Source organism: Mesorhizobium sp. B3-1-7, assembly GCF_006439385.1.
In the GTDB taxonomy this organism is placed as follows: domain Bacteria; phylum Pseudomonadota; class Alphaproteobacteria; order Rhizobiales; family Rhizobiaceae; genus Mesorhizobium.
Window position 1 is genome coordinate 1 of the sequence record NZ_VFTL01000015.1, and the last position, 54,549, is coordinate 54,549.

At 63.9% G+C, this 54,549-nt stretch carries 54 protein-coding genes, 2 tRNA genes and 1 pseudogene (1 of these 57 only partly in view); 28 read left to right on the forward strand and 29 right to left on the reverse strand.

Features of this window, described 5'->3' with window-relative positions:
* Nucleotides 1-163 precede the first annotated feature (163 nt).
* The 5 genes from recJ to FJ417_RS14105 all read right to left on the reverse strand — a co-directional run bounded on the left by recJ (nt 164) and on the right by FJ417_RS14105 (nt 6,255).
* Nucleotides 164-1,948, reverse strand: coding sequence for a single-stranded-DNA-specific exonuclease RecJ (recJ, locus tag FJ417_RS14085; protein ID WP_140783875.1), 1,785 nt, complete (start codon nt 1,946-1,948; stop codon nt 164-166).
* A 139-nt stretch (nt 1,949-2,087) separates the two neighbouring features.
* Complete coding sequence (gene glpX / locus FJ417_RS14090) at nt 2,088-3,071, reverse strand: class II fructose-bisphosphatase (RefSeq protein WP_140783876.1); 984 nt, start codon at nt 3,069-3,071, stop codon at nt 2,088-2,090.
* Nucleotides 3,072-3,212: 141 nt separating this feature from the next.
* Nucleotides 3,213-4,526, reverse strand: coding sequence for a homoserine dehydrogenase (locus FJ417_RS14095; protein WP_140648139.1), 1,314 nt, complete (start codon nt 4,524-4,526; stop codon nt 3,213-3,215).
* A 58-nt stretch (nt 4,527-4,584) separates the two neighbouring features.
* Nucleotides 4,585-5,802 (reverse strand): LL-diaminopimelate aminotransferase, encoded by a 1,218-nt coding sequence (locus FJ417_RS14100; RefSeq protein WP_140783877.1) that lies wholly within the window; start codon nt 5,800-5,802, stop codon nt 4,585-4,587.
* A 48-nt stretch (nt 5,803-5,850) separates the two neighbouring features.
* Nucleotides 5,851-6,255 carry a hypothetical protein gene (locus FJ417_RS14105; RefSeq protein ID WP_181166895.1) on the reverse strand — a complete coding sequence of 135 codons (405 nt, stop codon included), beginning with the start codon at nt 6,253-6,255 and terminating at the stop codon, nt 5,851-5,853.
* Between the two features lie 97 nt (nt 6,256-6,352).
* On the opposite strand from FJ417_RS14105, the gene phaC reads away from it, so the two are divergent.
* From phaC to FJ417_RS14120, 3 genes are all read left to right on the forward strand, one after another.
* On the forward strand, nt 6,353-8,188 hold the full coding sequence (gene phaC / locus FJ417_RS14110) for a class I poly(R)-hydroxyalkanoic acid synthase (RefSeq protein ID WP_140783878.1): 1,836 nt from the start codon (nt 6,353-6,355) through the stop codon (nt 8,186-8,188).
* Nucleotides 8,189-8,513: 325 nt separating this feature from the next.
* Entirely contained in the window at nt 8,514-9,671 is a 1,158-nt protein-coding gene (locus tag FJ417_RS14115) for a YcbK family protein (RefSeq protein ID WP_181183217.1), read from the forward strand.
* Nucleotides 9,672-9,812: 141 nt separating this feature from the next.
* A tRNA-Glu gene (locus tag FJ417_RS14120) sits at nt 9,813-9,887 on the forward strand.
* Nucleotides 9,888-10,969: 1,082 nt separating this feature from the next.
* On the opposite strand, the gene FJ417_RS14125 is transcribed toward FJ417_RS14120, so the two are convergent.
* The 3 genes from FJ417_RS14125 to FJ417_RS14135 all read right to left on the reverse strand — a co-directional run bounded on the left by FJ417_RS14125 (nt 10,970) and on the right by FJ417_RS14135 (nt 13,385).
* The gene (locus FJ417_RS14125) at nt 10,970-11,263 is read right to left on the reverse strand and encodes a hypothetical protein (RefSeq protein ID WP_140783880.1); all 294 of its coding nucleotides are present in this window, start codon (nt 11,261-11,263) and stop codon (nt 10,970-10,972) included.
* Nucleotides 11,264-11,397: 134 nt separating this feature from the next.
* Nucleotides 11,398-12,642, reverse strand: coding sequence for an ATP-binding protein (locus FJ417_RS14130; protein ID WP_140783881.1), 1,245 nt, complete (start codon nt 12,640-12,642; stop codon nt 11,398-11,400).
* A complete protein-coding gene (locus tag FJ417_RS14135; protein ID WP_140783882.1) occupies nt 12,639-13,385 on the reverse strand; it encodes a response regulator in 747 nt (248 codons plus the stop codon). Before FJ417_RS14135 ends, FJ417_RS14130 begins: the two co-directional genes overlap by 4 nt.
* A 228-nt stretch (nt 13,386-13,613) precedes the next feature.
* Here FJ417_RS14135 and FJ417_RS14140 point away from each other — a divergent pair, with 228 nt between their 5' ends.
* From FJ417_RS14140 to FJ417_RS14175, 8 genes and pseudogenes are all read left to right on the forward strand, one after another.
* Nucleotides 13,614-14,276 carry a hypothetical protein gene (locus FJ417_RS14140; protein ID WP_140783883.1) on the forward strand — a complete coding sequence of 221 codons (663 nt, stop codon included), beginning with the start codon at nt 13,614-13,616 and terminating at the stop codon, nt 14,274-14,276.
* A gap of 125 nt (nt 14,277-14,401) precedes the next feature.
* Nucleotides 14,402-14,587, forward strand: coding sequence for a hypothetical protein (locus FJ417_RS14145; protein WP_246687457.1), 186 nt, complete (start codon nt 14,402-14,404; stop codon nt 14,585-14,587).
* Nucleotides 14,568-14,876, forward strand: a complete 309-nt coding sequence (locus tag FJ417_RS14150) for a hypothetical protein (protein WP_140783884.1) — start codon at nt 14,568-14,570, stop codon at nt 14,874-14,876. Before FJ417_RS14145 ends, FJ417_RS14150 begins: the two co-directional genes overlap by 20 nt.
* 20 nt (nt 14,877-14,896) lie before the next feature.
* Nucleotides 14,897-15,403, forward strand: a pseudogene (locus tag FJ417_RS14155) (efflux RND transporter permease subunit); the annotation flags it as partial.
* Nucleotides 15,387-16,679, forward strand: a complete 1,293-nt coding sequence (locus FJ417_RS14160; protein WP_140783885.1) for an efflux RND transporter periplasmic adaptor subunit — start codon at nt 15,387-15,389, stop codon at nt 16,677-16,679. The pseudogene FJ417_RS14155 and the gene FJ417_RS14160, both read left to right, overlap by 17 nt.
* A 4-nt stretch (nt 16,680-16,683) precedes the next feature.
* Nucleotides 16,684-19,827, forward strand: coding sequence for an efflux RND transporter permease subunit (locus tag FJ417_RS14165; RefSeq protein ID WP_140783886.1), 3,144 nt, complete (start codon nt 16,684-16,686; stop codon nt 19,825-19,827).
* Between the two features lie 13 nt (nt 19,828-19,840).
* Complete coding sequence (locus FJ417_RS14170) at nt 19,841-21,334, forward strand: efflux transporter outer membrane subunit (protein WP_140783887.1); 1,494 nt, start codon at nt 19,841-19,843, stop codon at nt 21,332-21,334.
* Between the two features lie 118 nt (nt 21,335-21,452).
* Nucleotides 21,453-22,139: an aspartyl/asparaginyl beta-hydroxylase domain-containing protein gene (locus FJ417_RS14175; RefSeq protein WP_140708074.1), complete on the forward strand. Its 687-nt coding sequence runs from the start codon at nt 21,453-21,455 to the stop codon at nt 22,137-22,139.
* A 32-nt stretch (nt 22,140-22,171) separates the two neighbouring features.
* Here FJ417_RS14175 and FJ417_RS14180 read toward each other — a convergent pair whose 3' ends face one another.
* Nucleotides 22,172-22,477, reverse strand: a complete 306-nt coding sequence (locus tag FJ417_RS14180) for a DUF982 domain-containing protein (RefSeq protein WP_140708076.1) — start codon at nt 22,475-22,477, stop codon at nt 22,172-22,174.
* A gap of 206 nt (nt 22,478-22,683) precedes the next feature.
* Here FJ417_RS14180 and FJ417_RS14185 point away from each other — a divergent pair, with 206 nt between their 5' ends.
* The gene (locus FJ417_RS14185) at nt 22,684-23,727 is read left to right on the forward strand and encodes an ABC transporter ATP-binding protein (protein WP_140783888.1); all 1,044 of its coding nucleotides are present in this window, start codon (nt 22,684-22,686) and stop codon (nt 23,725-23,727) included.
* Between the two features lies 1 nt (nt 23,728).
* On the opposite strand, the gene FJ417_RS14190 is transcribed toward FJ417_RS14185, so the two are convergent.
* The 4 genes from FJ417_RS14190 to FJ417_RS14205 form a co-directional block, all read right to left on the reverse strand.
* A complete protein-coding gene (locus tag FJ417_RS14190; protein WP_140783954.1) occupies nt 23,729-25,411 on the reverse strand; it encodes an iron ABC transporter permease in 1,683 nt (560 codons plus the stop codon).
* 82 nt (nt 25,412-25,493) lie between these two features.
* Nucleotides 25,494-26,468 carry an ABC transporter substrate-binding protein gene (locus tag FJ417_RS14195; protein ID WP_140652410.1) on the reverse strand — a complete coding sequence of 325 codons (975 nt, stop codon included), beginning with the start codon at nt 26,466-26,468 and terminating at the stop codon, nt 25,494-25,496.
* Nucleotides 26,469-26,614: 146 nt separating this feature from the next.
* Nucleotides 26,615-26,851 (reverse strand): hypothetical protein, encoded by a 237-nt coding sequence (locus FJ417_RS14200; RefSeq protein ID WP_140647632.1) that lies wholly within the window; start codon nt 26,849-26,851, stop codon nt 26,615-26,617.
* Between the two features lie 113 nt (nt 26,852-26,964).
* Nucleotides 26,965-27,333 (reverse strand): hypothetical protein, encoded by a 369-nt coding sequence (locus FJ417_RS14205; RefSeq protein WP_140783889.1) that lies wholly within the window; start codon nt 27,331-27,333, stop codon nt 26,965-26,967.
* A 196-nt stretch (nt 27,334-27,529) separates the two neighbouring features.
* Between FJ417_RS14205 and map the strand changes: the two genes are divergently transcribed.
* The 8 genes from map to FJ417_RS14245 all read left to right on the forward strand — a co-directional run bounded on the left by map (nt 27,530) and on the right by FJ417_RS14245 (nt 34,545).
* Nucleotides 27,530-28,357 (forward strand): type I methionyl aminopeptidase, encoded by an 828-nt coding sequence (gene map / locus FJ417_RS14210; RefSeq protein WP_140783890.1) that lies wholly within the window; start codon nt 27,530-27,532, stop codon nt 28,355-28,357.
* A 32-nt stretch (nt 28,358-28,389) separates the two neighbouring features.
* Nucleotides 28,390-29,151: a DNA repair protein RadC gene (radC, locus tag FJ417_RS14215; protein ID WP_140783891.1), complete on the forward strand. Its 762-nt coding sequence runs from the start codon at nt 28,390-28,392 to the stop codon at nt 29,149-29,151.
* A gap of 254 nt (nt 29,152-29,405) precedes the next feature.
* A complete protein-coding gene (locus tag FJ417_RS14220) occupies nt 29,406-30,293 on the forward strand; it encodes a cytochrome c oxidase subunit II (protein ID WP_140652472.1) in 888 nt (295 codons plus the stop codon).
* 17 nt (nt 30,294-30,310) lie between these two features.
* The gene (gene ctaD, locus FJ417_RS14225; protein ID WP_140783892.1) at nt 30,311-32,080 is read left to right on the forward strand and encodes a cytochrome c oxidase subunit I; all 1,770 of its coding nucleotides are present in this window, start codon (nt 30,311-30,313) and stop codon (nt 32,078-32,080) included.
* Complete coding sequence (locus FJ417_RS14230) at nt 32,077-32,781, forward strand: cytochrome c oxidase subunit 3 (RefSeq protein ID WP_140783893.1); 705 nt, start codon at nt 32,077-32,079, stop codon at nt 32,779-32,781. Before ctaD ends, FJ417_RS14230 begins: the two co-directional genes overlap by 4 nt.
* 10 nt (nt 32,782-32,791) lie before the next feature.
* Nucleotides 32,792-33,514 carry a heme-copper oxidase subunit III family protein gene (locus tag FJ417_RS14235; protein ID WP_140646729.1) on the forward strand — a complete coding sequence of 241 codons (723 nt, stop codon included), beginning with the start codon at nt 32,792-32,794 and terminating at the stop codon, nt 33,512-33,514.
* Nucleotides 33,515-33,540: 26 nt separating this feature from the next.
* Nucleotides 33,541-33,945, forward strand: a complete 405-nt coding sequence (locus FJ417_RS14240; RefSeq protein ID WP_140646728.1) for a cytochrome C oxidase subunit IV family protein — start codon at nt 33,541-33,543, stop codon at nt 33,943-33,945.
* Between the two features lie 126 nt (nt 33,946-34,071).
* Nucleotides 34,072-34,545 carry an aminoacyl-tRNA deacylase gene (locus FJ417_RS14245; RefSeq protein ID WP_140652477.1) on the forward strand — a complete coding sequence of 158 codons (474 nt, stop codon included), beginning with the start codon at nt 34,072-34,074 and terminating at the stop codon, nt 34,543-34,545.
* 40 nt (nt 34,546-34,585) lie between these two features.
* Here FJ417_RS14245 and FJ417_RS14250 read toward each other — a convergent pair whose 3' ends face one another.
* From FJ417_RS14250 to FJ417_RS14265, 4 genes are all read right to left on the reverse strand, one after another.
* The gene (locus FJ417_RS14250; RefSeq protein WP_140783894.1) at nt 34,586-35,404 is read right to left on the reverse strand and encodes a DUF2189 domain-containing protein; all 819 of its coding nucleotides are present in this window, start codon (nt 35,402-35,404) and stop codon (nt 34,586-34,588) included.
* Nucleotides 35,405-35,554: 150 nt separating this feature from the next.
* Nucleotides 35,555-35,698 (reverse strand): hypothetical protein, encoded by a 144-nt coding sequence (locus FJ417_RS33515; protein ID WP_246687458.1) that lies wholly within the window; start codon nt 35,696-35,698, stop codon nt 35,555-35,557.
* Entirely contained in the window at nt 35,699-36,031 is a 333-nt protein-coding gene (locus tag FJ417_RS14260; RefSeq protein ID WP_140646725.1) for a GYD domain-containing protein, read from the reverse strand. It abuts the gene before it with no gap.
* 347 nt (nt 36,032-36,378) lie between these two features.
* Nucleotides 36,379-36,759 carry a cytochrome c family protein gene (locus FJ417_RS14265; RefSeq protein ID WP_140708096.1) on the reverse strand — a complete coding sequence of 127 codons (381 nt, stop codon included), beginning with the start codon at nt 36,757-36,759 and terminating at the stop codon, nt 36,379-36,381.
* 264 nt (nt 36,760-37,023) lie between these two features.
* On the opposite strand from FJ417_RS14265, the gene FJ417_RS14270 reads away from it, so the two are divergent.
* Nucleotides 37,024-37,638: an isochorismatase family cysteine hydrolase gene (locus FJ417_RS14270; protein ID WP_181183214.1), complete on the forward strand. Its 615-nt coding sequence runs from the start codon at nt 37,024-37,026 to the stop codon at nt 37,636-37,638.
* 9 nt (nt 37,639-37,647) lie between these two features.
* Here the strand turns inward: FJ417_RS14270 and FJ417_RS14275 are convergent, their stop codons facing one another.
* Both FJ417_RS14275 and tig read right to left on the reverse strand, forming a co-directional pair.
* Complete coding sequence (locus tag FJ417_RS14275) at nt 37,648-38,157, reverse strand: hypothetical protein (RefSeq protein WP_246687463.1); 510 nt, start codon at nt 38,155-38,157, stop codon at nt 37,648-37,650.
* Between the two features lie 195 nt (nt 38,158-38,352).
* Entirely contained in the window at nt 38,353-39,837 is a 1,485-nt protein-coding gene (tig, locus tag FJ417_RS14280) for a trigger factor (protein WP_140652484.1), read from the reverse strand.
* A 441-nt stretch (nt 39,838-40,278) separates the two neighbouring features.
* Here tig and FJ417_RS14285 point away from each other — a divergent pair.
* A tRNA-Leu gene (locus FJ417_RS14285) sits at nt 40,279-40,363 on the forward strand.
* A gap of 115 nt (nt 40,364-40,478) precedes the next feature.
* On the opposite strand, the gene FJ417_RS14290 is transcribed toward FJ417_RS14285, so the two are convergent.
* The gene (locus FJ417_RS14290; protein ID WP_140783896.1) at nt 40,479-41,060 is read right to left on the reverse strand and encodes a GDYXXLXY domain-containing protein; all 582 of its coding nucleotides are present in this window, start codon (nt 41,058-41,060) and stop codon (nt 40,479-40,481) included.
* Nucleotides 41,057-42,175 (reverse strand): DUF2157 domain-containing protein, encoded by a 1,119-nt coding sequence (locus FJ417_RS14295; protein WP_140783897.1) that lies wholly within the window; start codon nt 42,173-42,175, stop codon nt 41,057-41,059. Before FJ417_RS14295 ends, FJ417_RS14290 begins: the two co-directional genes overlap by 4 nt.
* A 234-nt stretch (nt 42,176-42,409) precedes the next feature.
* Between FJ417_RS14295 and FJ417_RS14300 the strand changes: the two genes are divergently transcribed.
* From FJ417_RS14300 to FJ417_RS14320, 5 genes are all read left to right on the forward strand, one after another.
* Nucleotides 42,410-42,550 (forward strand): DUF1127 domain-containing protein, encoded by a 141-nt coding sequence (locus FJ417_RS14300; RefSeq protein WP_006335194.1) that lies wholly within the window; start codon nt 42,410-42,412, stop codon nt 42,548-42,550.
* 52 nt (nt 42,551-42,602) lie between these two features.
* The gene (locus tag FJ417_RS14305) at nt 42,603-42,743 is read left to right on the forward strand and encodes a DUF1127 domain-containing protein (protein ID WP_084508100.1); all 141 of its coding nucleotides are present in this window, start codon (nt 42,603-42,605) and stop codon (nt 42,741-42,743) included.
* Nucleotides 42,744-43,145: 402 nt separating this feature from the next.
* Complete coding sequence (gene trmFO, locus FJ417_RS14310) at nt 43,146-44,555, forward strand: methylenetetrahydrofolate--tRNA-(uracil(54)-C(5))-methyltransferase (FADH(2)-oxidizing) TrmFO (protein WP_140783898.1); 1,410 nt, start codon at nt 43,146-43,148, stop codon at nt 44,553-44,555.
* A 71-nt stretch (nt 44,556-44,626) separates the two neighbouring features.
* Nucleotides 44,627-44,917, forward strand: coding sequence for a type II toxin-antitoxin system ParD family antitoxin (locus FJ417_RS14315; RefSeq protein ID WP_140646717.1), 291 nt, complete (start codon nt 44,627-44,629; stop codon nt 44,915-44,917).
* Nucleotides 44,877-45,224 (forward strand): type II toxin-antitoxin system RelE/ParE family toxin, encoded by a 348-nt coding sequence (locus FJ417_RS14320; protein WP_348639932.1) that lies wholly within the window; start codon nt 44,877-44,879, stop codon nt 45,222-45,224. Before FJ417_RS14315 ends, FJ417_RS14320 begins: the two co-directional genes overlap by 41 nt.
* An 8-nt stretch (nt 45,225-45,232) precedes the next feature.
* On the opposite strand, the gene FJ417_RS14325 is transcribed toward FJ417_RS14320, so the two are convergent.
* The 7 genes from FJ417_RS14325 to yajC form a co-directional block, all read right to left on the reverse strand.
* Nucleotides 45,233-46,183: a sterol desaturase family protein gene (locus FJ417_RS14325; protein WP_181183215.1), complete on the reverse strand. Its 951-nt coding sequence runs from the start codon at nt 46,181-46,183 to the stop codon at nt 45,233-45,235.
* Nucleotides 46,183-46,608: a hypothetical protein gene (locus FJ417_RS14330; protein WP_140783900.1), complete on the reverse strand. Its 426-nt coding sequence runs from the start codon at nt 46,606-46,608 to the stop codon at nt 46,183-46,185. The genes FJ417_RS14325 and FJ417_RS14330 overlap by 1 nt, the downstream gene beginning before the upstream one ends.
* Nucleotides 46,609-46,690: 82 nt before the next feature.
* Complete coding sequence (locus FJ417_RS14335) at nt 46,691-47,557, reverse strand: phytoene/squalene synthase family protein (protein ID WP_246687459.1); 867 nt, start codon at nt 47,555-47,557, stop codon at nt 46,691-46,693.
* Nucleotides 47,558-47,947 (reverse strand): Mth938-like domain-containing protein, encoded by a 390-nt coding sequence (locus FJ417_RS14340; protein WP_140646714.1) that lies wholly within the window; start codon nt 47,945-47,947, stop codon nt 47,558-47,560.
* Nucleotides 47,948-48,071: 124 nt separating this feature from the next.
* The gene (gene secDF / locus FJ417_RS14345; protein ID WP_140708112.1) at nt 48,072-50,621 is read right to left on the reverse strand and encodes a protein translocase subunit SecDF; all 2,550 of its coding nucleotides are present in this window, start codon (nt 50,619-50,621) and stop codon (nt 48,072-48,074) included.
* 89 nt (nt 50,622-50,710) lie between these two features.
* A complete protein-coding gene (locus tag FJ417_RS14350; RefSeq protein ID WP_140783901.1) occupies nt 50,711-51,724 on the reverse strand; it encodes a hypothetical protein in 1,014 nt (337 codons plus the stop codon).
* 52 nt (nt 51,725-51,776) lie between these two features.
* Nucleotides 51,777-52,115, reverse strand: a complete 339-nt coding sequence (yajC, locus tag FJ417_RS14355) for a preprotein translocase subunit YajC (protein WP_095765024.1) — start codon at nt 52,113-52,115, stop codon at nt 51,777-51,779.
* 267 nt (nt 52,116-52,382) lie between these two features.
* On the opposite strand from yajC, the gene FJ417_RS14360 reads away from it, so the two are divergent.
* Nucleotides 52,383-53,255 (forward strand): ATP-binding protein, encoded by an 873-nt coding sequence (locus tag FJ417_RS14360; RefSeq protein ID WP_140783902.1) that lies wholly within the window; start codon nt 52,383-52,385, stop codon nt 53,253-53,255.
* Between the two features lie 135 nt (nt 53,256-53,390).
* Here FJ417_RS14360 and FJ417_RS14365 read toward each other — a convergent pair whose 3' ends face one another.
* Nucleotides 53,391-54,549 carry the 3' portion of a LysM peptidoglycan-binding domain-containing M23 family metallopeptidase gene (locus tag FJ417_RS14365; RefSeq protein WP_140783903.1) on the reverse strand. It continues 362 nt past the right edge of the window, so 1,159 of the gene's 1,521 nt are visible here — the last part of the coding sequence; the start codon falls outside the window, past its right edge; it ends in the stop codon at nt 53,391-53,393.

Below are 54,549 nucleotides of genomic sequence, written 5' to 3' on the forward strand. Positions count from 1 at the left end.
GGCCGACGCGAAAAGTCATGGTTCCGCATCGGACTAGACGCCCTCAGGGCATGGATCAACTTCTCACCCCAAAACGCTCTAACCGCATGGCTCAGCGCTTTCCCTAAGACCATCAAAACCCAATGAGTCGTGTACTGTGGAATCCGCTTCAGCGCGACGCGCTTTAAGCTAGCGCCGCATCGCTGATGCGAAACTGCACCGTGCGGTTGCCGTTCCAGTAATTGCCCGAGAGCGAACCGGCGATATGCACGGTCCTGCCCCTGTTTTTGAACAGGAATTCACCGAGCGCGGTGTCGACGGCACGGAACGCCATGGCCTGGATTTTGCCGCCGCTTTGCGACTGCAGGTCAACGCGGATGTGGTTGGTGCCGATCGCGCGCGCGTCGGCCAGCCGATGGCGCGGCAGCACGAACACCGGTGCGATGTGTCCGGCGCCGAACGGCCCGGCTTTCTCCAGCGCGTCGAGCAGCGCGATCGTGGCGCCCTCGGCGGCCAAGGCGCCATCGATCGCCAGGCTCTCCTCGTTCTGCAGCCGGAACACGTCGGCCGCGGCGCGCTCCTCGAAGAAGGCGCGCAGTTCGCCTAGCTTGGCGCGCTCGACGGTGATGCCCGCCGCCATTGCGTGCCCGCCGCCCTTGACGATCAGCCCGGCCTCGGCCGCCTCGCGGACCAGCCGGCCGAGATCGAAGCCGGTCACCGAACGGCCGGAGCCCGTGCCGATGCCGGTCGAATTGAACGCGATGGCAAAGGCAGGCCGGCGCGCATAATCCTTGAGCCGCGAAGCAATCAGCCCGACGATCCCCGGATGCCAGGTGTTGCTGGCGGTGACGATGACCGCCGGGCCGTTGCCGCCGGCAAGCTCCGCATCGGCCTCGGCGCGCGCCTGCGCCAGCATCTCCTGCTCCATCTGCTGCCGTTCCTGGTTCAGCCGGTCCAGCGTCTCGGCAATCCCTGTCGCCTCGACGGGATCGTCGGTCGCCAAAAGCCGGCTGCCGAGCGCGGCATCGCCGATGCGGCCGCCGGCATTGATGCGCGGGCCGATCAGGAAGGACAGATGGAAAGTGTTGATCGGCTCGCCGATGCGTGAAACCCGCGCCAGCGCCGCCAGCCCCTCATTCTTCTGCTGGCGCGCCACCTGCAGCCCCTTGACCACGAAGGCCCGGTTGACCCCGGTGAGCGGCACCACGTCGCAGACCGTCGCCAGCGCCACCAGGTCGAGCATTGAAAGCAGGTCGACCGGCGCGGCGTCCGGCAGCCTCGCGCGCAGCACCTTCGCCGTCTGGACAAGACACAGGAAGACGACGCCTGCGGCGCACAGATGCCCCTGCCCCGACAGGTCGTCCTCGCGATTGGGGTTGACCACGGCGTCCGCGGCCGGCAGCGGGCCGCCGACCTGGTGATGGTCGAGCACCACGACATCGGCGCCGGCCTCTCTGGCCGCGTCGATCGAGGTCGAGCTGTTGGTGCCGCAGTCGACGGTGACGATCAGCTTCGCGCCGCGCGAGATCAGCTCCCGCATCGCTTCCGGATTGGGTCCGTAGCCTTCGAAGATGCGGTCCGGGATGTAGATTTCCGACGGCACTGAAAAATGCGTGAGAAAGCGCTTGATGAGCGCCGACGATGCCGCGCCGTCGACGTCATAGTCGCCGAAGATCGCCACTTTCTCGCGGGCGACGATCGCACCGGCCAGCCTCGCCGCCGCTTTCTCCATATCGGTCAGCGATGCCGGGTTCGGCAGAAGCTCGCGAATGGTCGGATCGAGGAAACGCTCGGTCTGCTCCACGCTGACGCCGCGCCCGGCAAGCACCCGCGCCACGATGTCGGGCACGCCACGGCCTTGCGCGATCGCGAGCGCGGCCATGTCCTGCCGCTCGGTCAGCCGGTGTTCCCAGGAAACACCGGTCGCCGACTGCCTGACATCGAGGAAGAACCGTTTCTCGCCGGTCATGCGACGCGCCGTCTGCACATCATTGCTGCGCAGATATCAACATGCGACGTCCAGAGCAATTGCGGGGAAGCCAGCAACCCGGGGAAAGGTGTGGAACGTTTTCCCCGAATTGCGGCAAAAACGCTCGGGCTAAGCGAGATCAGAACTTATCCAGATCCTGGTGCCTGGCCTTGATCTCGCGCACCGTGCGCGAGGACGAGCGCAGCACGATGGTGTGGGTGGTGATGAAGGTGCGGCCGAACTTCACCCCGTCGAGCAAATTGCCGTCGGTGACGCCGGTCGCCGCGAACAGCACGTCGCCGCGCGCCATGTCCTGGGCGCGGTAGATCCGCTTCGGGTCGGAAATGCCCATCTTCTGCGCCCGCGCCACCTTCTGCGGCGTGTCGAGGATCAGCCGGCCCTGCATCTGTCCGCCGGTGCAGCGAAGTGCGGCCGCCGCCAACACGCCTTCCGGCGCGCCGCCGGTGCCGAGATAGATGTCGATGCCGGTCTCGTCCGGATCGGTGGTGTGGATGACGCCGGCGACATCGCCGTCGCCGATCAGCCGGATCGCAGCACCCGTGGCGCGCACGGCGTCGATCAGCTTGGCGTGACGCGGCCGGTCGAGGATGCAGGCGGTGACGTCGGAAACGGCCACGCCCTTGGCCTTGGCCAGATTGGCGAGGTTCTCGGCTGGCGAGGCGTCGATGTCGATCAGGCCTTCGGGATAGCCGGGACCGATGGCGATCTTGTCCATGTAGACGTCCGGCGCGAACAGCAGGCTGCCCTTCTCGGCAATCGCGATGACGGCCAGCGCGTTGGGTAGGTTCTTGGCGCAGATCGTCGTGCCTTCGAGCGGATCGAGCGCGATGTCGACGGCCGGACCTTTGCCGGTGCCGACCTCCTCGCCGATATAGAGCATCGGCGCCTCGTCGCGCTCGCCTTCGCCGATCACCACCGTGCCCTTGATGGCCAGCCGGTTGAGCTCCTGGCGCATGGCGTCGACCGCCACCTGGTCGGCGGCCTTCTCGTCACCGCGCCCGCGCAGCCTTGCCGCCGCGACCGCCGCCCGCTCGGTGACGCGCACGACTTCCATGGTAAGGATCCGGTCGAGGCCGGCGGCGATGTTCTGGGCTATATTCATGAACAGGCATTCCTCGTGAAACTCAGCCTCCCGCCAGAGGCGCGCTTCTTCTGGCAAAGCTCCATGACAACGGCAAGATTTGCCCCCTCAATTTTTGAAACGACAGCAAAATCAACCGATTGAAGATGGAATCGGACTTGGCTATTCCGCCCGCTCGATGCGGATCACCTGCGGCTTGTCGGTCAGATGACCGTCTTTGGTGATGCCTTCGACGGCCTTGCGCACCGCCGCTTCCGTCGTCTCGTGGGTAACGAGGATGACGGTCTTCTGCGCCTGCGTTTCCGGGCCGGCCGCCTGCTGGACGATCGATTCCAGCGAGATGTCGTTGTCGGCCATGCGTTTGGCGATGGCCGCGAAGACGCCGGTGCGGTCATGCACGGTCAGCCGGATGAAATAGCCGCCGGCATGGCTGCGCATCCGCGCCTTCTTGTAGGGCTTCAGTTCCTTCGCCGGCCAGCCGAAGACCGGGCCGTGCTGGAAGCCCGGCCGGCTCTTGGCGATGTCGGCAATGTCGCCGACGACCGCCGAAGCGGTAGCATTGCCGCCCGCGCCCGGACCCGAGAGCAAGAGCTCGCCCAGGATGTCGGTCTCGATCGCCACCGCGTTGGTGACGCCATGCACCTGCGCGATGACCGAAGCCGTCGGCACCATGGTCGGGTGCACGCGCTGTTCGATGCCGCTGTCGGTGCGCTGCGCGACGCCGAGCAGCTTGATGCGGTAGCCGAGATCGCCCGCCGCGCGGATGTCGGCCTGGGTGATGTTGGAGATGCCTTCCATATAGATGTCGCCGGCGGCGATCCTGGTGCCGAAGGCAAGGCTGGTCAGGATCGACAGCTTGTGCGCCGTGTCATGGCCTTCGATATCGAAGGTCGGATCGGCTTCGGCATAGCCGAGCCGCTGCGCGTCCTTCAGGCAAGCGTCGAAGGCGATGCCTTCGGCTTCCATGCGGGTCAGGATGTAGTTGCAGGTGCCGTTGAGGATGCCGAAGACACGGGTCACCGCGTTGCCCGCCATCGCCTCTCGCATCGTCTTGATGACCGGGATGCCGCCGGCCACCGCCGCCTCGTAGTTGAGCAGCACGCCCTTCTTCTCGGCGACCTCGGCAAGCGCCACGCCATGCTTGGCAAGCAGCGCCTTGTTGGCGGTCACGACATGGCGCCCGGCCTCGAGCCCCGCCTTCACAGACAGCCGCGCCGGCCCCTCGTCGCCGCCGATCAGTTCGACGAAGACGTCGATATCGGCCCGCTCGGCCATCTTGACCGGATCGTCGAACCATTTCGCGGCGCTCAGATCGATGCCGCGGTCGCGTTTCGGATCGCGGGCCGAAACGGCGGTCACGACGATGTCGCGGCCGCACTGCCGGGTAAGCTCGGCGGCCTTGTCGCGCAGCACGCGCGCCACCGAGGCGCCTACCGTGCCGAGACCGGCAATTCCAACGCGCAATGCTTCAGCCATGTCAGGCGACGCCCCTCAAACTTGCAAAAAATGTCAGGTGCAAAAAATGTCAGGCAACTCAACGATGAGCGGCTAAAGGCACCACATTGTTGGGCTGCTTGGCGGTGGTCGCGAGGAACTTCTTGATGTTGCGAGCGGCCTGGCGGATCCGGTGCTCGTTCTCGACCAGCGCCACGCGCACATAGTCGTCGCCATGCTCGCCGAAGCCGACACCCGGCGCCACCGCGACATCCGCATGCTCGATGAGCAGCTTGGAGAATTCGAGCGAGCCGAGATGGCGGAACGGCTCCGGGATCGGCGCCCAGGCGAACATCGAGGCCGCGGGCGCGGGAATGGTCCAGCCGGCGCGGCCGAAGGAATCAACCATCACGTCGCGCCGCTTGTGGTAGACCTCGCGCACCTCCTCGATGTCGGCACCGTCGCCGTTCAGCGCATGCGCCGCCGCAACCTGGATCGGTGTGAACGCGCCATAGTCGAGATAGGACTTCACCCGCGTCAGCGCCGAAATCAGCCGCTCGTTGCCGACCGCGAAACCCATGCGCCACCCAGGCATGGAAAAGGTCTTCGACATCGAGGTGAACTCGACGCAGACATCCATCGCGCCCGGCACCTGCAGCACCGACGGCGGCGGATTACCGTCGAAATAGATTTCCGAATAGGCGAGATCCGACAAGATGATGATGTCGTTCTTCTTCGCGAAGGCGACCACATCCTTGTAGAAGTCGAGCGAGGCGACAAGCGCCGTCGGGTTCGACGGATAGTTGAGGATCAGCGCCAGCGGCTTCGGGATCGAATGGCGGATGCCGCGCTCGACCGCCGGGATGAAGCCGTCATCGGGCTCGACCTGCAGCGAGCGGATCACCCCGCCCGACATGATGAAGCCGAAGGCATGGATCGGATAGGTCGGATTGGGGCACAAGATGACGTCGCCGGGCGCGGTGATCGCCTGTGCCATGTTGGCGAAGCCCTCTTTCGAGCCGAGCGTCGCCACCACTTGCGTGTCGGGGTTGAGCTTCACGCCGAAGCGGCGCTGATAATAACTCGCCTGGGCGCGGCGCAGGCCGGGAATGCCGCGCGACGACGAATAGCGATGCGTGCGCGGGTCGCGCACCACTTCGCACAATTTGTCGACGATGGCTTTCGGCGTCGGCAGATCCGGATTGCCCATGCCAAGGTCGATGATGTCGGCGCCGCGCGAACGGGCGCTGGCCTTCAGCCGATTGACCTGCTCGAACACGTAGGGCGGAAGCCGGCGTACCTTGTGAAATTCTTCCATTTCAGTTCCAGACGATCAAAAGGGGCGCTTTCGGCGCGCGATATAAACCTAATTGCAACTAGGGTCGAGAGCAGGGTCGCATTTGCCCTCGATCTGCTTCAGCGTGTCGTCGCCATGCGTCTTGGCCAAGGTGCTGAGTGCCGCCGCATTCGCCGGTGCCTTGACGCCGCTGCCCTTGGCGATCTGCGCCTGCTCCTTGGCCTTGAGCTGGGCGAGGTTCGCGGCGGTCTCTTCCTTGGTGAGTTGCTTGGCGGCGACCGGCGGCGGGACATTGAGGTTCGGGTAGGAGCCAGTATCCTTCGGGCCTTCGGTCAAGGCCGTCGGCGCATTGTTCGTGCTAGTGCTCGTGCAGCCGCCGGCAGGCAGCAGCACGCCGACCAGCCCCGCCACGGCCGCCATGCGGCAAATCGAACCCGCGTCGAGAAAAAAAGTCCGGCCAACATTAATCGTCATATTGTTTTCCTGGCAGCCGGGTTACAGCAAATTGGACCCGGTCAGATGTCCCATGGTAATATGTCAAGAAAACGCTCCGGGAGGAACCCCGCGAACCATGTCCAAACCTGACGATTCGGACAAAGCGGAAAATGGCGGACCTTCGGCCATCGAGCAATATCTGGTGAAGGATCCCGAGCGCTTCGCCCTGAACATGGCGCGCATGATCGAGCAGGCCGGCAAGGCGGCTTCCGCCTGGGCCGAACCGCGCGAGAAGGGTGAAGTGCGCGACCATGTCGCCGAACCGGTCGTCGACATGGTCAAGACCTTCTCCAAGCTCTCGGAATACTGGCTGGGCGATCCGCAACGCGCGCTCGAAGCGCAGACGCGACTCTTCGCCGGCTATATGACCGTCTGGGCGAACGCCATCCAGAAAGTCAACCCCAACGCCGAGGCGCCGCGGGACGCGGTTCAGCCCGAACGCGGCGACAAGCGCTTCCAGGACCCGGAATGGGGCCGCAACGCCTTCTTCGATTTCCTCAAGCAGGCCTATCTCGTCACCTCGTACTGGGCGAACGAGCTTGTCGAGCATGCCGAGGGCCTGGACGAGCACACCCGCCACAAGGCGAGCTTCTACGTCAAGCAGGTGTCGAACGCGATCGCGCCGTCGAACTTCATCTTGACCAATCCGGAGCTGTTCCGCGAGACCGTCGCCTCAAACGGCGAGAACCTCGTGCGCGGCATGAAGATGCTGGCCGAGGACATCGCCGCCGGCCGGGGCGACCTGAGGCTGCGCCAGGCGGATTACACGCCCTTTGAAATCGGCAAGAACATCGCCACGACGCCCGGCAAGGTCATCGGCCGCAGCGACGTCGCCGAGATCATCCAATACGACCCGGTGACGGAGACCGTGCTGAAACGGCCGCTGCTGATCTGCCCGCCATGGATCAACAAATTCTATATCCTCGACCTCAACCCGCAGAAATCCTTCATCCGCTGGGCGATCGAGCAGGGTCACACCGTCTTCGTCATCTCCTGGATCAATCCCGACGAACGCCACGGCGCCAAGGGCTGGGAGGCCTATATCCGCGAAGGCCTGCAATTCGGTCTCGACATGGTGGAGAAGGCGACCGGCGAAAAAGAGGTCAACGCCATCGGCTACTGCGTCGGCGGCACGCTGCTTGGCGCCGCGCTTGCCCTGTTGGCGCAGGAGGGTGACCACCGCATCAAATCGGCCACCTTCTTCACCACGCAGGTCGACTTTACCCATGCCGGCGACCTCAAGGTGTTCGTCGACGAGGACCAGGTCGCAGCCGTCGAGCGCTCGATGAGCGAAAAGGGCTATCTGGAAGGCACCAAGATGGCGACCGCCTTCAACATGCTGCGCTCGGGCGACCTGATCTGGCCCTACGTCGTCAACAACTACATGCGCGGCAAGGAGCCCCTGCCCTTCGACCTGCTTTACTGGAATTCCGATTCCACGCGCATGGCGGCGGCCAACCACTCGTTTTATCTGCGCAATTGCTATCTCGAGAACAATCTCTCGCGCGGCGTGATGGAGCTTGCCGGGCGCATGGTCTCGCTGGCCGACATCACGATTCCGGTCTACAACCTGGCCACGAAGGAAGACCACATCGCGCCGGCGCTTTCGGTGTTTCTGGGATCGCAGTTTTTCGGCGGCGACGTCGAGTATGTGATGGCGGGTTCCGGCCACATCGCCGGCGTCGTCAACCCGCCCGCCGCCAGGAAATATCAGTACTGGACCGGCGGCAAGCCGGTGGGTGACTTCAACGCGTGGCTCGCCGCGGCGCATGAGCATCCCGGGTCCTGGTGGACGCACTGGCAACACTGGATCGAGAACCAGGACGACATCCGCGTACCCGCCCGAAAACCGGGCAAGCGTATGAAAACCTTGGGGGATGCGCCGGGCACCTATGTCAAGGTGCGCGTGTAACAGACTGTAATGTCTGGTGAGTTGACGCCCCGCGCAAACAGGGCGAAATGGTGGCGTCAATCGTTCGGCGGCCTCAAATCGGCGTTCGACGCAGAATAATTCCGAGGCTTGCAGATTCGACACACGTCCCGTTCCGGTTGGGAACAGGAGGGTTATCGCGGCGCCGTTCTGGAGTGGCGCGGCGATAACGAACCGACCGGATACCGAGGGGGAATTTATTTTGAAATCAGCAGGTTGGCGTCTTGCACGAGGGGAAAGCCGCAGCATTGCGGCGGCGCTTTTCTCCGTGCTTCTGACCTCCTGCACATCGACCGGCGACCCGACGATGTCGGTCGTTTCGCCCGCCTACAATTCGACCGCGACCGAAATGAGCGCGTCATCCAGCGCCAAGACCGCGGCTTCGGCCGATTCGTCGTTGCCGGCATCGGCGCCCGCCGAGGCGGCGTCGACCGTGATGAGCGAGGGCGATACGCCCCTGCCCGAGAAGGTCGCCTATGTGCCGGAGACGCGGCCGGACGGCACCTTCCCCATCGCCATCCCTGCCGGCGCCCAGGCCATTGCCGGAAGCACGCCGCAACCGCTGGTTCAGCAGGCGCAAACGGCGGACCAGACGCACGCCGTCGCCCAGCAGGTCGCCGCCGGCGATGCCGCCGCCGTCGCGTCGAAGGCGCAGGCGACCACGCAAGCCATGAGCAACGGCGTCTATGTGACCGCCGGCGAGCCGGCGCAGCCGCAGATCGCCGCGCCGAAGAAGAGCCTGTTCGCCTCGCTGTTCAGCACCACGCCGGCTGCGGCCGCGCCCACCCCCCTGATCAACAACGCGCGCTCCGGCGACCAGCCGGCGGCGCAGGCCAAGACCACGCCGCCACCGGCCAAGCCGATCGTGACGCTGGCCTCGGCGACCCCGGCCGAGAAGCCGGTGCAACTGGCCTCGCTCGACGACCCGGCCAATCACATCACCGGCGCCGACGCTCTCCCCGGCGTGCGCCAGACGGCGCTGTTCGAGATCAAGCGCAAGTCCGGCATCGACGACGAGAGCGACGTCGACCTCAATGAGGACGAGGGCGGCGGGTCCTACCAGGTGGCGTCGGCCGCCGGCATGGCGAGACTCGCGCCAAATGGTCTTTTGAAGCAGAACGAAAGCGTCGATGTCGCTTGCCTCAAGCCTTCGCTGGTGCGGGTGCTGAAGACGATCGAAGGCCATTTCGGCCGCAAGATGATCGTCACCTCCGGCTATCGCGATCCCTCGCGCAACCGCCGCGCCAACGGCGCCAAGAACTCGCTGCACATGTACTGCGCCGCCGCCGACATCCAGGTGCCGGGCGTCTCGAAGTGGGAGCTGGCGAACTACGTCCGCACGATGCCGGGCCGCGGCGGCGTCGGCACCTACTGCCACACCGAATCCGTCCATGTCGACGTCGGCCCCGAGCGCGACTGGAACTGGCGCTGCCGCCGCCGCAGCGGCGGTGGCGAGGACGGCTGAGCCTGCCCGCCGTTCGTGCACGTCCGGCGCTTTTTTCGTCTAAAGCCACGCGTTCACGGCGCCGTGAAAAAAGTTGTCGCATGTGGCTGCGGATGGGTTGCCGGTTGGCAACAACGCAATTATAAGCCGCTTCGTCTGAGCGCGCCCATCGTCTAGCGGTTAGGACACCGCCCTTTCACGGCGGTAACAGGGGTTCGATTCCCCTTGGGCGTACCAGTCTTTCAAAGACATGTGAGGACCGTCGAGCGGCGATCAGGGGCCTAACACTTGAGGATTATCTGAGGCAGAAGCTACCGACCGATCCGCTCAACAGCCAAATCGGCAGTTTCATTTCTGTGCGATCGCTTCGATGAGCCTTTGGATAGCCTCACCGGAGGCGTCGCGGCTGGAAACTTCACCCCGGATCAGACCTTCATGCAATTGATGAAGCAGCGAGAAACCCTCCTGGGTTACATCCGTGGTTGGGTTGGCAAGGGCCTAGCCACATGGCAGCCGGGCCGTCGTTTCACTTTGCGGAATTCATCAGGACTTCTTGTTGCCGTCGGGATTTGGTGCCGGTGCCTCTCGTACGTCTCGCGGTGGCTTATCGACATGTTCAGGCTCTGGCGATCCTTCCTGATCGGGAACAGGGCCCTTTTTCTGGTCGGACTTCGGCTGCGGTTCTTTGACCTTGGTAGGCATATCGACGTAACTGGTTAACCCGCACTCTCGTTCCGCTTGCGGAGTGAAATTGCACGTACAGATGGCCGAGAGATGCCCATTGTACACCCTCTCGACGGAACAGGCCTTAGACGTCTTGTTCGCTTCGGATTAGCAACCGAGGAGCCGTCATGGAGCGCGGCCAGGTCTGGTTCATTGCGGCGGTCGGCGCGACAATGGGCTCTCGGGGGCAGAAACCCGCCGTTAACGCCATTCACGGCTGACAGGGTGTAGGCTCCCAACCGAAGGTGTAGCTTCTCCTCGCTCCCAACCGTGGAGGCAAGAATGAACTTGCTTCGGATAGCGCTGCCGTGCGCGGCGATGATTGGCCTGGCAGGCGCTTCGCCTGTTCGCGCCGACGATCAACCTGTCCAGCCGAATAGCCAGCCAGCGACGGAACCATCGCCGGCAATTCATTGCGAGGGGCAAAATTGCCTGCCTCCGGCCGAGGATCCGGTCCTCGACTGCAAGGGCCCGGATTGCACGCCGGCTCCGGCGACTGACCAGACGCCTGCCCCGGAGATCCAAAAGGTCAAGTAAATGGCATCAGCCGGCGTCTGGGATTACGTGCAAGCCGGGAAAGCGGCGCTGGCTGCCGATCAATCCGGAACCATGGGCGCCGGCTCTTCGCACCGATAAACCATGCACCGACCGTCGCTCGCCGGGACATAGTCGACCATCGGCACGTAGGGAGCATCGCACTCGTTGCCGAACTGGCGGACATAGCGATCATAGGTGTTCGCTCCGGTGCTCAGCACCGCCGCATGCTGGCTCTGGATCAGCGCCTGGGTCTGCGCGCAGGTCATCTTGCGCGTGTCGGGCCGGGCGTCGGCGAAATGCGTAGCCGCAACGATCATCGCTGCCGCGCAAAACGCAATCTTGCGTATGGGCATGGTGGCATCCTCGCAAAACATCGTATCGCCAAATTCGCATCCGGCGACGCCGTTCCGCAACGGTCGCGCTATCACGATGCGGCGAGCAAAGCATCGCGTCGGACAGCGCAGGGACGAACGGGGCTGCCGAAACGCTAGACCGCCGCGAAAACCACCGTCTGCAGCAACCCTCCCCCCTGCCTGTTCTCCAGCGTGATCGTGCCGCCGTAGCGCTCGATGATCTCCTTCGCGATCGCGAGCCCCAGCCCAGCGCCCGGAATGAATTGCGTGCGCGCCGGATCGACCCGGAAGAACGGCTCGAAGGCCTTGTTCAACAGGTCCGGCGGAATGCCGGGGCCGCGGTCGGCGATGATGAGAACCGCTTGGCCGCCCCGCCCCGCAAGCGCGACGGAGCAGCTCTTGCCGTGCGTGGCGGCGTTGACGATCAGGTTGCGCAGCGCGCGGCGCAAGCCAAGCGCGCCGGCTTTGACCGATACGTGATCAAGGTGGTCGATCGTCACCGCGTGGCCAAGCGAGACCATCTCGACCTCGATATCGCGGACCAGCCTGTCCAGTTCCACCGGCTCGACCGTGTCCTGGTTCACCTCCTCGCGCACCAGGCGGATGGCGCTGTCGGCGATGCGATCGAGCTCGTCGAGATCGCTCAGCCATTTTTCGCGGTCTTCGTCGAGGAACTCGGCCCTGAGCCGCATCCTGGTCATCGGCGTGCGCAGGTCATGACCCGCGGCCGCGACAAGGCGCATGCGGCTTTCCATCGCGGTCTTGAGCCTCTCCGACAGCTCGTTGAGCGCACGCGCCGTCGCCCTGACTTCGGCGGGTCCTTTCTCCGGCACAGCCGCCAGCACTCCGTCCGATCCGATCTTGCTGACGGCGGCTTCCAGCATCTCCAACGGCCGCACCAGCACACCGGTAAAGTAGATCGACACCGGCGTTGCGCCGAGCACGATCAGCGCCATCCAGCCCGCCAGCCCGTACCAGACATCGCGCGGCGGACCGAAATCGGGAACGTCGACGATCATCCAGCGATTGCCAGGCAGAGCGACCGAGGCGACCATGCCCGGCCTGCCGACGTTACGGGTGACGACAGCCGAAACATCGACGCCGTCATGCTGCAGGATATCGTTCAGCACGCGCGTGTGCTTGCGGTCCTCGATACCGGCGGCCGGACTGCCGCTGACGGTGATCGGCGCGTCGCGCGCGGTCTGCGCGTGGCCGGGAGCCAGTTGCACCATATACTGGATCTGGTGGGCCAGCGGCCCCATGATCAGTTCGGGCGACGGACCGCCGAGCACCTTGACGGCAACGAATGTCGCGAGGCCCACGACACCGAGGATCGAAACGACGAGAAGGATGATCAACCGTCGGCGCAGCGAGGTCATGTGCCCGCCTCCGTCGTCGGGGCGCGGTACTCCATCGTCTCGACGCGCGCGGTCAGCTGATAGCCGCCATTGCGCACCGTCTTGAACAGCGCCGCCTCGCCCGCTTCGGCAAATTTCTTGCGCAGCCGGCTCACCAGCACGTCGACGGAGCGCTCTAGCGGATCGCGCTCGCGGCCCTGCGTCAGGTCGAGCAGCTGGTCGCGCGACAAAAGCCGGCCGGGACGGTCGAGGAAAACCTGCAGCAGGTCGAACTCGGCGCCGGTAAGATCGATCAAGGCGCCATCGGCATCCATTACCTTGCGCGTGTCCGGCTCCAGCCGGTAGCCGGCGAACTGGTAGACGCGCACCTTGGGCGGAGTGGCCTCCTCGGGCGCCGAGCGCCTGAGCACGGCGCGGATGCGGGCCGACAGCTCGCGCGGGTTGAACGGCTTGCCGAGATAGTCGTCGGCGCCAAACTCCAGCCCGATGATGCGGTCGACATCCTCTTTCAGCGCCGTCAGCAGGATGACCGGGATGTGCGGCTTGCGGTCACGCAGGCTCCTGCAGATGTCGAGACCCGAGCCATCGGGCAGCATGACGTCGAGCACGACAAGATCGAACTGGCCGGCGCCCAGCTTCTGCTCGCACTCGCGCCTGTCCGCCGCCACCGAGACGCGAAAGCCCTGGCCGTCCAGATAGCGCCCGAGCAGCGTGCGGATCTCGCGGTCGTCGTCGACGACGAGGATGTGGGGTTGTGCCTGCATACCCGGCCCGTTTCACCTTGCCCGTTTATCACTGCTTGTCCCTGATTATAGGAAGTGCCGCGCGCCAACGGCACGAAAAATTGCAACCGAACGTTTCCCGCAAGGCGCCGGAAACGTTCGGAAACAAATCTCCTTTTTGCGGAAACCTTCGGCAACACGCCGACGCGAAGCGGCAAAAGTCGCTTCCTATCCTCCATGCATCCGAAGCATGCAGGAAAGGATAACGTCATGCGAAGCAGACTTTTGGCGCTCGGCCTGTTCTCGGTCGCGGCGATCCACCCGGTGCTGGCCGCCCAGCCCGAGCCCGGCGCACCGGGCGACCAGCCGCCGGCCTTCGATCGGCAGGACGATGCGGGCCCAGATCCGATGCGCTGGCACGGACAGCGCTGGGCGATGCGGCATGGACCGGAGGATTTCGGCCCTCGTCGCATGGGACCGCCGCCCGAAATGCTCGCGGCGCACCTTTCGTTGCTGGAGACCCGCATCGGCATCCGCTCCGAACAGCTTGACGCCTGGCGCGATTACACCAGCGCGCTGCAGGCGGTGCTGGCGCCGCCGGCACGACCGGACTTCGGCCTGGGCGGCACCGGCGGTCCGGGTCCCGACAGACCTGCGCCAGGTGCTGCCCGCGATCCCTTCGCGTTCCAGGAAAAGCTGGCCGACGATGTCACGACGCGCGCCGCCTCGGCGGCCAAGCTGAAGGACGCGATCGCTGCGCTCCGCTCCAAGCTAACACCCGAACAGCTCGAAATCCTCGCTTCGGCGGATCGGCCGCATGGCCCGCCCCCCGGCCCGTGGGGTGATCCGCCGGATGCAGCCGGCCCCGGAGGTCTGCCCGATCAAGGCGGACAGCTCCCTCCACCCCTACCCCGGAATGGCGAGCAACTCTGACCGGCTGCGCCGGCCGGCCCACTGACCCACCCGTTCAAGGGCCGGCCGGTACTTTCTGCGAGTTGGCGGACGCGTCCGCGCGACCGCCAACTCGCATGGAGCGCATTATGATGTGGGAAGCCCTGATGATGCTGCGGCTGCTTGCCTCCCTGGGCTCGCCCTTGACGACCCGCCCTGGCGCCAGCGCCAGGCAGCGGATCCTGTCGAAGCAGGCATTGCAGGGGGCGATCCGGCTGAGCTTCGCCGCCTACCGCCTGTCGCTTCCGATCTCGCCTTCGAACACCGAAAATCATGACCAGAAAATTGCGTAAAAGCCATCTTCTCCTCGTCGCCATACTGGTCGCGGCCGCTGTCGCCGCGATGCTGAAGGCCTATGGCCGCGGCGCGCCGGAGCCGGACGTCGGGAAAGCCGCGCCTGCTCAGGCTGCCACGCTCACCGTTTCGGCGGAGCGGGTCCATCCCGAGGCGGTCACATCGTCGATCAGCGCCACCGGCACCGTCGCCGGCACCGGCTTCCTCAATGACGGCAATCTCGTGCGTGTCGCCGCCGGCCAAGCGACGGCTGCCGATGCCGCAAGCGCGGCGGAGCAGACGCGATGAATGCCATCTCCTCCTGGTCGATGGTGGCGCTGCCGCTGTCGGTCGGCGGCGCGCTTGGCTTCCTGCTCGTCACGGGCAAGGCACTTGGCATCTCGCCGTTGATCGGCATACTGATGCTGATGGGCATCGCGGCCAAGAACTCGATCCTGCTCGTCGAATATGCCCTGGTCGCCGAGAAGGAGCATGGCATGAGCCGCTTCGAGGCACTGCTCGACGCCGCCCGCAAGCGAGCCCGGCCAATCGTCATGACATCGATCGCCATGGGCGCCGGCATGTTGCCGGTCGCGCTTGGCATCGGCGCCGACGCCGAGACCCGGGCGCCGATGGCGATCGCCGTGATCGGCGGTCTCATCTCCTCGACCGTGCTCAGCCTCGTCTACGTGCCGGTGGTCTACACTTTCATGGACGACATCCAGGGCTTCCTCGCCCGCCATCTCGGCAAGCTGTTGGTCGAAGCGCCCGGCGCGACCGGCCAAGCGGGAACCGCAACTCCAGCGAAAGATCCAGCCAATGCATATCAAGCCTGATCGCTCTCTGTTGCTGGCGAGGCCTCGCCGCCTGTCTCCCTGGGCGGGAATTCTGTGCGCCGCGCTTCTCCTGGCGGCCTGCTCGCAGGAAAAGAGCCAGGTGCCGGCCGGCATGGGTGGCGTCGGCAGGCCCGAGGTCGGCGTCGTCACGCTGCATCCGCAATCGGTTGCGATCACCGCCGAATTGCCGGGCCGCACGGCTGCCTCTCTCATTGCCGAGGTGCGCCCGCAGGTCGACGGCATCATCCAGCAGCGCCTGTTCCAGGAAGGCGCCGAGGTGGTGGCGGGACAGCCGCTCTACCTTATTGACCCGGCGAGCTATCAGGCGGCCTATGACAGCGCCGTCGCCACCCAGCAGAAGGCGGAAGCCGCGGTGCCCACCGCGCAGGCCAAATTCGATCGTTATTCCGGGCTGCTGAAGCAGAACGTGGTCTCGAAGCAGGATTACGACGATGCCGCCGCGACCCTGGCGCAGGCCCAGGCCGATGTCGCGTCGGCCAAGGCCAGCGTCGAGACCGCGAAGATCAGCCTCAACCGCACCTCGATCACCGCGCCGATCGCCGGCCGGATCGACAAATCGTCATTGACGCCGGGCGCGCTGGTCACGGCCAACCAGGAGACGGTGCTGACCACCATTCGCTCGCTCGACCCGATCAATGTCGACGTCACGCAATCGAGCACCAACCTGCTCAATCTGCGCCAGGCGATCAACGAAGGCCGGCTGAAGTTCAGCGGGGCCAATGTCAGCGTCAAGCTGAAGCTCGACAACGGCACCATCTACGCCCAGGACGGCAAGATGGAATTCGCCGGCGCCAATGTCGACCAGTCCACCGGCACCTTCGCGCTCAGAGCCCAGTTTCCCAATCCCGACCGCCTGCTCTTACCCGGCATGTATGTGCGCGCCATCGTCGAGGAAGGCGTAGCCCAAAACAGCTTCCTGGTGCCGCAGCGCGGCGTCACCCGTGATCCCAAGGGCCAGGCGACGGCCATGGTGGTCAATGCCCAGGGCAAGGTCGAGCAGCGTACGCTGAGCGTGCGCAACAGCGTCGGCAACAACTGGTTGGTGGATTCCGGCGTCGGCGACGGCGACCGCGTCATCGTCGAGGGCCTGCAGCTGGTGCGCGCCGGCGGCGACGCGACGGCGGTCGAAGTGACCATCGACGAAACGACCGGCGAGATCAAGGACCGCGAGCAGAACTCCGCCTCAGCCGCACCGGCGGGCGGCAATGCCGCCGGTGCCGCGAAGCAGCCGGCCTCCGGCGCAACCGGGAACTAAAGCGATGTCGGGTTTCTTCATCAACCGGCCGATCTTCGCCTGGGTGATCGCCATCGTGATCATGCTGGGCGGCCTGCTGGCGCTGCAATCGCTGCCGATCTCGCAATATCCGCAGATCGCGCCGACCACCGTCAACATCAGCGCCACCTATCCCGGCGCCGATGCCCAGACCGTCGAGAACTCGGTGACCAAGGTCATCGAGCAGGGCATGACCGGCATCGATAATCTCGATTACATGACGGCGACGTCGACCTCGACCGGTCAGGCCTCGATCACGCTGACCTTCACCAGCGCCGCCAACGCGGATACGGCCCAGGTTCAGACGCAGAACAAGCTGCAGCTGGTGCAGTCGCAGCTGCCCCAGGTCGTCCAGAGCAACGGCATCACCGTCTCCAAATCCTCGACCGGCTTCCTGATGGTCATCGGCTTCGTCTCCAGCGACGGCAAGATGAACTCGACCGACCTTGCCGATTATGTCGACAGCACCGTCAACGACACCCTGAAGCGCGTCGAAGGCGTCGGCTCGACGCAGCTCTTCGGCTCCGGCTATGCCATGCGCATCTGGCTCGACCCCGACAAATTGGCGCAATATGCGCTGATGCCGAGCGATGTCGCCACCGCCATCGAGGCGCAGAACACGCAGGTTTCGGCGGGCCAGCTCGGCGGCTTGCCGGCGCGCAGGGGCCAGCAGCTCAACGCCACGGTGACGGCCAAGAGCCGGCTGCAAACCGCCGAACAGTTCCGCAACATCATCCTCAAGAGCAATACCGACGGCTCGCTGGTTCGGCTGAACGACGTCGCCAAGGTCGAGATCGGCGCCGAAAGCTACACCACGCAGGCCCATTACAACGGCAAGCCTGCCGCCGGCGTCGCCATCAACCTGGCGACCGGCGCCAACGCCATCAGCACCGCGGAGGCGGTACGCGCGACGATCAATCGCCTGAGCTCGACCTTCCCGCAAGGCGTCGAGGTCGTCTACCCGTACGACACCTCGCCCTTCGTGCGCTTGTCGATCGAGGAAGTGGTGAAGACGCTCGCCGAAGCGATCGTGCTGGTTTTCCTGGTGATGCTGCTTTTCCTGCAGAACCTGCGCGCCACCATCATCCCGACGATCGCGGTGCCGGTGGTGCTGCTCGGCACATTCGGCGTGCTCTCCTTCTTCGGCTATTCGATCAACACGCTCACCATGTTCGCCATGGTTCTGGCCATCGGCCTGCTCGTCGACGACGCCATCGTCGTGGTCGAGAATGTCGAGCGCGTGATGCAGGAGGAAGGCCTGCCGCCGAAAGAGGCGACGCGCAAATCGATGCACGAGATCACCGGCGCGCTGATCGGCATCGCCACCGTGCTGTCGGCCGTGTTCGTGCCGATGGCCTTCTTCGGCGGTTCCACCGGCATCATCTACCGGCAATTCTCCGTCACCATCGTCTCTGCGATGGTGCTCTCGGTGCTCGTCGCGCTGGTGCTGACGCCGGCGCTATGCGCCACGATCCTGCGGCCGGCCAAGAACCACGCGACGCAGAAAGGTCCGTTCGGCTGGTTCAACCGCGTCTTCGATCGCGGCACGATCGCCTATCGCGACGGCTCGCACGGCATCATCAACCGGTCGCGGCGCTTCCTTGCCGTGTTCCTGGCCATCGTCATCGCCATGGGCTGGATGTTCGCCCGGCTGCCGAGCTCGTTCCTGCCGGATGAGGATCAGGGCATCCTGATCACCAGCGCATCGCTGCCGGTCGGCGCGACGCAGGACCGCACCGAACGCGTGTTGGCCGAGGTGACCGACCATTATCTGAACGAGGAGAAGGACGCGGTCGAAGGCGTGTTCACCGCTTCCGGCTTCGGCTTCGGCGGCGCCGGACAGAATGTCGGCATCGCCTTCGTGCGGCTGAAGGACTTCGACCAGCGCAAGACGCCGGCTCTCGCCGCATCGGCGGTCGCCGGCCGCGCCATGGGCGCTTTCTCCAAGATCAGGGACGCGCAGGTTTTCGCGCTCGCCCCGCCCGCCATCCAGGGTTTCGGCAACACCAACGGCTTCGATTTCTACCTGCAGGACGTCAATGGCGCCGGCCATGAAGCGCTGATCCAGACACGCAACCAGCTGCTGGGCCTGGCCGCGAAGAGCACGCTGCTCGCCAACACCCGCCCCAACGGCCAGGAGGATCAGCCGCAATTCTCGGTCGATATCGACCAGGAAAAAGCGAGCGCGCTGGGCATCAGCCTTGCCGACATCAACAACACGCTGTCGACTGCCTGGGGCAGCGACTACGTCAACGACTTCATCGATCGCGGCCGGGTGAAGCCGGTCTATCTGCAATCGGACCCGGACTTCCGCATGCAGCCGGAAGACCTCGACAAATGGCAGGTCCGCAACTCCGGCGGCGCCATGGTGCCGTTCTCGGCCTTCGCTTCCAGCCACTGGACCTACGGATCGCCCCGGCTCGAACGCTACAACGGCTCGGCGGCGGTGGAGATCCAGGGCGCGGCGGCGGCGGGCCAAAGCTCCGGCGCGGCGATGGACGAGATCGACAGGCTGGTCGCGCAACTGCCGGCCGGATATTCGCATGAATGGACCGGGCTATCGCACCAGGAGAGGCTTTCCGGCAACCAGGCGATGTCGCTCTACGCGATTTCGGCGCTGGTCGTCTTCCTCTGCCTTGCCGCGCTTTACGAGAGCTGGTCGATCCCGTTCGCCGTCATGCTGTCGGTGCCGATCGGTATCTTCGGCGCGCTGGCGGCGGCAAGCCTGTTCGGGCAGACCAACGACGTCTATTTCAAGGTCGGGCTGCTGACCACGATCGGTCTTGCCGCCAAGAACGCCATCCTCATCGTCGAGTTCGCCATTGAGCGGCAGTCGGCCGGAATGGGATTGGTCGAGGCGACGCTCGAGGCGGCGCGACAACGCCTGCGGCCGATCCTGATGACGTCGCTGGCCTTCATCCTCGGCGTCACGCCGCTTGCGATCGCCAGCGGCGCCGGCTCCGGCGCGCAGAACTCGGTCGGCATCGGCGTCATGGGCGGCATGATCGCGGCGACCGCGATCGGCGTCTTCCTCGTGCCGCTGTTGTTCGTCACGGTGCGCCGCATCTTCAGGGGCAAGGCGGCCAAGCAGGATATGGGCGGGACACAAGCCACAGCCACTCCGGAATAAAGGTTTCTCTCAAATGTTTGATTTTGAACGCGGTCTCGCGACCGCGAAGGGGCTTTTTTTGCCCGCGTTTGCCACTGCCCTGCTCTCGGGATGCGTCGTCGGTCCGGATTACCAGAAGCCTCTGCTGGCAATGCCGGCGAGCTGGAGCGGGCAAAAAGCAGCGAACCCGGCCAAGCCGGCGCAATTGTCGAAATGGTGGCAGCGCCTGCGCGACCCCGAGCTGAACGTGCTTGTCGACGAAGCGGTTGCCGGCAATCTCGATGTCGCCACCGCCAAGGCCAAGATCCGCGAGGCGCGGGCGAGCTACCGCCAGTCGGTAGGCACATTGCTTCCATCCGCCGACGGTTCGGCCTCGGCCACCCGCAACCGGGTCTCTGCAGCCACCGCGGGAACGACGGCCAGCGAGACCTACAGCCAGTACCAGGCAGGCTTCGATTCCAGCTGGGAACTCGACCTCTTCGGCGCCAACCGCAGGGGCGTCGAGGCGGCGAGCTACGGACTGGACGCCTCCGAAGAAGAACTGCGTTCAACCCTTCTCACGCTGGTTGGCGACGTGACCTCGAACTACGTCCAGGCACGCGGCTATCAGACCCGCATAGCGCTTGCCCGGCGCTCTGCGGCGTCGCAGCGGCAAACCGCCCAGCTCACCCGCACGATGGCTCTGGCCGGCTCGGCGACCGCGGCGGACGTCGCCAAGGCGGATGGACAGGCCAGCGGCACGGAAGCCGGCGTTCCGAGCCTGGAAGCGAGCTATGCCGAGGCCGTGCATCGCCTTTCCGTGCTGACCGGGCGGCCGCCGGCGGCGCTCACCGAGCGCTTGAAGCGCGCCGGACCGATCCCGGCGCCGCGCCTGCCGATCCCGACCGGCATCCCGGCCGACATCCTGCTCACCCGTCCGGACGTGCGCTTGGCCGAACGGCAATATGCGCAGTCCACCGCCAAGATCGGCCAGGCCGAGGCGGCACGTTATCCGAGCGTCAGCCTGACCGGCGACATCAGCACCACGGCCCTCAAGCTCGGCGATCTCGGCAAGAACTCCACCATCGGCTGGTCCTTTGGCCCCACGCTCAGCGTGCCATTGTTCAACGCCGGCCAGCTGCAGGCGGCCGTGGACGTCGCCAAAGCCCAACGCGACCAGCATTTCGTCGCCTACAAGTCCGCCGTGCTGACGGCTCTGGAAGACGTGGAAAACGCCACGGTTTCGCTGTCGCAGGAGCGCATCAGAAACGGCAAGCTCGCCTCCTCCGCGAAGTCCTATGGCGATGCCGCGCGGCTTGAAGGAACGCTCTACAAGGCTGGAGAGACCAGCCTTCTCGATGTGCTCGATGCCCAGCGGTCGGCCTATTCCGCCGACGACTCCGTCCTGCAAAGCCGCGTCTCGATCGCCACCGATTATATAGCCCTCAACAAGGCGCTCGGCGGCGGCTGGAACGGCGCGATCGACACCGCCAGGCCCGAAATCATCGATGTCCGCACCGGTCCGCGGCTGGCATCGAAGACGCAATGACCGGTGAGCCGCGCTGCCTATCCGTCACGAAACGGCCCGAACAAATTCCCGTGAGCCATGCCCGCAAGCAATATCCCACTATATACCCACTACATAACAGCGTCGTTGAGGTAATGAGATGTCAGGCGCCTACGATCTGGGAACCAATCTGGTCCGCCGTATCTATGAGAAGCGCATAGATGCACCGGCCATTCTTGATGCCGGCACGCATTTTCCCAATGCCGCGAAGTTCACCGCCGCCTGGCGGGATATCCGCGACGAGGCGCTGGCGGCGAAGCTGAACAACGCGCCGCGCTTCCACGACATCATGCCGGAGCAGGCCGATATCTCGGCCAATGACGGTCTCGACTGGCGCATGTTCGTGCTCAAGGCCTATGACATGACGGTCCCGGAAAACCTCGCGCGCATGCCGGTCCTGAGCCGGCTGCTTGCGGAGTGCCCAGAGGTCAAATCGGCGGCTGTCTCATTCCTGGCCCCGCGCAAACACATCCCGGCGCACCGCGGACCTTTTCGCGGCATCATGCGGTTCCATCTTGGCCTGGTCATCCCGAAACAGCCGGACGGCCGTCCGGCAACGATCATGATGATCGATCACGAGGAACGGCGCATCGCCGACGGCGAGTGCATGCTATGGGACGACACGTTCGAGCACGAGGTTATGAACAACTCCGATCAGCCCCGCGTCGCTCTCCTCCTCGACGTGTGGCGCCCGCAGATGCCGCTGGACATGGAAATCCTGTCGCGCGTGATCGTGCGCGGCGTGCAGGTGGGGATGCGCTATCGTGGCGTGTCGTTCGGCGGCTGAACCAGTTGCAAAGGCTCAAAGCACGCCGCGCTTTAAGCGCGCGCCTCGCGATACGTCCCTGTCGCGCTGCCACGCTTGCCGGGGAACATCGCGTCCCTCGCCAGCAATCCGCTGACGCGGCAGAAGGCAGCGAACGCGCGGCAGGCTTCCTCGGCGCTGGCCACGTCGACCGTCGCGCCGAAACAGGCGTTGAACGCGGCTTCGTAGACCTTGCCCTGCCGGCGCTTCGGCCAATCCTGCAGGAAATCGAGCGCCTGCTCGACGCTGTAGATTTCCTCGACCGGCAGGCCGGGCGCGGGCGTGATGCGCACCGGCACCTCGAATTGCAATCTGTCCATTCCCTGTCTCCCGAACTGGCGCAGCCCTGAGCAACGCCGCTCGATGTGAAAAGTTGCTTTTGCGGCCTTCTGACTCGCAAATGTGACCTCAGTGCGGTGAAGAGTCGGTGCGGCGGATCGACGTCAGTCCGGATCGATACCGGCTGCATTGCCAATGCCGGATTTCCACCGTATTGCCGGCCATCACAGCTGCCGCGGGCGAAAATATGAGCGAAATCCGGGTCGAGTCTCTGGTCAAGCGCTATGGCGGCACCACCGCGCTGGACGGCGTTTCGCTGGCCTTTCCGCAGGGATCTTTCACGGCGCTGCTCGGCCCTTCCGGCTGCGGCAAGACGACGATGCTGCGGTTGATCGCCGGCTTCGAGGCGCCGAGCGAAGGCCGCGTTTTCCTTGGTGATGCGCTTGTCGCCGACCCGAAGCGGCAGCTGCCGCCGGAGGCGCGCAATGTCGGCGTCGTTTTCCAATCCTACGCGCTATGGCCGCATATGGATGTCGCGGAAAACGTCGCCTATCCGCTGAAGGCCAGGCATGTCCCCTCCGCCGGCATCCCTGCCCGCGTCGCTTCGGTCCTCGATATCGTCGGCCTCGGCGGCTTCGCCAAGCGCCGCATCGACGAGTTGTCGGGTGGTCAGCGGCAGCGCGTCGCGCTGGCCCGCTGCCTGGTCGCCGAGTCCGGCATCATCCTGTTCGACGAGCCGCTCGCCAATCTCGACATGCATCTGCGCGCGGCCATGGTAGACGCCTTCCGCGATATCCATCGCCGCACCGGCGCGACCACCGTCTATGTCACGCATGACCAGGCCGAGGCCCTGGCGCTTGCCGACCGCGTCGCTGTGATGAGCAAAGGCCGACTGCTGCAGGCGGCACCCCCGCGGGAAATCTATCGCTCTCCCGCCGACGCCGCTGTTGCCGGTTTCGTCGGTCGCGGCAGCCTGGTCTCAGGCAACACCGTCGGCCATTCGGACAAGGCGTCGATCATCGATATCGCCGGCCACCGGCTCACGGCGCGCAGCCACGACAAACCGGCCGGTGCGGTCAAGGTCCTGCTACGCCCGGAAGCCTTGCGCATCGCGGCCGAGGGACTGCCCGCGACGGTGCTGGACAGCGTCTACCGCGGGCCGGTGCATGAAGTGCGGCTGGCGCTCGCCGAGCCCGGCCAGCACCTGCTCGTCGACAGCGCGGAGGCACTGGCGGCGGGACAGCGCGTGCATGTCGCCGTGTCGGACGCTTGGGTGGTGCCGAGCGCCTGATTTAGCGCCAGGGCAACACGCCGGCCGGCAAGCGGCGCCCAAACCGATCAAGCGCCAGCAGCAGCGCGATCACCACGACGATCGTGGATACCGCGATTGCCGCTGCCTGCGTGCCGAGCCCCGCCTCTTCCAGGCTGAACAGCACGACGCCGAGTGTTTCCTTGCCGCTCGACCACAGCAGCGCCGAGACCGTCAACTCGTTGAAAGCACTCATGAACACCAGCAGCCCGCCCGCCACGGCCGCGGGCGCCGCGAGCGGCGCGGTGATCGTTGCGAGCCGCCGGAACGGACCGGCGCCGGACACCGCCGCCGCCTCTTCGAGATCGCGCGGAATCTGCCCGACGGCCGTCGTCACCGGTTTCATCGCCAGCGTCAGGAAGCGCATGGCGTAGGCGACGAGGATGATCGACGCGGTCGCGTAGAGGCTGCCGATCAGCGGCAGCGGCCGCAGGAACAAAAGGATGCAGGCGATCGCCAGCACCACGCCGGGGATCGTGTAAGGCAGGTCGACGATGCCGCCGAGCACACGCCGCCAGCGCTTGTCGAAATGTTCGAGCCGCGCGGCCATCGGAATGACGCCAAGGGCGAGGATAAGCGCCGCGCCGCCGGCAAAGAGCAGCGAATTGCGGAAGGCCCGCGCCGTCGACGCCTGCCGGACAAGCACTTCCACATAGTTGGCGATCGTTGCCGTCCGCGGACTGAGCGGCACGCCGAAGGACGGCACCAGCGACGTCGCCAGCAACGCGCAGGCCGGCAGAATGAGGATCAGGCCGATGACCAGCCAGCCCGCGCCGGCGAGCGGCATGCGCAAGCCTCCAAGCTCGAATTGCGCCGGCGTGCCGGCAACGATGCGATGCCCGGCGCCGCGCAGCGCCAGCGACTGGAAGACCATGCCGGCCAGCGCCAGGGCGCCGACCAGCACCGACAGCGCCGCGATCTGCGGCAACACGCTCGGGCCAAAACTCGACAGGTCCTGATAGATCAAAGTTGGCAGCGTCAGATAGTTGACGGGCATGCCGAGCAGCGCCGGTATGCCGAAATTGCCGACGCCCGAGACGAAGGCAAGCGCCGCCGCGGCCACCACATAGGGCCGCACGACGGGCAGTACGATGGTCCGCAATACGCCGAGCGGCCGCGCGCCGCAGGAGCGCGCCGCCTCGACCAGATCGCGCGGCACGCGCGACAGCCCTGCCCGCATGGTGATGAACACGATCGGCGCATGCTGGACGCCATAGAGAAGGATGATGCCGCCACGGCCAAGCATGGGATTGCCGGTGCCGGGCGCAGGCGCCAGCCCAAGCATACCGAGCAGCGTGCTCGACGGGCCGAAGAGATGCAGCCAGGCGAGCGCGGTGACCTGCGGCGCGATCATCAGCGGCAAAAGCAGAAGAAACCCGAGGATCTTTCGTCCCGGCAGACCGGTCATCGTCACCGCGACGGCGAACGGAATGCCGAGGCAAAGCGCCAGCAGCGCGCCGAAAAAAGCCGTGTCCAGGGTGTGCCACATCGCCTTGAGCGCGGCAGGACTGGCAAGCCGCCCGGTGAAGGCGGCGAAATCGGCCTCGCCGCCCGGCGCGATCGCCGCAAGCACGAGACGCGCCATCGGCAACAGGCAGAGCACGGCGATGACCAGCAGGACGGCCAGCGCCGACAGACGCTGGCCGAATATCGGGCCTGACGCCATGAAGCCGCCGGCCCGCGGCGACGCCACGCCCCGCCTGGCGATGTGATGTTCCGCGGAGGCCAAAGTTTCCCTTCCGGGCCGCTTACTGGCTCATCACCGCGCTGAACTTTTCCTTGTTCTGGGCATCATTGGCGAGCGCGGCCGCCGCATCATAGTCGAGCACCTTGATCGAGGCGCGGTCCGGATAGCCGGCCGGCAGCGCGACGTCGGCACGGGCCGGGATGTAGCCCATCTTGGCCGCCACTTCCTGCCCGTCCTTCGACAAGAGGAAATCGACGAAGGCCTTGGCGGCTTCCTTGTTCTTGGCGGTGGATAGGATAGCGACCGGTTCGGTGACGGCGGACACGCCTTCCTTCGGGAAGACGAACTCTACCGGCGCGCCCTTGGCCTTCTCGCGGATCGGCATGTAGTCGACGATCATGCCGAACAGCTTGTCGCCGCCGCTGACGGCCTTCAGCACGTCGCCATTGCCGCCGCTGGCCTGCGCGCCGTTCTTGGCGAGCGCGCCATAATAGTCCCAGCCCTCCGGCAGCTTGCCGGTCAGCGTCACCGTGTGGATCATCGCCGCGCCCGAGGTCAGCGGACTGGGCATCGCGATCAGGCCCTTGGCTTCCGGCTTCTTCAGGTCTTCCCAGCTTGTCGGCACGAAAGGCGCCTTGGTGTTGTAGACGATGCCGGTGGTGATCAGCTTGGTCGAGAAATAGGTCTTGTCCTTGTCGTAGAGCGCCGCGTCGAGGCCGTCGACCTTGGCCTCCGGATAGGCGAGCAGCCGGCCTTCCTTCTTCAGGCCTTCCATGGTCACGACGTCGGCGATCAGCAGCACGTCGGCCTGCGGCTGGCCGGCCTCGATCTCGGCATGCAGCTTGGCCAGAATCTTCGGCGTCCCGTCGCGCACCCAGTCGACCTTGATCCCCGGGTTCTTCGCCATGAAGGCGTCGACGGTCTGCTGGGCGTCGGTGTTCGGCTGGCTGGTGTAGAGCACCAGCGTGCTGTCGGCGGCGGCGGCTCCCGCTACGGTGGATGCCAGCAACATGGCGGCGAAAACGATCTGGCGCATGGAAATACCTGTTGTTGATCAAGGCTGGGCGAGGTCCGGCAGGCGCCGGGGCTGGAAAACCTGAGTAAGGCCGCAGGATAACCATTGTGTGACAGGGCAACGCAACTCGCATCGCCCTGCCCTTGCCCTGCTCGGTATCATCGGTGCTACTGGTTTGCCGGGTCAGTCTCGGCATCATAGGCCATGCGGGTAACCACCATCAGCACATAGGCCGACGGCAGCGCAAAGATGGCGCCGAGCATGATCGCCGCCGTTCCTTCCATGCGAAGGGTGGCGGCAACGGCCCAGTAGACGGTGCCGATGCAGATTACCGCCTGGACTGCCAGAAAAGAGGCCGCGGCAGCCGCGCGGGTAAGCGTCTTGAATGTCTTGATGCGTTGCATTGAACGGAATCCGAACTGACGCGCACGCAACCGGCGGACGGCCGGCGGCCGTCGCCGGATCGCGACGCGAAGGAATGTCTTTGATTTGAATGCCGCGCTTTGCGGCCAAGGCCTTACGCGGCGGGCGGCGCGCGTGGCTGGTTGGTGCGCGAAGCTGCTGCGCTTGCCGATACCGGCGCGACGCCCATTTCGGCCGGCAATACATGGCCGATAAGCAGGAAATCGGATGCGGGCGCGAGCACGCCGGGATTGCCGCTGACGAGCTTTATCGGCAGTGGCCGGCCGGCCCGGATTTCAAGCGCCTGCGCCTTGCCGGTCGTTCTGAGCAGCGCGATCGTGTCGCCCTGGCGAGCGGCGCTGACGCTGGAACTGCCCGGGAGCGAAACGGCCGACGCAGAAATTTCGGCCTGCGCGAAGCCCAGCAGCGCGAGCATCAGCAGCGCCATCAGGCCCGCGCAGGCGGTCCTGACCGGCAGCAGCATTGGTCTTTCGCGTTCAGGTGCCGTCAAGGCAATCTCCGGACATCAGTAGGGACCTAACCGATGGAATGGCCGAAGGAAAGCCGCAATGGACGCCGCAATCGCACTTCGTCCTTGAACCTTGCGGCTTCCGGTGCCAAATCTGGAGCAGATTTTCGCATTCGGCTCCTTTGGAGCCAACGCCGGCAAACGGACAAAAATGGTTACCTATCTCGACGCCTCCACGGCCCCCCTTCGAAATACCGGCCAGATCCGCCTCTATGGCGAGGAAGGTTTTGCCGGCATGCGCAAGGCCTGCGACCTCACGGCGCGCTGCCTTGACGAACTTGTGCCGATGGTGAAGCCCGGCGTGACGACGGAAACGATCGACCGCTTCGTCTTCGAATTCGGCATGGACCATGGCGCGCTGCCGGCGACGCTCAATTATCGCGGCTACACCAAGTCGTCTTGCACCTCGATCAACCATGTCGTCTGCCATGGCATTCCCGACAACAAGCCGCTGAAGGAAGGCGACATCGTCAACATCGACGTCACCTATATCCTCGACGGCTGGCACGGCGATTCCTCGCGCATGTATCCAGTGGGCACGATCAAGCGCGCCGCCGAGCGCCTGCTCGAGGTGACCTATGAGTGCCTGATGCTCGGCATAACCGCGATCAAGCCCGGCGCCCGCACCGGCGCCATCGGCGCCGCGATCCAGACCTATGCCGAGGCCGAGCGCTGCTCGGTGGTCCGCGATTTCTGCGGCCACGGCGTCGGCCAGCTTTTCCACGACGCGCCGAACATCCTGCATTACGGCACTGTCAATGAAGGCGTCGAGATGCGGCCGGGCATGATTTTCACGGTCGAGCCGATGATCAATCTCGGCCGCCCGCATGTGAAGGTGCTGTCGGACGGCTGGACGGCGGTCACGCGCGACCGCTCGCTGTCGGCGCAATACGAGCACACGATCGGCGTCACCGACACCGGCTGCGAGATCTTCACGCTGTCGCCGAAAAAGCTCGACCGCCCCGGCCTGCCAGCCTAGTTTCAGCCGAGGCCTGAGGGGAGCGGGCGAGCATGGGGAAAGTCGAGGACGAGCGGGCGTTCTTTTCCGAAGGCTGGATCGAGCCGCCCAGGACGGCGCCGAAAAAGGCCACGGCAGCAGAAAAGCCCCATTATCACGGCCATCGCGACCGTCTGCGCGAACGCTTCGTCGCCGGCGGACCGGACGCCCTGCCCGACTATGAACTGCTCGAACTGCTGCTCTTCCGGCTGATCCCGCGCGTCGACACCAAGCCCATCGCCAAGGCGCTGATCGCCCGCTTCGGCTCGCTGGCCGAAGTGCTCGGCGCGCCGGCACCCTTGCTTGAAGAAGTCAAAGGCATCGGGCCGACCGTCGCGACCGATCTAAAAGTCATCGCCGCCACCGCCCAGCGCATGGCGCGCGGCGAGGTGCGTGGCCGCGAAGTCCTGTCCAACTGGACGCAATTGCTCGACTATTGCCGTTCGGCCATGGCCTTCGAGGCCCGCGAACAGTTCCGCGTCCTGTTCCTCGACAAGAAGAACGGGCTCATCGCCGACGAGGTGCAGCAGACCGGCACCGTCGACCATACGCCGGTCTATCCGCGCGAGGTGGTGAAGCGGGCGCTCGAACTCTCCGCCAGCGCCGTCATCCTGGTGCACAATCATCCTTCGGGAGATCCCACACCTTCCCGCGCGGACATCGAGATGACCAAGCAGATCATCGATACGGCCAAGCCGCTCGGCATCGCTGTGCACGATCACATCATCATCGGCCGCAAGGGCAACGCCTCGATGAAGGGCCTGCTTTTGATCTAATGCAGTCGCGCAAAAGTGTGCAGCGGTTTTGCGATAACGACATGCATGAAAACAAAGGCTTAAAGCGCGTCGCCTGAATCCGCTTCAGCGCGACACGCTTTAAAGCCCCCCGCCGATCGCCCGAAGATCCGGGCGCAAAAGCAACGTTTTGCCGATCAAGATAGTCGGCTCTGGAATTTCAACCGGAAATCGAGCATGATGCGCTTTGGTAATTCGGACGCTTCGTGCGCCCGGCAATACCGGAGGAACGGGACATGGCCGTTGTGCTTGTACTCGTTTTAATCGTTGTGGGCTCAGTGTTGTTCCACTTCCTGAGCCCATGGTGGTGGACTCCGATTGCCTCGAACTGGGACTATATCGACCACACCATCATCATCAGCTTCTGGATCACCGGCATCGTCTTTGCCGCTGTCGTCCTCTTTATGGCTTATTGCGTCTTCCGCTTCCGGCATCGGGAAGGCAATCGCGCGGCATACGAACCGGAGAACAAGCGGCTCGAATGGTGGCTCATGGTCGTCACCGCGGCAGGCGTCACTGCCTTGCTGGTTCCCGGCCTGTTCGTCTGGAGCCGCTTCGTCACCGTTCCAAGCGATGCGACCGAGATCGAGGTCGTCGCCCAGCAGTGGCAGTGGAGCTTCCGCTTGCCCGGCAAGGACGGCAAGCTCGGTACTTCGGACACCCGCGACGTCACCGCCGACAATCCGTTAGGCATCGCACCCAAAGATCCCAACGGCCAGGACGATATCGTGGTCGAGGCCACCGACCTGCATCTGCCGGTCGGCAAGCCGGTCAAGGTGCTGCTGCGTTCGATCGATGTCCTGCATGATTTCTATATCCCGGAATTTCGCGCAAAGATGGACATGATCCCGGGGTCGGTCACCTATTTCTGGTTCACTCCGACAAGGACCGGCACTTTCCAGGTCCTGTGCGCCGAACTGTGCGGCCAGGGACATCCGCTGATGCATGGCGTGGTCATGGTCGACGCCGAGCAGGATTATCTGTCCTGGCTCGGCCAGCAGCAGACTTTTGCGCAATTGTCGACGCCCAAGCAAACAGGCTGGGCGAGCCAACCGTCAGGAAAGACGATGGCGTCCGGTTTGGACGTCGCGGCAAACTCGAAACTCTCGAGGTCCGCAGAATAGGGCACGGAGGTGCTCCGATGGTCGACGTCACACCCGCAGATGCCGTTCCGCCCGCCGAAGTTGGGGAAGTGGAACTCTACCATCCGCACAGCTGGTGGACCAAGTATGTCTTCTCGCAGGACGCGAAGGTCATCGCGGTCCAGTACTCGGCAACGGCAACGGCGATCGGCCTTGTGGCGCTGGTTCTCTCCTGGCTGATGCGCCTCCAGCTCGGCTTTCCCGGCACGTTCGACTTCATCACTCCGGAGGCCTACTACCAGTTCATCACCATGCACGGCATGATCATGGTGATCTACCTGCTCACTGCGCTCTTCCTCGGCGGCTTCGGCAACTACCTCATCCCGCTGATGGTCGGCGCCCGCGACATGGTCTTCCCCTATGTCAACATGCTGAGCTACTGGATCTATCTGCTGGCAGTACTCGTTCTGGTGTCGAGCTTCTTCGCGCCGGGTGGGCCGACAGGCGCCGGGTGGACCCTCTACCCGCCGCAGGCCATCATGTCCGGAACGCCGGGCGGGCAGGACTGGGGCATCATACTGATGCTCACTTCGCTCATCCTGTTCATTGTCGGCTTCACCATGGGCGGCCTGAACTATGTTGTGACGGTGCTGCAGGGCCGCACGCGCGGCATGACGTTGATGCGCCTGCCGCTCACCGTCTGGGGCATCTTCACCGCCACCGTCATGGCGTTGCTCGCCTTCCCGGCGCTGTTTGTCGCGTGCGTGATGATGCTGCTTGACCGCGTGCTCGGCACTTCCTTCTTCATGCCGGCGATTGTCGAGATGGGCGAGCAACTTCAGCACAATGGCGGCAGCCCGATCCTTTTCCAGCACTTGTTCTGGTTCTTCGGCCACCCGGAAGTCTACATCGTCGCTCTGCCGGCCTTCGGCATCGTCTCCGACCTGATCAGCACCCATGCGCGCAAGAACATCTTCGGCTACCGCATGATGGTCTGGGCGATCATCGCCATCGGCGCCCTGAGCTTCGTTGTCTGGGCGCACCACATGTATGTGAGCGGCATGGACCCCTATTTTGGCTTCTTCTTTGCGACCACGACGTTGATCATTGCCGTGCCGACGGCGATCAAGGTCTATAACTGGGTGCTGACGCTGTGGCGCGGCGATATCCATCTCACCCCGCCGATGCTTTTCGCGCTCGCCTTCATCGTCACCTTCGTCAATGGCGGCTTGACCGGACTGTTCCTCGGCAATGTCGTTGTCGACGTGCCGCTGTCGGATACGATGTTCGTCGTCGCCCATTTCCACATGGTCATGGGCGTCGCGCCGATCCTGGTGATCTTCGGCGCAATCTATCACTGGTATCCGAAGGTCACTGGACGGATGCTGGACGACACACTCGGCAAGTTCCACTTCTGGGTAACCTTCCTCGGCGCCTACCTGATCTTCTTCCCCATGCACTATCTCGGCCTGATGGGCGTTCCGCGGCGCTACGCCGAGTTGACCGACATGACCATAATGACGGAATCGGCCCGTCATCTGAACTCGTTCATCAGCATCATGGCCTTCATCGTCGGCTTCGCGCAGATGGTTTTCCTGTTCAACCTGATCTGGAGCATCCGCCATGGCCGCGAGGCCGGCGGCAATCCGTGGCGGGCGACCACACTCGAATGGCAGACGCCGCAGACACCGCCGGCGCACGGCAATTTCGGCAAGGAACTGCCGATCGTCTATCGGTGGGCCTATGACTACAGCGTGCCAGGGGCCAAGGAGGACTTCATCCCGCAAAACGTGCCGGGCACCTTCGCCCCCTCAAGGGAGCAGGCATGAGCGTCATCCTGGTCTTCTTGGCTGTGATCGCCGGCTTTGCCGGCTGGTGGCTTTCGCACCAGCGGCTGACATCCAAGCCATGGCTGGAGCAAGGTCTGGCCGGGGATTTCGCAGGCACCGGCCGGTCGTCCCTGCCCACCGCCAAGATCGGTCTCGGCGTCTTCCTCGCCGTCGTCGGCTGCCTGTTCTCGCTGTTCACCAGCGCCTATTTCATGCGCATGGGCCTGCCGGACTGGCAGCCGCTGCCGCTGCCCCGCCTGCTCTGGCTCAACACCGGCGTGCTGGTATTGAGCAGCGTCGCACTGCAATGCGCGGTGGTTGCCGCGCGCAAGGGCCAGATCGACAACGTCCGGTTAGGCCTTGCCACGGCAGGGCTCACCGCGCTTGCCTTCCTTGTCGGGCAGTTGATGGCATGGCGGCAGCTGACCGGGGACGGCTATCTGCTGGCATCCAACCCGGCCAACAGCTTCTTCTATCTGATCACCGGCATGCATGGCCTGCACATACTGGGCGGTCTGTTCGGCCTTGGCAGGACGAGCATCGGTGCCTGGAGCGGAGCGCGGCCGGAGCGACTTCGTCTCAGCGTCGAGCTCTGCGCCATGTATTGGCATTTCCTGCTTTTCGTCTGGCTCGGCATCTTCGCCCTTCTGGCAGGTTGGGCGGCGACGTTCATCGAAATTTGCCGACAATTGCTGACCTAGGAGACCGGCGATGGCCGAGACGACCATGACACATACCAGCCAGATGGAGCCTCGGCCCGCCGGTTGGCGCGGCATTACCGCCGACTGGGCCTCGGATCAGCGCGCGTTCAAGAACGTGTCCTGGGGCAAGGCCATGATGTGGATCTTCCTGCTCAGCGACACCTTCATCTTCGGCTGCTTCCTGCTCTCCTATATGACCGCCCGCATGTCGACACGCGTGCCCTGGCCGAACCCGAGCGAGGTCTTTGCCTTGCGCATCGGCGGCCAGGAGATCCCGCTGATCCTTATCGCCATCATGACCTTCGTGCTGATCTCGAGCAGCGGCACCATGGCCATGGCGGTCAATTTCGGCTACCGCCGCGACCGCCGCAAGACCGCGATCCTGATGCTGTTGACCGCTGCGCTTGGCGCAACGTTCGTCGGCATGCAGGCCTTCGAATGGACCAAGCTGATCACCGAAGGGGTACGGCCCTGGGGCAATCCCTGGGGAGCCGCGCAGTTCGGCTCATGCTTCTTCATGATCACCGGTTTCCACGGCACGCACGTGACGATCGGCGTGATCTTCCTCATCATCGTGGCGCGAAAAGTCTGGCGTGGCGACTTCGACACCGGTCGTCCCGGCTTCTTCACCAGTCGCAAGGGCCGCTACGAGAATGTCGAGATCATGGGCCTCTACTGGCACTTCGTCGACCTGGTTTGGGTGTTCATTTTCGCCTTCTTTTATCTTTGGTGAGAGGCAGTCCCTGTTGAGAGAAAGCTATGGCTGAAGCAACCGCAAACGGTCTCGGACAACACACGCTGCACACCGCCCATGCGCAGGATGCGGCTGCGACAGCGGTCGCTCACGCCGAGGTTCATCAGGAGCACCCGATCAAGCTCTACCTGGTCGTCTGGGCGTGGCTGTTCATCCTCAGCACCTGCTCCTACCTGGTCGACTATTTCGGCATCCACGGCTATCTCAGATGGTCGCTGATCCTGATCTTCATGATGCTCAAGGCGGGACTGATCGTCGCCGTCTTCATGCACATGGCCTGGGAGCGGCTGGCGATGATGTATGCGATAATCCTGCCGCCGATACTGGTGCTGGTCTTCGTGACGATGATGGTCTTTGAGGCCGATTACACGCTGCTGACACGTATCGCGTTTTTCGGGCCCGGCCCCTGATACGCATTTCGAACTCGTCCGCAGCGAGGCCAACCGGAACTGCAGTGGCGGGTGCCTCGAAACAGCAGGACGCCGGTCCATTTGGTTTGGCGCATGCGCCGTGAACTCAAGCAAAGGACGCGGACAATGACGATGGCAAACAGACTGAAGGATTTTATCGACGGCAAGGAAATTCCGTACGACACCGTCGCGCACCATCGAACTGCCACCAGCCGGCAGGCCGCTATCGCCGCGCATGTGCCCGGCGGCATCATGGCGAAGTCCGTGGTCGTTCACCACGAGCTCGGCTATGCGCTGGCCGTGGTCCCAAGCACCCACAGGATCGAACTCGGCAAGCTGCAGGACGTCATGGACAGGCGCCTCGGGCTCGCTTCCGAGGATGAGGTGGTATCGCTCTTCGATGATTGCGACATCGGCGCCGTACCGCCGATCGGCGCGGCCTATGACGTGCCGGTCATCCTGGACGAAAGCCTGCGCGACGCCGCCGATATCTATTTCGAGGGCGGCGACCACAAGACGCTCGTGCATGTCAGCGGCAAGGATTTCCGTAACCTGACGGCGGGCGCGCGTCAGGCGCGGTTCAGTCACCCGGCCTACTGAGCGCACCGGCACTGTCGCCGGTGCTCATGACAGGCTTGGCTCAATTCGCCGGTCTTGGGGCGGCCTGCGGTTCCACCACCTTGCGGTACACGTGCCAGGTGGCGTGGCCAAGGATTGGCAGCACGACCGCCAGCCCCGCGAACACAGGCAGCGAGCCGATGATCAGCCCAATGGCGACGATAAGTCCCCAGATGGCCATCACGATCGGATTGGCCAGGACCGCGCGCACCGAAGTGTGGATGGCTTCGTAGGCGCCGACGTCGCGATCGAGCAGCAGCGGGAAAGCGACCACGGTGGTGCACAAAACCACCACGGCGAATACAAACCCGATCGCATGCCCCAGTACGATCAGCGTCCAGCCGCTCCCGGTGGCGAATATCTCGGTTATGAAACTGGACAGTGACGCCGGCGGCTCGGGCCCGAACAGATACTCGTAGAAAAGCTTTGCGGTCAAAAGCCATGTGATGAAGATTGCAAACAGCATGATGCCGACGGCGGCGATGGCCGGCAGCGCCGGAGAATTCTTGACCTCGAAAGCATGTTTCCAGGAAGCATCCAGCCCGGCTTCCCGCCGGCGGCTGATCTCATAAAGGCCGATCGCCGCGAGTGGCCCGATCAGCGCAAAGCCTGACACCAGTGGAAATAGCAGCGGCAGCGTGTTTGCTCCCGATGTCCAGGTGGCAAGCACCACGCCAACGAGCGGATAGATCATGCACAAAAACACGATGTGCGAGGGTTTGACCATGAAGTCGTCGATACCGCGCCTGAGCGCATCGAAAAGATCGGAAACGCCGATCTTTCTCACTTTGGTATGCTCCAGCGTTTCGCTGGCGCCTGCAATCACGTGAAAGCTTGCCATGGCCGTTCCTCCAGATCAGGTCCGGCAAGGTCGCGGATTTCACGGTGCTAACGCTCTGCGTGACTGGCCACGCAAAACCGCGACCTGCACCTGTGCCAACATACTCCTTTAGGCCCGATTTGTCGCCCTCTGTCGACGCCGGGTAGTGTCTCAGTTTGAAATTTCGGCGGCTGCTTTTTTGTAGGGGCCGCGCCTGACAATGTCGGCTTCCTCGCCGGTCGCAATGCGCATGACGCGGACGGCATTGCCGATCACATCGGCGGGGCGCTTCTGGCCTTTAGGTCCGGTGGGCATCTAGGCTTGTTCTCCAGGCGGTCGATATTTAATCGACGATGCCTTTTGCAGTGCTGCAAGCGTGTCCTCCACGGTCAGGAGGACGGTCGTCTGTATGGAACTCAGCGCTCCGCCCGAGCCGATCGCGAGCGCCGTGGCCGCCATCGACACGTTGTCCGGAGCCTCCCACAAGTTATAGCCGTCGTGCTCACCAAAGGCGTACCAGAATCCGTGCAGCTTTCCGCCAACCGATTCAATGTACTGCTTCGCCGCCTCTCGGCGGTCCTCTGGGTTCTTGATAAGCTTAGCCCATGTGGCCGGCGTGTAGCTGAACCGGGTTAGGTATAATGGCATGATCTTATCCTCCCTGCTTTCCGGTAAGCATATAGGACTTCGCCGGCTGGCGCGACAGCGGCGTCAAGGCCGCCGGATTTCAAACTGAGACACTATCCGACGCCGGCCAATGGCCAGCCGCGGCAGCGTGCTGGCTCCACAGGTTCTTTTTCGGTATTCTCAAGATGCGAAGGTGAACGTCATGGATACGCGGACGCTTCTCATACTCGGCCTTGGCATAGCCATCCTGCTGCTGTTGGGGTTCTTTGCGCTGCCGGCGTAGCGAGACGGCGCGCGACATCTCAACAGCGCAATTGCCGACCCTCTTCCTTCAGCGGGCGACCACCTAATGGGGCCCGCGACGGCCGCTACTTGGAATACTGTTTCAGGTAGGCGATGACGTTGGCTATGTCTTGGTCATCCTTCAGACCGGGGAACGCCATCTTCGTCCCTTTGACCATCGCCTTGGGATCGTGGAGATATTTGGTGAGCGTGGGTTCGTCCCATTTGATGCCGGATTTTCCGGCCGCGATCATGGCCGCGGAATAGGTGAAATTGGGGTGTGTGCCCGCGACGCGCCCGATGACACCGTGCAGGGACGGGCCAATCTTGTTCTGGTCCTGGTCCGCAACGTGGCAGACCTTGCACTTGGTGAAGACCTTCTCACCCGCGGCTGCATCCTGCGCCTGCGATGGGCTCACGAAGAAGGTCGTCGCGGACAACACGATGAAAAGCGCAATTGCACGCATCGCATTTCCTCCCTGATGGTCATTTACGTCGGACGGATCCGCTCCACACCGGCCTCGCTGTTGTGCCCTGGACGGTACAGCGGATTGTTCGCGTCTCTTCAGTGAATTGCGGCACCTGCATACCACAGAATGAGCCCAATGGATAGAAAAGCCGGCCTTTGCGAAGGTTCTGGGCCATGAGCGACAGGCGGATGGCCCACGGCCATTTCGACCAGATTTATGATAAAGGGCACCTGGCCGCCATCAAACGACAGGAAGACAGCAATGCCTCAGCACGGCAACGAACCATGGCCGTTCGACAAAGAACGCGCCGCCCTGCTGGTCATCGACATGCAGGGCGACTTCGTCGATGAAGGCGCGGTGATGGAAGTCGCGATGGCGCGGCATCGCATTCCCGTTATGCGGCAGGTGGTCGAATTGTGCCGCGCGACTGGTGTCCCGGTGGTCTACACGCAGCATGTGCTCAGCGATCATTTCAACATCTCGCCGCTCGAGACCGCCTACCAGCCAAGACTGAAGGCCAAAGGCATGCGGGAAGGCAGCGCCGGCACCAGGATCGTGGCGGAACTCGCTCCCTTGCCGGGCGAGGTGATCATCAAGAAGCACCGCTACGATGCGTTCCACAACACCCAATTGGAAACGGTGCTGCGCAACATCCGCGGCGCCGGCCAGGTCGACACCGTCATCATCATCGGCACGGTGACGAGCATCTGCTGCGAATCGACGGCCCGCAGCGCCTTCATGCGCGACTACAAGGTGGCTTTCGTCAGCGATGCCAATGGCGGGCTGGACGAGGCCTCGCACAACGCGACGCTCGCCATCATCGGCAAGGTGTTCGGGCGCGTGATGACGGCCGCAGAACTGGAAAGCCTGTTTTAAGCGGTGGGATCAGGGCGGATCGGTTTTGCAGCTTGCCGCGATCTGTCCGATCGCTTCGGAGAGGCCCGCGAGTTCGAAATCGGCCTCGCCGCGTCCGGACAGGAGGCCGAAGCGCCACGACAGCGTCAGCCGGTTCGCTGAAGCCAGACGCTTGATGCCGTCGTTCCCGTCCCTGACCAGCTGTCTGCCGCGCGGGCCGACCGACCAGCTTTCATCGGTTTTGCCGCCGCCGTCGACCACGACGGAGATGGTGATCTTGCGGCTGGCGGAAACGGCATCGTTGAGCTGCAGCCATTCGCTCCAGCGCGGTTCGCCACCTGGCCGGCAAGCAAAGGTCAGCACCGGGCTGTAACCCAAGGCCCCGCCGCCGGTGATCAGCTTGTTGCTGGCATGCAGCGATGCCGTGATCTGGCCGTCGTCGCCGGCGCCAACGCTCCAGTTGCCGAGATCCGGCTCGGCCCGGGCGACACCTGCGGCCGCGGCAAACAAGAGCGCCGCGGCGACGACCACGTCCCTCATCATGAACCCCAGCCTCACCAATGCCTCCAAACAGCCGCGGATGCGATGAAGCGCAGATAATGTTCAACGCTCCGTATCGCCAGCGGTGGGCCATCAAGACAAGTTGTCAGTGTTGCCGCGCCGCCACAATGAAGTACCTCACAACGAAAAAGGCCGCCCGGAGGCGGCCTTTCGAAATCGATGGATTGGAAGCTATTACTCGGCTTCCTTGGCGGTTTTCTTTTTCGGCGCGGCCTTCTTCTTCGGCTCTTCCGCCTCGTCGGCGGCTTCGCCCGCCTTTGCCTCGGCCTTCTTCGAAGAGGCCTTCTTGGCCGGCTTCGCCTTGGTCGCGGTCTCGGCCTCCTCGTCGTCGGCCATCAGCTCATCCTTGCCGACCTTGACGTCGTCGACCGAGATCTGGCCGAGCAGGTAGTCGACGACCTTCTCCTCGAACATCGGCGCGCGCAGCGCGTTGATGGCTTCCGGGTTGCTGCGATAATACTCGAAGGCTTCCTGCTGCTGGTTTGCCGGGAAACGGCGCACCTGCTCGAACAGGCCGCGCTGCAGTTCCTCGTCCGACACGGTGACGCCGGCCTTCTCGCCGATCTCGGCGAGCACGAGGCCAAGGCGCACGCGGCGCTCGGCAAGACGCATATATTCGGCGCGCGCCTCTTCTTCCGTCGTCTCCTCGTCGGCGAAGGTCCGGCCGGCGGCTTCGAGGTCGCGGTTGACCTGGGCCCAGATGTTGTTGAACTCGGCCTCGACGAGCTTGGAGGGCGCTTCGAACGAGTAGGACGCGTCGAGCTGGTCGAGCAGCTGGCGCTTCACCTTCTGGCGGGTCATCGAGCCGAACTGGTTCTCGATCTGGCCGCGCACGATCTCGCGCAGGCGCTCCAGCGATTCCAGGCCGAGATTCTTGGCCGTCTCGTCATTGACCTCGAGCGCGCCGGGTGCCGACACCTCCTTGACGGTGACGTCGAACGTGGCTTCCTTGCCGGCCAGGTGCGCCGCCTGGTAGTTTTCGGGGAACGTGACGGTGACCTGCTTCTCATCGCCGGCCTTCGCGCCGATCAGCTGGTCCTCGAAGCCGGGGATGAACTCCTTTGAGCCGAGCACCAGCGGCTGGTCGGTGCCGGCGCCGCCGGCGAAAGCCTCGCCGTCGATCTTGCCGACATAGTCGATGCTCACACGGTCGCCTTCGGCGGCCTTGCCGGTCTTCGGCTCGTAGCTGCGCGCCGATTCCGCAACGCGCTTGACCTGGTCGTCGACTTCCGATTCCGGCACGTCATAGACCTGACGCGTCACCTTGATGTCGGAGAAATCCTTGATCTCGATCGGCGGGATGACTTCGTAGTTGAGGCTGAATTCGAAATCGGCGCCGCCGGCCAGGATCTTCTCGGCCTCCTTCTCGTCCTCGGTCATGATCACTTCGGGCTGCATGGCGGCCTTTTCGCCGCGCCCCGAAATGATCGAACGGGTCGAGTCGTTGAGGATCTCGTTGACGACCTCGGCCATGAACGACTTGCCGTACATCTTGCGCAGGTGCTGCACCGGCACCTTGCCCGGGCGGAAGCCGTTGATGCGCACCTTGTCGCGGGCGTCGGTCAGCCGCGCCATCAGCTTGGCTTCCATGTCACCGGCCGGCACGGTGATCTTGATCTCGCGCTTGAGACCGGAGTTGAGCGTTTCGGTGACCTGCATCCTAGAACCTTTGTTTTCAACAATGAGACTGCCAAACGGTTCTTAGCCGTTTACAGCCTGCCGGTATGATCTTGCCGGAAATGGCTTTTGGGACGGAACCTGGCGATTTGACCGCTAATGCGGTTCACATCTTCCTGAACTGCGCCTTGCCAAATGCGAATAAGTTCTTGTTTTTACTTTAACTTTTCGCACCTTGCAGAGGCGGAAATTCACATTCCGTCACATTCGACACGCCTTTTGTCACAGGCTAGGCTAATTTTCAACCATCTTCGCTTCAATGCATGCCGCCCAAAAGTGCGCGGCGTTTTTGGCGAATGGCATGCATCAAAAGACTTAAAAGCGCGTCACCTGAAACCATTTCGACGCGACGCGCTTTAACGGATAGCATGACTTGGGCGCCGACATTGACAGAATGATGGCTACATGGGATTGCCGGGGAAAGCGGATGTGGCGGAATTGGTAGACGCCCTGGATTTAGGTTCCAGTGCCGAAAGGCGTGGGGGTTCGAGTCCCTTCATCCGCACCATCCTTCGCTCTTCGAGCTTCGGATGGCAGGCCACCACCTGAGGCTCGAAGAGCCGAAGGTGTCCTCCGAAGCCTTGGCGAAGGAGGACCGGCGCTGTCAGTGCCAACCCAAGGCGCTAATAAAGCGGCTCCTCGAACAGCGTCTTGTCACCGTCCATCAGCGCCTTGATCTGTGCCGTGCCGTCGGGTGCGAGCGCGAGCTTGATGCCGAACGGCCGCACGCGCATGTCGTTCTGGATCGCCATTCCTTCGCCTTCCGGCACATAGAAGCGATCGATCCCGTAGTCCGGCGCGATCGTCATGTCGGGGCTACGAAGATCCCAGCCCGCGGCGACATGTCCGACGATATCCGCCTCGTCCGCGCCCGTCGGGGCCGGCGCTTTGCCGAACCAGGCCGCCGTCGGCTGCCAGTAACCGTCCGCGCCCTTCTTCAATCGCACCGCGATCGAACCGTCGTCGCTGGAAAAAGCGCCTTGCGGAATGTCGGCGATCAGCTTCACCGGAATCCGCGAAATGTTGTTGTTGAGCGAGACATAGTCGCCGCGCATGAGATCGCGCGGATCGACGGGCTCGACTTTCAGAAGCACTTCCTTGCCGTTGCGCAGGATTGCGGCGCGGCCGGCGATGATCCAGCTGAGAAAGCCGATCTGGACAAGCGCCAGCACCAGCGCCGCGATGATCAGTTTCTTGCCGGTCATGCCGTTGCTCCTGCCTTGGCGGGGGCCCTCATGCGTTTCTCGACGCGGATAATGATCAGCGCCAGGATACCGAGCAGCACGGCGGCGGCCAGGAAGAATCCGGCCGTATCGAGCATCGACCGCAAGGTGACGCCATAGATGATGGCGAGTTCGAAGGCGAAGCCGGCATAGGCCAGCCAGCGCAGCCCCCTGCTCTCGCGGCCGGCCAGCATGATCGCCGCCACGATGCCGGCAAGCGCCACGATCGAGGCGACGGCGAAACCGCTGTTGTAGGTGCTTTCATCCGCCAGCTCGAACTGGACGATCGCCATGCCGGTGAGGAAGCCGAACAAGGCGTGCAAGGGCAGCCGGCCGCCGAGTTGAAGGATCCTGTCGATCGGATCGCCCGTAAAGACCGAAGCGGCAAACAGCAGCGCCGATACGACGGCGAGCGAAACCGCCACCGGCAGCGTGTCGTGATCCGTCGCCAGCAAAACCAGATAGAAAATGACAGACAGAATGATGAGGTGGCGCGCGGCCCGGCTGCGCGTCCAGAACGAAATGGCGAACAGCACGACCGCCATGACGATGAAGAGATGCGGGATCTCCGCGCGCCAGTAGAAGCCGAACCCCTTGAGGACCAGCCAGGCGTCGGCGATGCCGACAGCCGCCACGGTCAGCGGATTGGAACGCAGCGCCACCGCCGCCAGCGCCGTGCCGGCGCACCATGTCAACAGCGCGGAGGCTTCGTCGCCCGAAAGGTGATACATCTGGCCGATGAGTGCGATCGAGCCGCCGAAGGCGGCGGCGGCGACGATCCACAGCGCCTCGCCGACCGCGGCATGGTCGCGCGTCTTCAGCACAGCGCCGCCGACATAGCCTGCGAGGATGACGGCAAACAGGGCCGCCACGCGAACGAGGCGCGGGATGGCCTCCCAGTTGGCGGCGACGAAAATCAGGATCGCCGCGCCGAACAAAAGCGCCGCCATCATCGCCAGGATGGAGCCGAAACTCAGTGACGCCCGCTCGTTGGCGGCGACGTCGCGTGTCAATGCCTCCGCCGTGGCGGGATCGATCAGCCCGGCCTCCCGCCATCGCGCGATATCCGCCCTAACCTGTGTTGCATAGCCCGCCATGCTTTCCCCCGAAGCTTGGTCATTTCCTTAGCCGGAACAGCCAAGCCGTTGACGCGGCGGCATTTTCCGATTCGGCCTTCTTTGTGACGCAGGCGTGAATGGCCGTTAATGTTGCATTGCACAATTTGCATTGCTGCCATGCGCCAACGGCACTTTTAAACCGATATGATCCCACCTATTTTCTGTTCGTACGCAAACGGAATGATCCGAACCAAAGACGAAACGAGAAGTACCATGAACCTGATCCGCAACTACCGCAACTGGCGCCGCTACCGGGACACCGTCTCCGAGCTGAGCCGCCTGTCGAACCGTGAACTGACCGACCTCGGCATCAGCCGCAGCGACATCCACTACGTCGCCCGCAAGGCGGTCTAATCCGCTTCGGACCGCAAATGGTCCGAACCAGTTTTTGAAGAGAGTAACGACAATGAACCTGATCCGCAGCTATCGTAACTGGCGCGTCTATCGCGACACCGTTACCGAGCTGGGTCGGCTTTCGAACCGCCAGCTCCATGATCTCGGCATCGTTCGCGACGAGATCAAGATGGTCGCCCGCAAGGCGATCTAAGGAATTTCGCCAGGGTCGACCTCCTCCCCGACCCTGACGGATACGGTCAACCTTCACCTCCTCCCGAGGGTTGACCACTGAAACGGCGCCCGCCGGACCTCCTCCCCCGGCGGGCGTTGTTCCCGAAGCGAACGTAGTTCGTCTTCGAAGGTTTCGCCCCTTCTCAAAGGCGAAAAGAATTTTCGTCCTCAAGGGCGATAAGGAATTTCGTCAAAGCCGACCTCCTCCCCGGCAATGGCGAATAAGGTCGATCTTCACCTCCTCCCGAGGATCGACCCCCGAAACGACACCCGCCGGACCTCCTCCCCCGGCGGGTGTTGTTGTTTTTGGCGCAGGCTTCCCACTTCGCCCGTTGCTGGCCGGCAATTGCAATCGTGCCGCCAAGCGACTATTCCGGCGCTCATGAGCAAAAAACCCGTACATGTCATTGGCGGCGGCCTCGCCGGCTCCGAGGCCGCATGGCAGATCGCTGAGGCCGGCATTCCGGTCGTGCTGCATGAAATGCGCCCGGTGCGCGGCACCGACGCCCACAAGACCGACAGTCTGGCCGAGCTCGTCTGCTCGAACTCCTTCCGCTCCGACGACGCCGAAAACAATGCGGTCGGCCTGCTGCATGCCGAAATGCGGCTTGCCGGCTCGCTGATCATGAGCGCCGGCGACGCCAACCAGGTTCCGGCCGGCGGTGCGCTGGCGGTCGACCGCGACGGCTTTTCCAATGCGGTCACCGCGAAGATCGAAGCGCATCCGCTGATCGCCATCCAGCGCGAGGAAGTGCCGGGACTGCCGCCCAAGGATTGGGACCAGGCGATCATCGCCACCGGCCCGCTGACGGCGCCTTCGCTGGCGCAGTCGATCGCCGAGGCGACCGGCGCCGATGCGCTCGCTTTCTTCGACGCCATCGCGCCGATCGTGCATTTCGACGCGATCGACATGAACACGGCCTGGTTCCAGTCGCGCTACGACAAGGTCGGCCCCGGCGGCACCGGCAAGGACTACATCAACTGCCCGATGGACAAGGACCAGTATCTCGCCTTCGTCAAGGCGCTGCTCGACGGCCAAAAGACCGAGTTCAAAGAGTGGGAAGGCACGCCCTATTTCGACGGCTGCCTGCCGATCGAGGTGATGGCCGAGCGCGGTGTCGAGACCCTGCGTTACGGGCCGATGAAGCCGATGGGGCTGACCAACGTCCACAATCCGACGGTCAAGGCCTATGCGGTGGTGCAGCTTCGCCAGGACAATGCGCTGGGCACGCTCTACAACATGGTCGGCTTCCAGACCAAGCTGAAGCATGCCGAGCAGGTGCGCATCTTCCGCACCATCCCTGGCCTTGAAAACGCGGACTTCGCGCGTCTCGGCGGCCTGCACCGCAACACCTACATCAACTCGCCGACGCTGCTCGATCCGTCGCTGCAGCTCAAATCGCGGCCGGGCCTGCGCTTTGCCGGCCAGATCACCGGCTGCGAAGGCTATGTCGAAAGCGCCGCCATCGGCCTGCTCGCCGGCCGCTTCGCCGCCGCCGAACGGCTCGGCCAGACGCCCTCGCTGCCGCCCTCAACCACCGCCTTCGGCGCACTGCTCAACCACATCACCGGCGGCCATATCGTCTCCGACGACGAGCCCGGCAAACGCTCCTTCCAGCCGATGAACGTCAATTTCGGTCTGTTCCCACCCGTGGAAGCACCGAAGACCGAAGGCAAGCGTCTGCGCGGCAAGGACAAGACCGTCGCCAAAAGGCACGCCATCACCTCCCGCGCCCTGGCTGAATGCAGGGCATGGTTGGGGCTGCCGGGCAGAGCTGAGGCAGCCGAATAAGCTTTTCTGTCCCATTGGCCATGCATATAAAGTAGGATATCATCCCACTTTATATGCATGGAGCGATGTCAATGGAATCTGCCGAGAAACTATCCATCACCGTCACGCCTGCCATGGCTCGCATGATCCGCGAGAAAGTCGAGGACGGGTCTTTCGGCTCCGCCAGCGAAGTCGTCCGCGCAGCGCTCCGCGCCTTCCAGCGCGAAGAGGAAGAGCATGCCGAGCGCATGGCATCGATCCGGGCGCGGGTGAAGGCTTCGATCGAGGACAAGAGGCCGAACCTTTCAGGAGAACAGGTGCGCGCTCATCTTCAAGGGCTGTTTGCCGAGTATTCGAGCCCCGACGACGATTCAGCGGCTTGAAGTCGAATACAACCAAAGCGCGAGAGATGATCTCGCTAATATTTTCAGACACATAGTCGAGGCTAGCGGAAACCCTCACGTCGCGTTGAAATTCGTTCTGCGCATCGAAGACCGCTGCCAGAACATCGGCAACGCCCCTCGCGGCGGCCGAACTCGCGACGATATCGTACTAGGCTTGCGAACCGTCCCTTTCGAGCATTCTGCCGTCATCACCTATGTTGTCGAAAGCGATGTCGTTCGCATCATCAACATCTTCTACGGCGGCCGCGATTTTGAAGCCCTGATGCGCGGCGGCGACCCACCCTGAAAAGGTGGCTACTCCGCCGGCTCGGGCACCCGCCCTGGCAATCCCGGCTTTCCTGCCTCTCCCGGATTCCTCCGCACATAAGCCGCCTTCAGCGTCTCGGACGTATCGCGCGAGCCGTCATGGCTCCAGCCCGGCGGCTGGATGAGATAGTTCAACCGCTGTGCAATCGTCAGCCCCGGCGCCAGCGCATCCTTGAACATGCCGATCCATTCATGGAATGCCACCTTCAGCGGGTTGAAGGTGCCGATATTCTTGACGATTCCGTAGCGCGGCCGATCTTCCTCCAGTTCAGCGACAAAGGTGCCGAACATGCGGTCCCAGATGATCAGCGTGCCGGCATAGTTGGCGTCGAGATAGCGCGGATTGGTAGCGTGGTGGACGCGGTGGTGCGAGGGCGTGTTGAAGACGAACTCGAACCAGCCCCACATCCTGCCGATCGTCTCGGTATGGATCCAGAACTGCCAGACAAGGTTGAAGCCGAAGACGAAGGCGATCACCGCCGGATGGAAGCCGAGCAGCACCAGCGGCGCTTGCAGGATGAAGGTGATGGTGAACAGGCCGGTCCAGCTTTGCCTCAGCGCCGTCGAGAGATTGTAGTGCTGGCTGGAGTGATGGTTGACGTGCTCGGCCCACACCCAGCGCACCCGGTGCGCGATGCGGTGATAGACATAGTAGCGCAGGTCATCGAGCAGGAAGGCAGCGACGAACACCCAGATCGACAGGCCGAGATTGAAGAAGCGGAACTGCCAAAGCCAGAGCAGCGCCCAGTAGGACACGACGCCGAGCAGCAAGCCTGCGACGACATTGCCCGTCCCCATCATCAGGCTGGTCAGCGTATCGCGCGTTTCGAACGATCCCTTGGCGCGGCCGCTGCGCACCAGCCAGAGCTCGATCAGGATCGCCGCGACGAAGAACGGAATGGCAAGCTGGGTGACCTGCGGGAAATTATACTCATCCATCACGCAGCCTTTCGGATCTGATCACGGCCTTGCAGCGCCGCCGCCACGGCCAGCGCGCCGGCCTCGTCGGCAAAGACGAACGTGCCGCCCTTCCAGGTGAAATCGTTCGACCGCATCGACACCACATTCCCCTCCCTGGCCAGCGCCAGAACGTCTCGCGGCCTGACGATGCGCGTCAGAAAACAGTCGCCTATGCTCTGGACGATGCCGCAACGCTGCGGGCCTAGCTCAAGGAACGCGGCATGGCTGTCGGCCGTCAGCTGCACGGTACTCGGCCTCTCGTCGGGAAAATCCTCGGCAAAGCGTGCGAGCGCCTGATCCGGTCCGGCAAGCGTCGCGGTCGTCGTACCGCCGGTGAAGTGCACGGCGGCGACGGACAAGGCGATGCCGAACACGACAAGAACGACCAGGACTGGCAGGCTCATGGAAAGGCTACTCCTCCGGCGGCCCGCATTTCTTTGACGCGAGTCCACATGAACGAAACCCCTAGCACGATTGACGTTTACGTCAAAGGGGCGTCCAGCCCCGCATCGCATGTCGCAGGAGCAGCCAGTGGCGGCGCAGGATGGAGAGCGTCGCCGTCGAGCCGAGCGGCGACCCGCCCGCCTTCTCCATCTTGTCGAGATAGACACGGGTCAGCGCCAACGGCAGGAAAGCAGGCCGCAGCGCGACAGGAAGCGCCGGCGCGCCTTTCTCGAAGGCGTTGAGATGGTCCCGCGCCAGCGCGATCATCGCAGCGACCGCGCGTTCCGCGGCAGGCCCGCCCTCGCCCTTGACGAACTCTTCCGGCGTCGTGCCGGCGGCCGCCAGGATGTCCGCGGGCACGAAACACTGGCCGCGCCGACGATGCAGCGGCAGCAGAAGCAGCAGGCCGGTGATGGCCTGAGCGCAACCGGCCCGGCCCGCCAGTTCGGCGAAGCGCGGCGCCACGACCGGATCGAGCACCATGGCCGCAAGCTGGATCAGTGCAGCGGCCGTTTCGCCGCAATAGCCCTCGAGGTCGGTCCGCGACGGCATCGGATCGTCATAGAGATCGAAGATGCGCGCCTCGAGCATGTTGTCGAAAGCGGATTTCGGCAGATGATTGCCGACGATCGCGGCCTTCAGGGCATCGGCGATCGGATGGCCGGTCTCCTCCGGCCCGTCCGCCGCGATGACGTCGCGCCACCACTGCAGCCTGACCTCGCCCGGCAGTGGCTCGTGGATGCGATCGCGCACGCCGGCGATCTCGGCGTTGAAGGCGTAGAGCGCGAGCAGCGTGTCGCGCCTGTCGGCCGGCGCGTAGAGCGCCGACAGATACCGGTCATGGTCGGCGGCGCGCACCGCATCCATGACGACGTCGCCATTCTTGGCGATGTTGGACGTGCCGGCCATTCAGTCGACGGCGATCAGCGCAGCGGCCACCGCACGGTCTTCGGCGAGCAGCACGTTGTAGGTCCGCACCGCCGCCCCGGTCGACATCGGGTCGGCCGAGATCCCGGCCTCCTTGAGCGCGGCGCGCAGCGCCGCCGGCAGCGGCCGCAATTCCTTGCCCATGCCGACCAGCAGAATCTCCACCCTGCCGGCCTCGGCGAACAGCCTGTCGAAATCCGAGGCCTTCAGCGCCAGCGGATCGGCCGGCTCCCAACCATGGATGCCCGACGGCAGGACGAGCAGCGAGCCCCGATGCGACATGTCGGCAAAACGGAAGCCGCCATTGCCATAGGCCTCGATCGGCGCCTTGCCCGGGAAATGCGCCTCGCGGATGATGATGCCTTTGGCCATGGGTCTAGAGCATGATGCCGAAAAGTGTGGAGCGGTTTTCGGACGACATCATGCTCTATCTCTTTGATTTGGAGCCGGATGATTTCAGGTCGGCTCGACCTGAAATCATCTGGCTCTGACGGCGTCAGGTCGCCACGGCCTTGCCGTTCACCGGCTTCTTCTCTTCTTCGGTGGCGGCCTGCGGCCGCAACCGGAACAGGATCAGCAGCGGCGCGGCGATGAAGATCGACGAATAGGTGCCGAACACCACGCCGAACAGCATTGCCAGCGTGAAGGAGCGGATCACCTCGCCGCCGAACAGCACCAGCGCCAACAGCGCCAGGGACGTGGTGACAGAGGTCAGCGTGGTTCTCGACAGCGTCTCGTTGATGGCGTTGTTCAAGAGCTGCGGCAGCGGCATCTTCTTGTATTTTCGCAGATCCTCGCGCACGCGGTCATAGACGACGATGGTGTCGTTCAGCGAATAGCCGATGATGGTCAGGATCGCCGCCAGCGACGACTGGTTGAACTCAAGTCCTGTCAAGACGAAGAAGCCGATCGTCATCACCACATCGTGCACCGTGGCGACGATGGCGCCAACGGCGAACTGCCATTCGAAGCGGAACCAGACATAGAGCAGGATGCCGGCCAGCGCGATCAGCATGGCGATGGTGCCCTGCTTGGCGAGCTCGCCGGAAACGGTCGGCCCCACCACTTCGACGCGGCGGAAATCATACTGGTCCTGCAATTCGCCCCGCACCTTGTCGATGACGGTCTGCTCGGCGTTCTCGCCGGCGTCCTGCGTGCCGACACGGATCAGCACGTCGTTCGGCGCGCCGAACTGTTGCACCTGGATCTCGCCGATGTTGAGCTCGGAGAGCCTGCTGCGGATATCGCCAAGATCGGCATCGCCCTTTTTGGACTGCACCTCGATCAGCGAGCCGCCCTTGAAGTCGATGCCGTAGTTGATGCCTAGCGTCAGGAACCCGACGACCGACAGGATCGACAACGTGCTGGAGAGAGCAAATGTCCAGCGGCGGATGCCCATGAACGGGATCTTCGTGCCCGGCGGAATGAAGGTGACCGGCGCGCGCGGCAATTCCTTCGGACGAGCGCGGCGCAGCCAGATCGACACCAGCATGCGGGTGAAGGTGAAGGCGGTGAAGACCGTCGTCAGAATGCCGATGGCATAGGTGATGGCGAAGCCCTTCACGGGACCGGTGCCCAGAAAGAACAGCACGACGGTCGCGATCAGGGAGGTGACGTTGGAATCGACGATTGTCGCAAGCGCCTTGGAGAAACCGGTGTCGATCGCCTGGATGACCGAGCGGCCGTTGCGCCGCTCCTCGCGGATGCGTTCATAGATCAGAACGTTGGAGTCCACCGCCATGCCGATGGTGAGCACGATACCGGCGATGCCGGGCAAGGTCAGCGTGGCGCCGAGCAGCGACAGCGCGCCGACGATCATCGCCACGTGCACGGCCAAAGCGATATTGGCGATGAAACCGAGGAAACCATAGGCGACGAACATGAAGGCGACGACGAGGATTGAGCCGATCACACCCGCCACCTTGCCGGCGTGGATGGAGTCCTGACCAAGGCCGGGGCCGACGGTACGCTCTTCGATGATGGTCAATTTGGCCGGCAGGGCGCCGGCGCGCAGCAAGACGGCGAGGTCGTTGGCGCTCTCGGCCGTGAAATTGCCGGAGATCTGCCCGCTGCCGCCGAGGATCGGCTCGCGGATCACCGGCGCCGAAATCACCTGGTTGTCGAGCACGATGGCGAACGGCTTGCCGACATTCTGCTGGGTCGCCTGGCCGAACCGCGTCGCTCCGCGGGAATTGAAGGTGAACGAAACCACCGGCTCATTGGTCTGTGAATTATAAGTCGGCGTCGCATTCGACAGGTCTTCGCCCGAGACGATAACGCGGTTCTCGACCAGGTAAGGAACCGGAGGATCGTCCTGCGAATAAAGGATCGAGTCGCCAGCCGGCGGGCGATTCTTCATCGCGTCCTGGACCGGCACCGACGTGTCGACCATCTGGAACGTCAGCTTGGCGGTCTGGCCGATAATGTCCTTGAGCCTTTGCGGGTTCTGGAGCCCGGGCACCTGGACCAGGATGCGATCGTCGCCCTGCCGCTGCACGATCGGCTCGGTCGTGCCTAGCGCGTTGACGCGTCGCTCCACCACTTCAATCGCCTGCGAGAGCGCGGTCGAGGTACGATATTTGATGCCGGCATCCGTAACGGTGAACTTCAACAGCCCCGGCTCGGAATCGTCCAGCGCCATCGACTGCACGGAACCACCGGCAAACAGACCGGCCGTGACCGGGTTGGTTATCGGCTTCAGCGCGGTCTTGGCGGCGTCGAGCTGGCTCGCATCGTTGATGCGCACCTGCACGGTTCGGCCTGTTCCGCCAAGGCCGGTATATTGAATCTTGGCGTCGCGCAGCAGCGTCCTGATCTCGTCGCGCGTCGTCTGCAGCTGATCCTTGATCAGGTCGTTCTGATCCATCTGCAGCAGGATGTGTGAGCCGCCCTGAAGGTCGAGGCCGAGCGTCATCTGCCGCTTCGGCACCCAGCTCGGCAGTTGCGCCAGCGTGCTTGCCGGGAAAAGGTTGGGCGCGGCGAGGATCACTGTGATGGCCACGGCGAGCCAGATCAGGATCATCTTCAGGCGCGAGAAATAGAGCATTCGTTCTTATCCGTTCAGGCGTACAAGCGGCAGCGTTCCGCCATCGGCTAGATTATCAGCTATGGTTTTCGTTCCAACCACGGTCGGCCCTATCGTGCTTCCTCGACGATTGTCAATCTCGCCGGCAGCGCGCCGGTGCGGAATAACAGGGCAAGCTCCTTGGCGTTGTCGACCGTGAAATTTCCCGATATCTGCACGGTGCCGTGCTCGATGGGTTCACGGATCATAGGTGCCGAAATCACCTGACCGTCCAAAATCACCGCAAATGGCTTGCCGATATTCCGAGTGGTTGCCCACTTGAAACGTTGCGTACCCTTGGAATCGAGCCGGAATGCGACGACAAACTGTTCTGTCGAACTGTCGCGGATCGCCTCCGCGTCCAGCACGCTGTCGCCCGACACAAGCACCCGGTCTTCGACCAGATAGGGAACTGGCGGATCATCCAGCGTGTAAAGCACGCTTGAACCGGCAGGCGCCTGGCCGTTGACCGCATCGTTCACAGGCGTCGACGTATCGACCAATTGGAAGCTCAGTCGGCCTTGCCGCGCAAGGGTTTGCGCCAGGCTGTGCAAATCCGCGACGCCTGGCGCCTGAACCAGTATGCCGTCATCCGTCAACTGGATCGCGGGATCGGCCACGCCAAGTTCATTGAGGCGATTTTTGATGACCTCGATCGACTGTGTGAGCGCGGCATAGGTTCGATACTTCGCACCGGCATCGGTCATGGTGAACTTCAACAGGCCGCGCTCGCTATCGTCCAGCGCAAACTCCTGGACCGGACCTTCCTTGCCGGCAATGGGATCGATCACCGCCTTGAGTGCCGCTTTGGCGGCCTCGACTTGCGCGGGATCGCCAATGCGCAGTTGAACCGTGAGGCCCGATACGACAAGGCCGCTATAGCTGATCCTGGATTCGGCGTCGCGAAGCAGCGTCCTGACCTGGTCGCGCATTGCTTCCAGCCGGCGGGTTTTTACCTGGTCGGTATCCAGGCGAAACAAAATATGCGCGCCGGGCACCGCGGCGAGAACATTCGGCGCGCCGAAGGCCATCGAGATCAGGGCAAGCCCGATCAAAATGACCTTCAGGCGCGAAAGATAGACCATATGCCGCCGTTCGTCAGAACCCTGCCCGCGGCCATCACCGCTGGGATTTCGCCTACTTCTTGGCGTTCTGGTTCGCCACCGGTTCGCCCTTGACGCGCACGTCCGAGATCGTCGAGCGCAGCGCGGTCACCTTGGTTCCGCCGCCAAGGTCGATCTCCAGCTCATTGTCGTCGATCACCTTGGTCACCTTGCCGACGAAGCCGCCGCCGGTCACCACCGTGTCGCCGCGGCGCACCGCCGAAAGCATTTCCTGGCGCTTCTTCAGCTGCGCGCGCTGCGGCCGGATGATCAGAAAATACATGATCACGAAAATCAGGACAAACGGCAAAATCGAGATAAGCATGTCTGGCGAAGCGCCGACGCCCTGGGCGTATGCCGGTGTAACGAACATCAAGAAACTCCTGGATGGTGAAATACCGCCGGGGCGGCCCCGCGAAAATTTGGCCGGAATATAGTCGGTAAACTTGCCAATGCAACTGCGCTGCGAGGCCAATCCGTTGCTTTTCCAGCCGTTTGCGGCGTGCTAGAGCGTCGCAGCGGAAGCCGCTTCGAGGCCACCGAAAAGATCATGCTCCAACAAAAGCTTGGGCCTGGTTCTTGCAGCGACGCCGTGGAAGCTGCTCCCACATGCTGAAATATCACGACAAAAAGACCTGATATGACCGACAGCCTGGACGCATTGAACAAGAAACTCGACCGCCTGATCGAGGCGGTTTCCCGCCTCGCCCCGCCGCCGGTTCCGCAGACCGACCTCGGCGTTGCCGACTGCTTCGTCTGGCAGGCGAACCCTGGCTTTCTGGAACCGGTGCGCAAGGTCAACCGCGTCGACATCGGCCTGATCCGCGGCGTCGACCGCGTGCGCGACATCCTGCTCGACAACACCGAACGCTTCGCGTCCGGCTATGCGGCCAACAACGTGCTTTTGTGGGGCGCGCGCGGCATGGGCAAATCGTCCCTGGTCAAGGCCGTGCATGCCACCGTCAACGCCTCCGACAAGCTCGACCGGCCGCTGAAGCTGATCGAGATCCACCGCGAGGACATCGACACGCTGCCCAAGCTGATGGGTCTCCTGAAGGCAGCGCCTTATCGGTTCATCCTGTTTTGCGACGACCTTTCCTTCGACCATGACGACACGTCATACAAGTCGCTGAAGGCGGCGCTCGAAGGCGGCGTCGAGGGCCGCCCCACCAACGTCATCTTCTACGCCACGTCCAACCGGCGGCATCTGTTGCCGCGCGACATGATCGACAATGAGCGCTCGACCGCCATCAACCCCTCGGAAGCGGTGGAGGAAAAAGTCTCGCTTTCCGACCGTTTCGGCCTGTGGCTCGGCTTCCACAAATGCTCGCAGGACGAGTATCTCGACATGATCGACGGCTATGTCCGCTATCACGGCCTGGCGTCCGACCCCGAGCAGCTGCGCGCCGAGGCGCTGGAATGGGCAACCACGCGCGGCAGCCGCTCCGGCCGCGTCGCTTGGCAGTTCACCCAGGATCTCGCCGGCCGGCTTGGCAAGCCGCTGAAGGATTAGGCCTGGCCATGATCGCGAACCGAACCTTCGGTTCTCACGGCCAAAACAAAAATTGAAAAAGCCCGCTCCTTGCGGAGCGGGCTGAAGACGGCGGGCCGGACTGGAGGTCAGGCGGCCCGCAAAACGGTTCTTGTTCTATTCGAGATAGCCCGTCGGATCGACCGGGGCCGAATTCTTGCGCACTTCGAAGTGCAGCTTGGGCGAGTCGGTCGTGCCGCTCATGCCGGACAGCGCGATCTCCTGGCCGCGCTTGACCTTCTGGCCGCGCTGCACCTCGATCGAGCTTGCATGGCCATAGACGGTGACCAGGCCGTTCTCGTGCCGCACCAGCACGGTGTTGCCGAATTCCTTAAGACCGTCGCCGGCATAGATGACGACGCCGTTCTCGGCCGCCTTGATCGGCGTTCCTTCCGGCACCGCGATGTCGACGCCGTCCTTGCCGGAACCGAAGCCGGAGATCACGCGGCCGCGCACCGGCCAGCGCATCTTGCCGATGCCGGTCGCGTCAGGCGCCACCGCATCGTCGTCCTCGGCCTGCTGGATGACCTTGGCGTCCTTCTTCGGCGGCGTGTAGGAAGCGAGCGTCTGCGACGGCGTCGTCTTCGCCGGCGGCTGCGTCGTCGCCGTGGTCACCGGATCGACCGCCGGCTTGGCGGTGGTAGCGGCACCCTTGGCCGCTGCGACAGCGACCGTGCCGCCGGCCGGAACCTTGAGCGTCTGGCCGATCTTGAGGAGGCCGTCCTGCATGCCGTTGGCCTGCTTCAGCGCCACGACGCTGACGCCGGTCTTCCTGGCGATCGAGGACAGCGAGTCGCCCTGCTGCACGGTGTAGGAGCCGCTGGCGCCAGCCGGCTTGGCCTCGGCCATCCGCGGCGCGGGCTTGGGGTTCTTCGAGCCGCTGGCCGCGGCCGATGCATCGACCCGAGCGGCCGACTTGCCGTCCTTGACCTTGGGCTGCTGCGGCAGCACAGCGACCTTTTCCGGCGCGGGCTGCTTCGGCGTGTTCGTCGGCTTGCCTTCGGCGACCCTTGGCTCCGTCTTGCTGGAATAGGCATAGGCGGGGATGACGATCTTCTGGCCGCTGCGAATGCCCTTCTTCGGATCGATCCCGTTGACCTTGGCGATGGCATCGGCCGGCACATGGTAGTGCGCTGCCAGGCCCGAAAGTGTCTCGCCGTCCCGCACCACGATTTCGGTCGCGTGCCGCGCAGCGCTCGCATCGGGCTCGGCGGTCTTGAACGGCTTGGCCGCGGCAACCGTGCCGGTGGCCGTCCTGTCGAGATGCGGCGCGGGA

What these genes read in the sequence shown, in the direction of transcription:
- recJ (WP_140783875.1), bottom strand. Translation starts at nt 1,948, where the DNA reads ATGACCGGCGAGAAACGGTTCTTCCTCGATGTCAGGCAGTCGGCGACC.
- glpX (WP_140783876.1), bottom strand. Translation starts at nt 3,071, where the DNA reads ATGAATATAGCCCAGAACATCGCCGCCGGCCTCGACCGGATCCTTACC.
- FJ417_RS14095 (WP_140648139.1), bottom strand. Translation starts at nt 4,526, where the DNA reads ATGGCTGAAGCATTGCGCGTTGGAATTGCCGGTCTCGGCACGGTAGGC.
- FJ417_RS14100 (WP_140783877.1), bottom strand. Translation starts at nt 5,802, where the DNA reads ATGGAAGAATTTCACAAGGTACGCCGGCTTCCGCCCTACGTGTTCGAG.
- FJ417_RS14105 (WP_181166895.1), bottom strand. Translation starts at nt 6,255, where the DNA reads ATGACGATTAATGTTGGCCGGACTTTTTTTCTCGACGCGGGTTCGATT.
- phaC (WP_140783878.1), top strand. Translation starts at nt 6,353, where the DNA reads ATGTCCAAACCTGACGATTCGGACAAAGCGGAAAATGGCGGACCTTCG.
- FJ417_RS14115 (WP_181183217.1), top strand. Translation starts at nt 8,514, where the DNA reads ATGTCGGTCGTTTCGCCCGCCTACAATTCGACCGCGACCGAAATGAGC.
- FJ417_RS14125 (WP_140783880.1), bottom strand. Translation starts at nt 11,263, where the DNA reads ATGCCCATACGCAAGATTGCGTTTTGCGCGGCAGCGATGATCGTTGCG.
- FJ417_RS14130 (WP_140783881.1), bottom strand. Translation starts at nt 12,642, where the DNA reads ATGACCTCGCTGCGCCGACGGTTGATCATCCTTCTCGTCGTTTCGATC.
- FJ417_RS14135 (WP_140783882.1), bottom strand. Translation starts at nt 13,385, where the DNA reads ATGCAGGCACAACCCCACATCCTCGTCGTCGACGACGACCGCGAGATC.
- FJ417_RS14140 (WP_140783883.1), top strand. Translation starts at nt 13,614, where the DNA reads ATGCGAAGCAGACTTTTGGCGCTCGGCCTGTTCTCGGTCGCGGCGATC.
- FJ417_RS14145 (WP_246687457.1), top strand. Translation starts at nt 14,402, where the DNA reads ATGATGCTGCGGCTGCTTGCCTCCCTGGGCTCGCCCTTGACGACCCGC.
- FJ417_RS14150 (WP_140783884.1), top strand. Translation starts at nt 14,568, where the DNA reads ATGACCAGAAAATTGCGTAAAAGCCATCTTCTCCTCGTCGCCATACTG.
- FJ417_RS14160 (WP_140783885.1), top strand. Translation starts at nt 15,387, where the DNA reads ATGCATATCAAGCCTGATCGCTCTCTGTTGCTGGCGAGGCCTCGCCGC.
- FJ417_RS14165 (WP_140783886.1), top strand. Translation starts at nt 16,684, where the DNA reads ATGTCGGGTTTCTTCATCAACCGGCCGATCTTCGCCTGGGTGATCGCC.
- FJ417_RS14170 (WP_140783887.1), top strand. Translation starts at nt 19,841, where the DNA reads ATGTTTGATTTTGAACGCGGTCTCGCGACCGCGAAGGGGCTTTTTTTG.
- FJ417_RS14175 (WP_140708074.1), top strand. Translation starts at nt 21,453, where the DNA reads ATGTCAGGCGCCTACGATCTGGGAACCAATCTGGTCCGCCGTATCTAT.
- FJ417_RS14180 (WP_140708076.1), bottom strand. Translation starts at nt 22,477, where the DNA reads ATGGACAGATTGCAATTCGAGGTGCCGGTGCGCATCACGCCCGCGCCC.
- FJ417_RS14185 (WP_140783888.1), top strand. Translation starts at nt 22,684, where the DNA reads ATGAGCGAAATCCGGGTCGAGTCTCTGGTCAAGCGCTATGGCGGCACC.
- FJ417_RS14190 (WP_140783954.1), bottom strand. Translation starts at nt 25,411, where the DNA reads ATGGCGTCAGGCCCGATATTCGGCCAGCGTCTGTCGGCGCTGGCCGTC.
- FJ417_RS14195 (WP_140652410.1), bottom strand. Translation starts at nt 26,468, where the DNA reads ATGCGCCAGATCGTTTTCGCCGCCATGTTGCTGGCATCCACCGTAGCG.
- FJ417_RS14200 (WP_140647632.1), bottom strand. Translation starts at nt 26,851, where the DNA reads ATGCAACGCATCAAGACATTCAAGACGCTTACCCGCGCGGCTGCCGCG.
- FJ417_RS14205 (WP_140783889.1), bottom strand. Translation starts at nt 27,333, where the DNA reads ATGCTGCTGCCGGTCAGGACCGCCTGCGCGGGCCTGATGGCGCTGCTG.
- map (WP_140783890.1), top strand. Translation starts at nt 27,530, where the DNA reads ATGGTTACCTATCTCGACGCCTCCACGGCCCCCCTTCGAAATACCGGC.
- radC (WP_140783891.1), top strand. Translation starts at nt 28,390, where the DNA reads ATGGGGAAAGTCGAGGACGAGCGGGCGTTCTTTTCCGAAGGCTGGATC.
- FJ417_RS14220 (WP_140652472.1), top strand. Translation starts at nt 29,406, where the DNA reads ATGGCCGTTGTGCTTGTACTCGTTTTAATCGTTGTGGGCTCAGTGTTG.
- ctaD (WP_140783892.1), top strand. Translation starts at nt 30,311, where the DNA reads ATGGTCGACGTCACACCCGCAGATGCCGTTCCGCCCGCCGAAGTTGGG.
- FJ417_RS14230 (WP_140783893.1), top strand. Translation starts at nt 32,077, where the DNA reads ATGAGCGTCATCCTGGTCTTCTTGGCTGTGATCGCCGGCTTTGCCGGC.
- FJ417_RS14235 (WP_140646729.1), top strand. Translation starts at nt 32,792, where the DNA reads ATGGCCGAGACGACCATGACACATACCAGCCAGATGGAGCCTCGGCCC.
- FJ417_RS14240 (WP_140646728.1), top strand. Translation starts at nt 33,541, where the DNA reads ATGGCTGAAGCAACCGCAAACGGTCTCGGACAACACACGCTGCACACC.
- FJ417_RS14245 (WP_140652477.1), top strand. Translation starts at nt 34,072, where the DNA reads ATGACGATGGCAAACAGACTGAAGGATTTTATCGACGGCAAGGAAATT.
- FJ417_RS14250 (WP_140783894.1), bottom strand. Translation starts at nt 35,404, where the DNA reads ATGGCAAGCTTTCACGTGATTGCAGGCGCCAGCGAAACGCTGGAGCAT.
- FJ417_RS33515 (WP_246687458.1), bottom strand. Translation starts at nt 35,698, where the DNA reads ATGCCCACCGGACCTAAAGGCCAGAAGCGCCCCGCCGATGTGATCGGC.
- FJ417_RS14260 (WP_140646725.1), bottom strand. Translation starts at nt 36,031, where the DNA reads ATGCCATTATACCTAACCCGGTTCAGCTACACGCCGGCCACATGGGCT.
- FJ417_RS14265 (WP_140708096.1), bottom strand. Translation starts at nt 36,759, where the DNA reads ATGCGTGCAATTGCGCTTTTCATCGTGTTGTCCGCGACGACCTTCTTC.
- FJ417_RS14270 (WP_181183214.1), top strand. Translation starts at nt 37,024, where the DNA reads ATGCCTCAGCACGGCAACGAACCATGGCCGTTCGACAAAGAACGCGCC.
- FJ417_RS14275 (WP_246687463.1), bottom strand. Translation starts at nt 38,157, where the DNA reads ATGAGGGACGTGGTCGTCGCCGCGGCGCTCTTGTTTGCCGCGGCCGCA.
- tig (WP_140652484.1), bottom strand. Translation starts at nt 39,837, where the DNA reads ATGCAGGTCACCGAAACGCTCAACTCCGGTCTCAAGCGCGAGATCAAG.
- FJ417_RS14290 (WP_140783896.1), bottom strand. Translation starts at nt 41,060, where the DNA reads ATGACCGGCAAGAAACTGATCATCGCGGCGCTGGTGCTGGCGCTTGTC.
- FJ417_RS14295 (WP_140783897.1), bottom strand. Translation starts at nt 42,175, where the DNA reads ATGGCGGGCTATGCAACACAGGTTAGGGCGGATATCGCGCGATGGCGG.
- FJ417_RS14300 (WP_006335194.1), top strand. Translation starts at nt 42,410, where the DNA reads ATGAACCTGATCCGCAACTACCGCAACTGGCGCCGCTACCGGGACACC.
- FJ417_RS14305 (WP_084508100.1), top strand. Translation starts at nt 42,603, where the DNA reads ATGAACCTGATCCGCAGCTATCGTAACTGGCGCGTCTATCGCGACACC.
- trmFO (WP_140783898.1), top strand. Translation starts at nt 43,146, where the DNA reads ATGAGCAAAAAACCCGTACATGTCATTGGCGGCGGCCTCGCCGGCTCC.
- FJ417_RS14315 (WP_140646717.1), top strand. Translation starts at nt 44,627, where the DNA reads ATGGAATCTGCCGAGAAACTATCCATCACCGTCACGCCTGCCATGGCT.
- FJ417_RS14325 (WP_181183215.1), bottom strand. Translation starts at nt 46,183, where the DNA reads ATGGATGAGTATAATTTCCCGCAGGTCACCCAGCTTGCCATTCCGTTC.
- FJ417_RS14330 (WP_140783900.1), bottom strand. Translation starts at nt 46,608, where the DNA reads ATGAGCCTGCCAGTCCTGGTCGTTCTTGTCGTGTTCGGCATCGCCTTG.
- FJ417_RS14335 (WP_246687459.1), bottom strand. Translation starts at nt 47,557, where the DNA reads ATGGCCGGCACGTCCAACATCGCCAAGAATGGCGACGTCGTCATGGAT.
- FJ417_RS14340 (WP_140646714.1), bottom strand. Translation starts at nt 47,947, where the DNA reads ATGGCCAAAGGCATCATCATCCGCGAGGCGCATTTCCCGGGCAAGGCG.
- secDF (WP_140708112.1), bottom strand. Translation starts at nt 50,621, where the DNA reads ATGCTCTATTTCTCGCGCCTGAAGATGATCCTGATCTGGCTCGCCGTG.
- FJ417_RS14350 (WP_140783901.1), bottom strand. Translation starts at nt 51,724, where the DNA reads ATGGTCTATCTTTCGCGCCTGAAGGTCATTTTGATCGGGCTTGCCCTG.
- yajC (WP_095765024.1), bottom strand. Translation starts at nt 52,115, where the DNA reads ATGTTCGTTACACCGGCATACGCCCAGGGCGTCGGCGCTTCGCCAGAC.
- FJ417_RS14360 (WP_140783902.1), top strand. Translation starts at nt 52,383, where the DNA reads ATGACCGACAGCCTGGACGCATTGAACAAGAAACTCGACCGCCTGATC.